50 protein-coding genes (1 of these 50 running past the window's edge) are annotated in these 57,671 nt (G+C 38.6%); 37 read left to right on the top strand and 13 right to left on the bottom strand.

What is annotated here, in order from left to right; all coding sequences use genetic code 11:
- The first annotated feature begins 128 nt into the window (after positions 1-128).
- Together C8C76_RS00005 and C8C76_RS00010 are read left to right on the top strand one after the other, a co-directional pair.
- The gene (locus C8C76_RS00005; protein ID WP_258222386.1) at positions 129-800 is read left to right on the top strand and encodes an outer membrane lipoprotein-sorting protein; all 672 of its coding nucleotides are present in this window, start codon (positions 129-131) and stop codon (positions 798-800) included.
- Positions 801-834: 34 nt separating this feature from the next.
- Positions 835-1,929 (top strand): porin, encoded by a 1,095-nt coding sequence (locus C8C76_RS00010; protein WP_108137414.1) that lies wholly within the window; start codon positions 835-837, stop codon positions 1,927-1,929.
- A gap of 153 nt (positions 1,930-2,082) precedes the next feature.
- Here the strand turns inward: C8C76_RS00010 and C8C76_RS00015 are convergent, their stop codons facing one another.
- On the bottom strand, positions 2,083-2,529 hold the full coding sequence (locus C8C76_RS00015; protein WP_108137416.1) for a hypothetical protein: 447 nt from the start codon (positions 2,527-2,529) through the stop codon (positions 2,083-2,085).
- Positions 2,530-2,671: 142 nt separating this feature from the next.
- On the opposite strand from C8C76_RS00015, the gene mntA (C8C76_RS00020) reads away from it, so the two are divergent.
- The 3 genes from mntA (C8C76_RS00020) to C8C76_RS00030 are packed head-to-tail and all read left to right on the top strand — an operon-like array spanning position 2,672 to position 3,842.
- Positions 2,672-3,079, top strand: a complete 408-nt coding sequence (gene mntA / locus C8C76_RS00020; RefSeq protein ID WP_166637127.1) for a type VII toxin-antitoxin system MntA family adenylyltransferase antitoxin — start codon at positions 2,672-2,674, stop codon at positions 3,077-3,079.
- Entirely contained in the window at positions 3,072-3,488 is a 417-nt protein-coding gene (hepT, locus tag C8C76_RS00025) for a type VII toxin-antitoxin system HepT family RNase toxin (protein ID WP_108137420.1), read from the top strand. Before mntA (C8C76_RS00020) ends, hepT (C8C76_RS00025) begins: the two co-directional genes overlap by 8 nt.
- Before the next feature lie 48 nt (positions 3,489-3,536).
- The gene (locus tag C8C76_RS00030; protein WP_108137421.1) at positions 3,537-3,842 is read left to right on the top strand and encodes a PspC domain-containing protein; all 306 of its coding nucleotides are present in this window, start codon (positions 3,537-3,539) and stop codon (positions 3,840-3,842) included.
- Positions 3,843-3,895: 53 nt separating this feature from the next.
- Here C8C76_RS00030 and hepT (C8C76_RS00035) read toward each other — a convergent pair whose 3' ends face one another.
- The 6 genes from hepT (C8C76_RS00035) to C8C76_RS00060 form a co-directional block, all read right to left on the bottom strand.
- The gene (gene hepT, locus C8C76_RS00035) at positions 3,896-4,333 is read right to left on the bottom strand and encodes a type VII toxin-antitoxin system HepT family RNase toxin (protein ID WP_108137423.1); all 438 of its coding nucleotides are present in this window, start codon (positions 4,331-4,333) and stop codon (positions 3,896-3,898) included.
- Positions 4,296-4,739, bottom strand: coding sequence for a type VII toxin-antitoxin system MntA family adenylyltransferase antitoxin (mntA, locus tag C8C76_RS00040; protein ID WP_181248122.1), 444 nt, complete (start codon positions 4,737-4,739; stop codon positions 4,296-4,298). The genes hepT (C8C76_RS00035) and mntA (C8C76_RS00040) overlap by 38 nt, the downstream gene beginning before the upstream one ends.
- Before the next feature lie 58 nt (positions 4,740-4,797).
- Positions 4,798-4,992: a hypothetical protein gene (locus tag C8C76_RS00045; RefSeq protein WP_108137427.1), complete on the bottom strand. Its 195-nt coding sequence runs from the start codon at positions 4,990-4,992 to the stop codon at positions 4,798-4,800.
- Positions 4,985-6,367, bottom strand: coding sequence for a replicative DNA helicase (locus tag C8C76_RS00050; RefSeq protein ID WP_076544055.1), 1,383 nt, complete (start codon positions 6,365-6,367; stop codon positions 4,985-4,987). Before C8C76_RS00050 ends, C8C76_RS00045 begins: the two co-directional genes overlap by 8 nt.
- A 2-nt stretch (positions 6,368-6,369) precedes the next feature.
- Entirely contained in the window at positions 6,370-7,392 is a 1,023-nt protein-coding gene (locus C8C76_RS00055; protein WP_108137429.1) for an ATP-binding protein, read from the bottom strand.
- Between the two features lie 73 nt (positions 7,393-7,465).
- Positions 7,466-8,587: a DnaD domain protein gene (locus C8C76_RS00060; RefSeq protein ID WP_108137431.1), complete on the bottom strand. Its 1,122-nt coding sequence runs from the start codon at positions 8,585-8,587 to the stop codon at positions 7,466-7,468.
- A 308-nt stretch (positions 8,588-8,895) separates the two neighbouring features.
- Here C8C76_RS00060 and purB point away from each other — a divergent pair, with 308 nt between their 5' ends.
- The 8 genes from purB to C8C76_RS00100 all read left to right on the top strand — a co-directional run bounded on the left by purB (position 8,896) and on the right by C8C76_RS00100 (position 19,919).
- The gene (gene purB / locus C8C76_RS00065) at positions 8,896-10,191 is read left to right on the top strand and encodes an adenylosuccinate lyase (RefSeq protein WP_108137433.1); all 1,296 of its coding nucleotides are present in this window, start codon (positions 8,896-8,898) and stop codon (positions 10,189-10,191) included.
- A gap of 188 nt (positions 10,192-10,379) precedes the next feature.
- Positions 10,380-11,651 carry an adenylosuccinate synthase gene (locus C8C76_RS00070; protein ID WP_108137435.1) on the top strand — a complete coding sequence of 424 codons (1,272 nt, stop codon included), beginning with the start codon at positions 10,380-10,382 and terminating at the stop codon, positions 11,649-11,651.
- Between the two features lie 23 nt (positions 11,652-11,674).
- Positions 11,675-12,967, top strand: a complete 1,293-nt coding sequence (gene purD / locus C8C76_RS00075; protein ID WP_108137437.1) for a phosphoribosylamine--glycine ligase — start codon at positions 11,675-11,677, stop codon at positions 12,965-12,967.
- Positions 12,968-13,174: 207 nt separating this feature from the next.
- Entirely contained in the window at positions 13,175-13,831 is a 657-nt protein-coding gene (cysE, locus tag C8C76_RS00080) for a serine O-acetyltransferase (RefSeq protein ID WP_108137439.1), read from the top strand.
- A gap of 160 nt (positions 13,832-13,991) precedes the next feature.
- On the top strand, positions 13,992-15,269 hold the full coding sequence (locus C8C76_RS00085; protein ID WP_108137442.1) for an AAA family ATPase: 1,278 nt from the start codon (positions 13,992-13,994) through the stop codon (positions 15,267-15,269).
- Between the two features lie 67 nt (positions 15,270-15,336).
- Complete coding sequence (locus C8C76_RS00090; RefSeq protein ID WP_108137444.1) at positions 15,337-15,606, top strand: hypothetical protein; 270 nt, start codon at positions 15,337-15,339, stop codon at positions 15,604-15,606.
- A gap of 15 nt (positions 15,607-15,621) precedes the next feature.
- Positions 15,622-18,783 (top strand): alpha-mannosidase, encoded by a 3,162-nt coding sequence (locus C8C76_RS00095; RefSeq protein ID WP_108137446.1) that lies wholly within the window; start codon positions 15,622-15,624, stop codon positions 18,781-18,783.
- 17 nt (positions 18,784-18,800) lie between these two features.
- Positions 18,801-19,919, top strand: coding sequence for an aldo/keto reductase (locus tag C8C76_RS00100; RefSeq protein ID WP_108137449.1), 1,119 nt, complete (start codon positions 18,801-18,803; stop codon positions 19,917-19,919).
- 126 nt (positions 19,920-20,045) lie between these two features.
- Here the strand turns inward: C8C76_RS00100 and C8C76_RS00105 are convergent, their stop codons facing one another.
- From C8C76_RS00105 to cysK, 3 genes are all read right to left on the bottom strand, one after another.
- Positions 20,046-21,149, bottom strand: a complete 1,104-nt coding sequence (locus C8C76_RS00105; protein ID WP_108137450.1) for a DUF362 domain-containing protein — start codon at positions 21,147-21,149, stop codon at positions 20,046-20,048.
- Between the two features lie 42 nt (positions 21,150-21,191).
- Entirely contained in the window at positions 21,192-22,424 is a 1,233-nt protein-coding gene (locus tag C8C76_RS00110; protein ID WP_108137452.1) for an EAL and HDOD domain-containing protein, read from the bottom strand.
- A gap of 265 nt (positions 22,425-22,689) precedes the next feature.
- Positions 22,690-23,601 carry a cysteine synthase A gene (gene cysK, locus C8C76_RS00115; RefSeq protein WP_108137453.1) on the bottom strand — a complete coding sequence of 304 codons (912 nt, stop codon included), beginning with the start codon at positions 23,599-23,601 and terminating at the stop codon, positions 22,690-22,692.
- Between the two features lie 266 nt (positions 23,602-23,867).
- Between cysK and C8C76_RS00120 the strand changes: the two genes are divergently transcribed.
- From C8C76_RS00120 to C8C76_RS00135, 4 genes are all read left to right on the top strand, one after another.
- A complete protein-coding gene (locus C8C76_RS00120; RefSeq protein ID WP_108137454.1) occupies positions 23,868-24,209 on the top strand; it encodes a phage holin family protein in 342 nt (113 codons plus the stop codon).
- A 47-nt stretch (positions 24,210-24,256) separates the two neighbouring features.
- Positions 24,257-24,904 (top strand): hypothetical protein, encoded by a 648-nt coding sequence (locus C8C76_RS00125; protein ID WP_108137455.1) that lies wholly within the window; start codon positions 24,257-24,259, stop codon positions 24,902-24,904.
- A gap of 107 nt (positions 24,905-25,011) precedes the next feature.
- Positions 25,012-25,551, top strand: a complete 540-nt coding sequence (locus C8C76_RS00130) for a Wzz/FepE/Etk N-terminal domain-containing protein (protein ID WP_108137456.1) — start codon at positions 25,012-25,014, stop codon at positions 25,549-25,551.
- A gap of 39 nt (positions 25,552-25,590) precedes the next feature.
- Complete coding sequence (locus C8C76_RS00135; protein ID WP_181248123.1) at positions 25,591-25,836, top strand: GNVR domain-containing protein; 246 nt, start codon at positions 25,591-25,593, stop codon at positions 25,834-25,836.
- A 104-nt stretch (positions 25,837-25,940) separates the two neighbouring features.
- On the opposite strand, the gene C8C76_RS00140 is transcribed toward C8C76_RS00135, so the two are convergent.
- Complete coding sequence (locus tag C8C76_RS00140) at positions 25,941-27,209, bottom strand: glutamate--cysteine ligase (RefSeq protein ID WP_108137458.1); 1,269 nt, start codon at positions 27,207-27,209, stop codon at positions 25,941-25,943.
- 302 nt (positions 27,210-27,511) lie between these two features.
- On the opposite strand from C8C76_RS00140, the gene C8C76_RS00145 reads away from it, so the two are divergent.
- Positions 27,512-28,678 (top strand): nucleotide sugar dehydrogenase, encoded by a 1,167-nt coding sequence (locus tag C8C76_RS00145; RefSeq protein ID WP_108137459.1) that lies wholly within the window; start codon positions 27,512-27,514, stop codon positions 28,676-28,678.
- Between the two features lie 95 nt (positions 28,679-28,773).
- On the opposite strand, the gene C8C76_RS00150 is transcribed toward C8C76_RS00145, so the two are convergent.
- Positions 28,774-29,253, bottom strand: coding sequence for a hypothetical protein (locus tag C8C76_RS00150; RefSeq protein WP_108137460.1), 480 nt, complete (start codon positions 29,251-29,253; stop codon positions 28,774-28,776).
- Positions 29,254-29,410: 157 nt separating this feature from the next.
- Here C8C76_RS00150 and C8C76_RS00155 point away from each other — a divergent pair, with 157 nt between their 5' ends.
- The 3 genes from C8C76_RS00155 to C8C76_RS00165 all read left to right on the top strand — a co-directional run bounded on the left by C8C76_RS00155 (position 29,411) and on the right by C8C76_RS00165 (position 34,564).
- A complete protein-coding gene (locus tag C8C76_RS00155) occupies positions 29,411-30,079 on the top strand; it encodes a class I SAM-dependent methyltransferase (RefSeq protein WP_108137461.1) in 669 nt (222 codons plus the stop codon).
- 175 nt (positions 30,080-30,254) lie between these two features.
- Entirely contained in the window at positions 30,255-33,785 is a 3,531-nt protein-coding gene (gene nifJ / locus C8C76_RS00160) for a pyruvate:ferredoxin (flavodoxin) oxidoreductase (protein WP_108137462.1), read from the top strand.
- Positions 33,786-34,030: 245 nt separating this feature from the next.
- A complete protein-coding gene (locus C8C76_RS00165; protein ID WP_108137463.1) occupies positions 34,031-34,564 on the top strand; it encodes a transposase in 534 nt (177 codons plus the stop codon).
- Positions 34,565-34,668: 104 nt separating this feature from the next.
- Here the strand turns inward: C8C76_RS00165 and C8C76_RS00170 are convergent, their stop codons facing one another.
- Positions 34,669-35,148, bottom strand: a complete 480-nt coding sequence (locus tag C8C76_RS00170) for a hypothetical protein (RefSeq protein ID WP_108137480.1) — start codon at positions 35,146-35,148, stop codon at positions 34,669-34,671.
- A 200-nt stretch (positions 35,149-35,348) separates the two neighbouring features.
- Between C8C76_RS00170 and C8C76_RS00175 the strand changes: the two genes are divergently transcribed.
- From C8C76_RS00175 to C8C76_RS00250, 16 genes are all read left to right on the top strand, one after another.
- Positions 35,349-35,786 carry an MgtC/SapB family protein gene (locus tag C8C76_RS00175; protein WP_258222387.1) on the top strand — a complete coding sequence of 146 codons (438 nt, stop codon included), beginning with the start codon at positions 35,349-35,351 and terminating at the stop codon, positions 35,784-35,786.
- A gap of 63 nt (positions 35,787-35,849) precedes the next feature.
- Positions 35,850-37,817, top strand: coding sequence for a S8 family peptidase (locus C8C76_RS00180; protein WP_108137484.1), 1,968 nt, complete (start codon positions 35,850-35,852; stop codon positions 37,815-37,817).
- Positions 37,818-37,835: 18 nt separating this feature from the next.
- Positions 37,836-38,621, top strand: a complete 786-nt coding sequence (locus C8C76_RS00185; protein ID WP_108137486.1) for a BsuPI-related putative proteinase inhibitor — start codon at positions 37,836-37,838, stop codon at positions 38,619-38,621.
- A gap of 216 nt (positions 38,622-38,837) precedes the next feature.
- On the top strand, positions 38,838-40,946 hold the full coding sequence (locus tag C8C76_RS00190) for a LamG-like jellyroll fold domain-containing protein (RefSeq protein ID WP_108137489.1): 2,109 nt from the start codon (positions 38,838-38,840) through the stop codon (positions 40,944-40,946).
- Between the two features lie 169 nt (positions 40,947-41,115).
- Positions 41,116-44,331 carry a YjgP/YjgQ family permease gene (locus C8C76_RS00195; RefSeq protein ID WP_108137491.1) on the top strand — a complete coding sequence of 1,072 codons (3,216 nt, stop codon included), beginning with the start codon at positions 41,116-41,118 and terminating at the stop codon, positions 44,329-44,331.
- 14 nt (positions 44,332-44,345) lie between these two features.
- Entirely contained in the window at positions 44,346-45,029 is a 684-nt protein-coding gene (locus C8C76_RS00200; protein WP_108137493.1) for an LptA/OstA family protein, read from the top strand.
- Between the two features lie 60 nt (positions 45,030-45,089).
- Positions 45,090-46,478 (top strand): apolipoprotein N-acyltransferase, encoded by a 1,389-nt coding sequence (gene lnt, locus C8C76_RS00205; RefSeq protein ID WP_108137495.1) that lies wholly within the window; start codon positions 45,090-45,092, stop codon positions 46,476-46,478.
- Positions 46,479-46,733: 255 nt separating this feature from the next.
- The gene (gene rsxC / locus C8C76_RS00210; RefSeq protein ID WP_108137497.1) at positions 46,734-48,062 is read left to right on the top strand and encodes an electron transport complex subunit RsxC; all 1,329 of its coding nucleotides are present in this window, start codon (positions 46,734-46,736) and stop codon (positions 48,060-48,062) included.
- 19 nt (positions 48,063-48,081) lie between these two features.
- Positions 48,082-50,625 (top strand): RnfABCDGE type electron transport complex subunit D, encoded by a 2,544-nt coding sequence (locus C8C76_RS00215; protein ID WP_108137499.1) that lies wholly within the window; start codon positions 48,082-48,084, stop codon positions 50,623-50,625.
- Positions 50,618-51,184, top strand: a complete 567-nt coding sequence (locus tag C8C76_RS00220) for a hypothetical protein (protein WP_108137501.1) — start codon at positions 50,618-50,620, stop codon at positions 51,182-51,184. The genes C8C76_RS00215 and C8C76_RS00220 overlap by 8 nt, the downstream gene beginning before the upstream one ends.
- Positions 51,177-51,728 (top strand): hypothetical protein, encoded by a 552-nt coding sequence (locus C8C76_RS00225; protein ID WP_108137504.1) that lies wholly within the window; start codon positions 51,177-51,179, stop codon positions 51,726-51,728. The genes C8C76_RS00220 and C8C76_RS00225 overlap by 8 nt, the downstream gene beginning before the upstream one ends.
- 177 nt (positions 51,729-51,905) lie before the next feature.
- Positions 51,906-52,943 (top strand): HD-GYP domain-containing protein, encoded by a 1,038-nt coding sequence (locus C8C76_RS00230; protein WP_108137505.1) that lies wholly within the window; start codon positions 51,906-51,908, stop codon positions 52,941-52,943.
- Positions 52,944-52,958: 15 nt separating this feature from the next.
- Positions 52,959-54,377 (top strand): cardiolipin synthase, encoded by a 1,419-nt coding sequence (cls, locus tag C8C76_RS00235; protein ID WP_108137507.1) that lies wholly within the window; start codon positions 52,959-52,961, stop codon positions 54,375-54,377.
- A gap of 162 nt (positions 54,378-54,539) precedes the next feature.
- On the top strand, positions 54,540-55,427 hold the full coding sequence (locus tag C8C76_RS00240; protein ID WP_108137510.1) for a DUF4351 domain-containing protein: 888 nt from the start codon (positions 54,540-54,542) through the stop codon (positions 55,425-55,427).
- A 173-nt stretch (positions 55,428-55,600) separates the two neighbouring features.
- Positions 55,601-57,376, top strand: coding sequence for a sensor domain-containing diguanylate cyclase/phosphohydrolase (locus tag C8C76_RS00245; protein ID WP_108137512.1), 1,776 nt, complete (start codon positions 55,601-55,603; stop codon positions 57,374-57,376).
- Positions 57,377-57,457: 81 nt separating this feature from the next.
- Positions 57,458-57,671: the 5' end (the start) of a putative bifunctional diguanylate cyclase/phosphodiesterase gene (locus C8C76_RS00250; protein WP_108137514.1), read on the top strand. 581 nt of this gene lie beyond the right edge of the window; the window shows 214 of its 795 coding nt (coding positions 1-214); its start codon is at positions 57,458-57,460; the stop codon falls past the right edge of the window.

Consider the following 57,671-nt stretch of genomic DNA (forward strand, 5'->3'; position numbering starts at 1 on the left):
AATCTTTCACCCACCGGGTGAAAACAATATTTTGATAGAAGTTGATATATCAGGGCTGATAATTTATTTCGTGATTGCTATGAATAATTCAGGTTTTTCTAACAACTTTTTCGGCAGCTGCTCAGGATTTGACTGCAGATGAGATAATAAACCGCAGAGATGAAAATGAATATGTAATTACTGCCTATTCGGAAGCTGAAATGATCATTAAAAATAGCGGTAGAACTCAGACTAAAACAATGCGCAGCTGGCAGGATCAGGAACATGCACTGGCAGAATTTACAAACCCTCGGGACAGGGGGACCAAGTTTTTAAAAAGGGGTGATGATCTCTGGATGTTTTTTCCACAGGCTGAAGATTTAGTTAAGATTTCAGGCCATATGCTGGAACAGGGAATGATGGGAAGTGATTTCTCCTATCAGGATATGCTGGAATCTGACAAGTTAACTGTTCTTTATGATTTTGAAATAATCGGAGAAGAGGAATACGAAGGACGGCCCACCTATAAACTGGAAGGAGTCAAAGTGCCCGGTAAAGAGGTAAGTTATTACAGACGGGTGGTCTGGATTGATAAAGAAAGATTTGTTGGTTTAAAAGAAGATCTTTATGCAGAAAGCGGCAGGCTGCTCAAAGAAGCTAGAGTTTTAGAGGTAGAAGAGATTGACGGCCGCTGGTATCCGGTGCATATGGTGATGGAAAATAAGCTGCGCCGGGATACAAGTACCGAATTTATAGTCAATGAAATTGAATTCAATCCGGAATTACCGGAAAATATTTTCACCCTGGAAAGATTGCGCTAACTTAAGAAGTTAATGAGGATGGTGATGTAAAAAGATGAAAGTTTTGACCAAAAAACACAGCCTTTTTTTAATAACCATTGTTGCTTTATTGACCATTTTTTCAGCGCCGGTGCTGTCTGCAGATATAGGAGGAAAGGCCAGTTTGATCAGCAATTTAACTTATGCTGATTCTGAGCTGGAAAACAATCTGGCAGCAGAACTTGAGCTGGAGTGGTTTTTACCCTATGATTTTCCCCTGGATATCCAAAACAGAGCCGTTATTTCTCTCTCGGAAGCAGAAGAAGATAAATTTGATCTCTGGTTTAAAAAATTATATTTAAGAGAAAAGTTTGGTCCTTTTAATGCCAGTATTGGGCGTCAACCAATTTCCTGGTCATATGGTGCCTTAATTAACCCGGTTGACTACAGCCTGGGGGCAGAAAATTTAGAAGAAGAAAGTCGGGCTAAGTTTGTGGATGGTTTGGAGTTATATTATCCAATCAACTGGGGTTCTGGGCTGACTTTTGTTGCTTCCAATCTTGAAAATCAAAAAGAGCATAAATGGGCTCTAAGAGGGAGAACTACTTTTAGGGGCTATGATTTAAGTGCCAGTTATGTAAATACACCTTTAGAAGCTGAAACCGATCTGGAGCGTTATGGTTTAACAGCTAAAGGTGATCTGGGCCCTGTTGGTGCTTATGGTGCCTATGGCCTCTGGCAGAGTGATCAGATTGATTATGATATCTACCAGCTTGGTACTGATTACAGTTATAATTTTCAGGCCGGAAGCAGACTTTACCTGCAGGCTGAGTATTTAAGGCTGGAGGGGCTTAAAGGAGATATTTCTGCCTTTGATCTCTTTAATCTCGAATCATCTACTTCAGATGAGGAAAATGGATCAGAAGGCCGAAATAACCTGGATTTTATCAATACCAATTTAAGTTATGAGATCGACGAATTCTCTTCCATTGGAATTATGACGGTCAGCTATTTAGATGACGGCAGTACGCTTTTTATTCCTAATTACAGCTATCTTTTTGGGAGTAATCTGCTGCTTGAGCTGCGGGGTAGTATTGCAGCCGGCAGTGAAGGAGAGGTTTTAGGTGGAGATGCTAAAGGCTTAGAAATTAATTTAAGTTATACTTTTTAGGCCCGTACACGCACCGGGAACCACCCGATTTGTGTCTATAAATGTCGAAAGAGAAGCTTTTCTGACAGATAAATGTATAAACCGACATAAACTGACATGCACCGTGAACCTGTCAATTTATGTCGGTTAAGGTCTAAAAGTTTCAGAGCTTAATTATGTAAATTTCCAATGATAGATTTTTTTAGTTAATACAAAGCCCAGGGGCAGCAGTAAAGACAGTTGGATGACTGGAACTAAAGCAATGGAAGTACCGTAAACAAGGGGCATGTTTTCCTGGTAACCCCAGCGGCCTAGATGCAGAGCATGAGCTTCAAAATAAAAGGCAACTAATACCGAGTAGAGTAGGGAAATAATATAATCTTTTCTCTCCCAGTCCCCGAGAAACCAGTTGCTGCGTTGATTGACAAAGGCCAGTATGAAAAATAATCCCAGGGCAATGAAGACATCACCTATGGTCGCCTGAATCATCAGCAGTTGGTGTTCAATGAATCCCTGGCCCTCCATTGTATAAAAGATCCCACAGGCTGTGTATTCCCAGATTCCGTGAAGTACAAGTTCTACTGCAGCAAAAATTGAAATTAATTTAATTGTTTTAGGCAAAATAATTTCCTCCCTCTGTTAATTGTCTTCAATTTGTTTTATAATAATGTAAAGACGGTAAATAAATTTATCTCGAGCAGCTAAATGTTTTGGTTAGTTCTTTGCTCAGGTAATGAAGTCAAGCTGTTTAGGGGTTGATATTATGAAAAAGAAAGTTATTGATAAGATAATTAAAATGGCCAGAGAAAATAATGTAATTAAAGCTGTTTATCTTTTTGGCTCTCAGGCTAAGAATCAAGCCAGTGTAAATAGCGATATAGACATTGCGATTCTTCTAGAGGATAATTATACTAAAAAAAGTGGAGAAATTAAAGTTAAGATTTATGAGGACTTAATTAAAGCTGGACTTGATAATATAGATTTAGTTATTTTAAACAAGGCATCAGCTCTTTTAAAATATGAAGTTGTTAAAGAAAATTATCTGCTTTATAAAAAAGAAGACTTTGACGCAGCCTCCTATCAATCACTAGCAATTAGAAAGTACCTTGATTTTGAGTATTACCTGAAAAAAAATCAGCAGAAGTTTAAGGAGAGAATTTTAAATGGTTAAAAAAGAGATAATTTTAGAAAGATCTCAAAAGTGTAATGAATATCTTAAACAGCTGGAGAATATAGTTGAAGATGTAGAATTTAAAGAATTTAATAATAATCCACTTCTGTATGGAAGTGCCGAGAGATTTTTGCATCTATCAATTGAAGCATTAATTGATATAGGGAATCACATAGTTTCAGATGATGATCTGGGGAGGGTTAATGTTTATAAAGATATTGCTGTAATTTTGGCAGAAAATAATTATCTAAATGAAGAGGAAAAAGAGTTGTTTATTCGTATAATTGCTTTCAGAAATATTTTGGTTCATGATTATATGGATTTAGATAGAGATGTAATTTTTAATTTATTAAAAAATAACTTAGATGATATCCGGGGGCTTTTGAAATCATATTTAAACTTAGTTTGATTTAGTTTCAACAAATAATTTATTTCTATATTAAAAGAGGTGAAAAAAATGAAAAAACTTTATCGTTCCCGTGAAAACAGAAAAGTCGGGGGAGTTTGTGGCGGAATAGCAGAATACTTTGGCTTTGATCCGACTCTGGTTCGTCTGGGAGCAATTGTTCTGATTTTCATCTGGGGGGCAGGACTTTTAGCCTACATTGTGGCCTGGGCCATCATCCCTGAAAGACCGGCCCATGTTGATGTTGATTATGATGTCAGCTCAGAACCGGTTTATGAAGATCAGCACAAAGAAGACAGCAAAACTGACCAGAGTAAAAATGGTAATGATGATGATCCTAAATACTATGATATTTAGTGATTTATCTTTCTGGCTCACAAATTTTATAGTAAGAACAGAAAAGCTCCAGCTTAACGGCTGGAGTTTTCGATATTTTTGAGGTAGCTTTCAATTTTTCTAATATATTTTTTGTAACTCTCAATAGTTTTTTGAATACTTTTATATACAATTTGATCATCGATTTCCTCATATTCGTGAACAAGTCTGTTTCTCAATCCAGCAGAAGGGGCAATTTCTTCAGCGAATTTTTGATCTACTATCTGACAATCACTTAATTTAATAAAAGAAGTATAATAATCTGCAGGAGGCTTATGGCCTGAGCTTACTATCAGATGACCATTTATATCCGTGGCAGTTTCAACTATCAGTTGGATTAATCTTTCTGCAGTCCGTTTAACAAAAAAGTTGTCAAGATAATTTTCCATTGAATATTGATTGACTTCTTCCAGCTGGCCCAGGTATTCGATCATCTTATTTAATTTTCGGCGCACGATGAGAGGATCGGTCATTGGTCTGACTCCTTTCTAAAAAATTATCAATAAATTTTTGATCAAGCTGATAAAATTTCCGGACATCATTATGTTCAGCTGCTGCTCTTACCTGGAATTTCTCAAATAGGCCTTTTTCATTTTGATAAAGCAGTTTCCCCTCTGAAGCAATTTTGAATTTAATTAAGGGATCAGCATGATTCAATAAAACCAGATCAACAGGCCGCAGGTCAAAGATTTTAGAAATAGAATAAAGCACATGATCCTGATTTTTCTTTAAAGAACTCTCTTTTTTTACTTTAACTGCAAGATCAATATCACTATTCTCATTAAAGTTTTCACTTTCATATGAGCCAAATAAGATAAGCAGCTGCAGCTCATAATTCTTAAGAATTCCCCTTATTTTATTTATTTTTTCTTTTTCCATAAATACAGCCTCCTCCGCATAAAACGACATAAATCGGGTGGTTCCCGGTGCCTGTACGTTAAAAATCACTTTCCGGGAAAATTTCGTGCAGCCGAGATTTAAATTCTTCAGGAGCATATTCCTGATAGTTTTCCACCAGCTGCATTACCTCTTCTAACTGCTGATCGCTGATCTCTCCCTTTTCGTTGAGGCGGCGGTAAGCATTGGCAAAGGAAAGTACCAGTTTTAAATCTAAACTGTCCAGATTAGCCATGGGGAATCGTTCCTTCCAGTGATAGATTTTCGGGGTCAACAAAGCGGATAAATTCTTCTTCAAAAAAGAGTTTAATCGACCCTGTCTGGCCGGTACGCTGCTTGGCGATGATAATATCTGTATCACTTTCGGTTCCTTCTGCTTCCGCTTCTTCGCGGGCTTTAGCAGAGGTATGAGCATGACGGTAGAGGAATATAACACCATCAGCTACCTCCTCAATATTACCGGAGTCTCTTAAGTCAGAAAGCACCGGTCTTTTATCCTGGCGGCTGGTAAAACTACGAGAAATCTGAGATATTAAAATTACCGGGATATCAAGCTCTGAGGCTAAGTTTCTCAGCTGAAGGACAATCTGACCGACTGCCCGTGAGGTGTTCTGGGCATGTTCCTCCGGCAGCTGAATCATCTGCAGGTAATCAATAACTGCCAGGTCAAGTCCATCCATCTGGGCCTTAAACTTCCGCAGACGAGCTCTAATCTGAGCAGTATTTAAACCACGCTCATCAGAAATCATTAAGGGCAGCTCATGTAAGTTATCAAGTGCCTTAGAAACCCGCTGATCTTCCTCATCATTGGTCTCTCCCTGAGTGTACTTCCAGGCGTTAACCTGAGATTCCTGGACAACCATTCTGTCTACAACCTCAGTTGCATCCATCTCCAGTGACATGATGGCCACTTTGGCCTTTCTTTTAAGCACATTTTTGGCAATGTTGATTGCAAAGGCAGTTTTTCCCATTGAAGTTGAGGCCGCAATAACTGTCAGGTGACCGCGTTTAAAACCTCCGATTAAATTATCAAGGGAGATAAAGCCACTCCGCAGGCCGACATCTGCTTTTTTATGTTTGCGGTCCATATAGTTGGAAAATGACTCCATCAAAACTTCTTCCATATTATAAATATGTTTTTCTAAGTCATTGCTTTCATTAGTTGCCTGAAAGATAATTTCCTGAGCCCGAGCCTGATAGTCATCGATAGTCAGGTCATTAGCCTCAGTCAGTTCTTTCAACTTGTTGGAAGCTCTCTTTAAAAGTGAGCGCTGATAATCCTTTTTGATCAAATCAATGGTAGGATTCAACTCATCAACGGTGTTGAAACCTGAAGTCAGGCGTTCAATTATTTCTTCGGCTTCATCAACTGCATTCTGACTCTGCAGATCAATTAAAAGCTTGGTTCTCGAAATCTGGTTATCCTGCTGATACTGTTTTAAAAGCTGGTCAAAAATAATCTGAGCCTGGGGATCCAGAAAATGTTTGACTTCGAGCAGGTCAGCAACCTCATCAATTTTATCCGGGTACTGCAGCAGGATGCCTAAAAGCTGATATTCATTTTTATTGTAGCGGTCGTCCTTACGCTGGTTCTGTACTTCAACTGCCATAATCAGGCCTCCTGTTGTTCTTCAATTTTTTTAACTCTGACATTACCTGCAAGTTCTAAATACTTATTCATTTCCAAAAGTCGCTGAAAAATTCGCTCTCCCATTACCGGGAAACGATTTTTTAAATTTTTAATAGAATAATTTGTTGATAAAATAATTGGTTTTTCCTCTCTGTAGCGGCGGTCTATAATCTGATAAAGGGTAGAAGAGGCAAATTCTGTTGCCTTTTCAGTTCCCAGATCATCAATTAAAAGTACCGGAATCTGCTGGACTGTACTTAAAATTTGTTTTTCATCAGTCTCAGGATTGTTCTGGTTATAGGTGCTTCTAATCTGCTGCAGGAGATCAGAATATACAATGTAGCGGAACTGAATCCCGCGGTCAATTAAAGCATTGGCAATACAGCCTAAGAGATAGGATTTACCACTCCCGATCGGGCCTTCAATAATCAATCCCCTGCTGACCCCTTCAGAATTATATTTCTGGACAAAGGAAGATGCCAGGCTGTAAATTTTCTGCGCATTTTCGCGGTAGTTCATCCCGCTGTCTGTTACGAGATCAGTTTCATAATAGTTGAGATTAGCATTGGCGAAAGTTGCACTCTGTAAATGACGGGGTAAATTGCCGTTCTGCTGTTTGCGCTGTCTTAAGTCATTTTTGGCACAGCTGCAGACTAAATACTGGTTGTTCCGATAGATGCGGCCAGTATCATGGCACTTTTCACAGTCCCAGTCCGGTTCTTTATAGTCAAGTGGAATATCATGTTTTTTTAACAGTTCATGGTAGTGAGCTTCCAGATTTTCTATTTCTTTTTTCAACTCTTCAATTGAATTTTGGTCTGACTGACCTTTATTAAAAAGCCCAACTTTCAGCATCTTATATTCACGTTTGAGGGAATTTAAATAACTGTAAGCCTGCTCAACATCAGGATACTCCCTGTGGACGCGGGCTATTCTTTTTTCGGCTTCCATATATTTTTCTCGGGCCTTACCCTGATATTTATTTGAATTAAACTGTAGTGGCATTATTTATCCCCTTTCTCCTCAGCAGCTACCGTTTTGGAACCCAAAATTTTCCAGGTACCCGGTACCCACCAATTTATTCTTTATATTTATCGAAGTCAATAAAAAAGTCCTTCCATTTATAGCTGTCATCATCATCTTTTTCTCTATTCTTTTTATTTTCATTCTTATTTTTGCTCTGCTTTGATTTTTTCTCTTCGGAGCCGGAATCACTCTGATCCCTGCTGTCAGCTTCTGCTGCTTTGCCGTCCATTTCTTTCTGCAGCCAGCGGCGGAAATCAGCCAGGTTGTTGATCCCGAGTTCCTTAATCGGGTTAATAAAATTATCTTCTACATATTTCAAAGAAGGCTGACCGTCTCTTTTGCGGCGGACTGCTTCTCTGATTGCAGCCAGAGCGAGCTCCTTACTTAAAGCCTGCTCACCACTGAGCCAGCTCTGAAAAGTTTTCAGCTGGGCAGTGTTGGAGGAAAAGGACCTGATTCCATAGGCCCGGGCCAGCTCCTTTGTTTCCCGATGCAGTTTATCCTGCTGCTGCAGCTTTTCGTAGGTTGTAATTTCTTCCTGATACCAGCTGTCAATAATTGCTTTCAGATAAGCATAGGCTCCCTGCAGGTGGTCGGTTGCTCCCTGTCTTTTGAGCCATTTATCAACTCGGCGCACCAGCTCTTTGAGCATTCTGGACTCAAAATCATTAAGCCAGCTTTTTATCTCTTCCCGGCGGTGAATATTTCTGCTGGCCGGGGGCAGAAAAGAAATTAAAGCAGCTGCAATTTCATTTTTGGAAGCGGAGTTGCTGTTGATCAGCTGTTTTCTGATTTCCGCTCCTGCAGTCGAGCTTTCTTCAACTACCTTTTTATTTTCAGTTTCCATTAAGACTGCTTCTAAACTTAGAAAACAGCGAAAAAAGTTATTTTCTGCTGTCGGCTGCCGACTGATGATACCGGTTCCGGCAAGTCCTTTGAGAGCAGATTTTAAGTCTTCGATCTCCATCCCCAGTGCACCGGCTGCCAGAGGCAGTTCGATTTCAATTTCACTGGCTTCCTTCCGGTGGGTAAGCAGATAGAGCAAAACCTTTGTTTCTGTTCCGGAAAACTGGCGCAGAAACCCCTTTTCGATTAAACTGTCACCTAAAGTTAAAAGCTGCCTGCTGTCAGCTTCACTTAAGTCTACTGTTTTTCTATAAAAATTATTATCCATTTGATCACCATTAACCCTTCAAAATTTTAGCGCTTACATTTATTATATCAGATCTCAGAGATTTTTTAAGAAAAAATCCAATAAATTTCTTAACTGCAGTTAATAATTATATGTGTTATTTGACTAAAATTCAACAGGCAGGCGGGAGACTTATCTTGACAGCTCCCACTGCATCTGCTAATATTAAACTGAAAAAAAGAGAATAGCGAAATTATTGGCAGATCAGCGGCTAAACTGCTGAAATATGCCTGATATTTATTTTTAAAGAAAATTAATCTAATAATGGAAAAAAGAGAGGGAGATTATTTATGCTTTCAAGGTACAGCCGGGCAGAGATGGAAAATGTCTGGAGTGAGGAGAGAAAATATGAGATCTGGCTTGAAATCGAAATTGCTATTTTAAAGGCCAGAGCAGAGCTGGGAGAAATTCCAGTCAGTGCAGCTGAGAAAGTTGAGCGGGAAGCAGAGGTTGATTTAAAGCGGATTAAAGAAATTGAGGCGGAGACTCGCCATGATATGATTGCCTTTATTGAAGGGATTTCGGAGAATTTAGGTGAGGAATCTCGTTTTATTCACGAGGGAGTAACTTCTTCTGATATTAAGGATACAGCTCGAGCAATGCAGATGCAGCAGGCCGTAGAGCTGATTTTAACAGGTTTAAAAGAGCTAAAGGAAACTCTGGCTGCAAAAGCTCTGGCTGATAAGGATACAATTATGGTCGGCAGGACCCACGGTGTTCACGCTGAACCGATCACCTGGGGCTTAAAGGTCCTAAACTGGTATCAGGAAATTGAGCGCCAGATTACTCGCTTTGAGCAGCTGGAAGAAGTTGTGGCAGTTGGTCAGATTTCTGGGGCTGTTGGAACCTTTGCCACTATTGACCCTGCAGTTGAGGAAAGGGTTTGTGAGATTTTAGGTCTTAAAAATTCAAAAGTCAGCTCTCAGATTCTGCAGCGGGACCGTCATGCTGATTTTGTGGAAAGAATTGCCCTGGCAGCTGCTTCTATAGAAAAATTTGCGACAGAAATTAGAAATTTACAGCGGACAGATATTCTGGAGGTTGAAGAAGGTTTCCGCAAAGGTCAGAAGGGTTCATCGGCCATGCCTCACAAAAAGAATCCAATTGTCTGTGAGCGCCTCAGCGGACTGGCCCGGGTGATTAGAGGTAATGTAGTTCCTGCACTCGAAAATGTAAGCCTCTGGCACGAGAGAGATTTAACCCACTCTTCAGTTGAACGGGTTATTCTGCCTGACAGTGCAGTGCTGCTCGATTATATGCTGGCTAAGTTTAAGGGAGTAATGGAAGAGCTGGTAGTCAATGAAGATAATATGAAGCTTAATCTGGAAAAAACCCTGGGGCTCACCTTTTCACAGCGCTTAATGCTGGCCCTGGTCGAAAAAGGTCTGCGCCGGGAGGAAGCCTATGAGCTGGCCCAGAGAAATGCGATGACCGCCTGGGAAGAAAAGACCGATTACAGAAAATTGATTGCAGCTGACGAAGAAATTGGAGAACATTTATCAGAGGCAGAACTTGACCAGATTTTTGACTGGCAGGCCTATTTGAAAAACATTGATCAGATTTTTAAGCGGACGGGATTAATTTAAGGATGCATATTGGTCTGATTTTTGTTAAACTATAGTTAAGAGAGAAGAACTTAGAATTTAGTAGTGTTTCTGTTTGGGTCTTTAAGAATTTTGAAGGAAAGTAATTTCACTAATCAATAATAGTAGTTTAAAAATAAAGAGTAGTAGTGAGAAGAATTAATCAAAGAATATGTGAGGAGAGAAATTAAATGTCTAATAAGATAGTTGTTGGTGCACAGTGGGGAGACGAAGGTAAGGGTAAAATTACCGATATGCTGGCTGAGACTGCTGATTTAGTTGTCCGCTATGGTGGTGGAAATAATGCCGGGCACACAGTAATAGTCGGTGAGGAAAAATTTGAGCTGCACTTGATTCCGTCTGGAATTTTATATGAGGATAAAAAATCTGTGCTGGGCGGAGGAGTAGTAATTGACCCTGAAGCTATGGTTGAGGAGATGGAAGGCTTAGAAGAACGAGGAATTTCGCTGGCCAACCTTTATATTTCTGAGACTGCCCATGTGATTATGCCCTACCACAGGATGCTGGATGCCCTGGAAGAAGAGCGCAAGGGTGACAGCAAAATTGGAACTACCGGTAAAGGAATCGGCCCCTGCTATACTGATAAAACCGCCCGCCGGGGAATTAGAATTGCTGACCTGCTGGATGAAGGCAGACTGCGGGCAAAACTGGAAAAAGCACTTGATTATCATAATGTATTATTAGAAAAGGTTTATAATGCAGAGCCATTAAAAGCAGAAGAAATCATTAAAGCCTACCAGCCGTACATAGAAAAGCTGAGACCATATGTGACAAATACTTCTCTGCTGCTGAACGAAGCTCATAAAAATAATCAGAAAATATTTTTTGAAGGAGCACAGGGTACACTGCTCGACATAGATTATGGTACCTATCCCTTTGTTACTTCCTCTAATCCAACTGCCGGGGGAGTCTGTACCGGTACTGGAATGGGCCCGACAACAATAGATGATGTTATCGGGGTTACTAAAGCTTATTTGACCAGAGTTGGAGCAGGTCCTTTCCCCACAGAACTGGAAAACGAGCAGGGAGAATACTTAAGAGATAAGGGCCATGAGTTTGGAGTAACTACAGGCCGTCCCCGCAGATGTGGCTGGCTCGATATTCCGATTTTGAAACATGCTGTTAGAGTTAACGGTTTAACCGAGATTGCACTGACCAAAATAGATGTTTTAACCGGTCTGGACGAGATTAAAGTCTGTACCGCCTATAAGCACGGGGAAGAAATTGTGGAAGAATTCCCACCGTATTTAGAAAGTGAAATTCCCTATGAGCCGGTTTACGAAAATTGGCACGGCTGGGAAGAAGATATTACCGAAATCAGAGATTTTGAAAAACTGCCTGAAAATGCTAAAAAATATATAAAAAGAATTGAAGAACTGATCGGAATTCCGGCTAAGATTATCAGTGTTGGCCCGGGCCGGAAGCAGGCAATTATCAGATAAATAAAAGATGAGGAGGATCGGTTATGAAAGTTTTAATAGTGGGAAGTGGAGGTAGAGAACATGCCTTAGCCTGGAAGCTTTATCAGAGCGAAAATGTTGATAAGATTTATGCAGCTCCAGGTAATGATGGGATGTTAGAAATCGCAGAAAGAGTTGAAATAGAAGTAGATGACATTGAAGCCCTGGCAGATTTTGCCCGCGAAAATGAAATTGGGATGACTGTTGTCGGCCCCGAAGAACCACTGGTGGCAGGAATAGTTGACTATTTTGTAGAGCGTGAGCTGCCGATCTTTGGACCAAAAAAGCAGGCTGCTCTCTTAGAGGGCAGTAAAGCCTTTGCCAAAGAGATTCTTAATAAATATAATATTCCAACTGGAGAATATGAGGTCTTTACTGATCCGGATTCTGCGCTCAACTATCTTGAAAATGCAGAATATCCGCTTGTAGTTAAGGCCAATGGTCTGGCAGGAGGTAAAGGGGTTATTGTTGCTTCCAATTATCAGAATGCCCAGGATGCAGTTTCCAGAATCATGGAGGATAAAGCCTTTGGTGATGCCGGGGACAGGATTGTGGTTGAGGTCTTCATTGAAGGAGAGGAAGTATCGATATTTGCTCTAACAGATGGCCAGACGATTCTGCCAGTAACCAGCACCAGAGAGCACAAGGCTGTCTTTGAGGGAGAAGAAGGACCAAACACCGGTGGTATGGGTTCCTATTCGCCTTCACCCTATGTGGATCAGGAGATGATGGATCAGATCTGCCGGGAAATTTTAAGACCGACCCTTCATGCTTTAAACAGTGAAGGAATCGACTACCGGGGAGTTATGCATGTTGGGATTATTTTGACTGAAAATGGACCAAAAGTAATAGATTATAATGCCCGCTTCGGTGATCCGGAAACCCAGGTTATTATGCCGCTTTTAGCAGAGGATCTGCTGGAGCTGATGCAGATGACAAACGATGTAGAATTAAAATACAAAAAAGAGATTGATGTTTACGGCAGTGATGCAGTCTGTGTAATCCTGGCATCTGCCGGCTATCCTTTAACTTACGAAACAGGTCATGAGATTAAAGGCTTGGAAAATCTCAAACACCATGATGATTTAATTGTTTTTCATTCCGGCACCCGCCTGGAGGACGGTAAATATTATACTGATGGCGGCAGAGTTATCGGGATGACAGCAGTAGGTGAGGGAATTTTAAGTGTAATTGATTCTGTATACGATTATATTAACGAGGTAGAATTTAAGGATATGCACTACAGAACAGATATTGGTTTTTCTATCTCCGATGTGCCTGAGGCCGCTGTGGAGTAATTTAATAATGTGCATGCACCGGGAACTTGTCGCTTAAAGTCGAATTATGCGAGCGAAATATTGCTTGCATTTAGCTCTTGAAGCCGGTATAATAAACTTGAGTATGGAACTTATAATTAATTTTAATTGATTATTCGACAGGAAACTTCAAAAACTTACATGCACCGGGTGCATGTCGGTTTTAGTCGGATTCAGGGGGTAAAATTTATGTTTAAAAGATTAAAATGCGATATTAACGCAGTTTTTGATAGAGATCCGGCAGCGGATAATCTGCTGGAGGTAATTTTGGCCTATTCAGGTCTGCACGCACTGCTCTTTCATCGCTTTTCGCACTGGTTCTACAGTAAGGGGTTAAGAACTATTCCCAGGCTGATCTCCCAGCTGGCCCGCTTTTTGACCGGGATTGAGATTCATCCCGGAGCAGAAATTGGCTGTGGTTTTTTTATTGATCACGGTATGGGAGTCGTAGTCGGCGAAACAACAGAGATTGGAGATAATGTAACTCTTTATCAGGGTGTTACTCTTGGTGGTACAGGTAAAGAGCGGGGTAAACGTCACCCTACGATTGGCAATAATGTTGTCGTTGGAGCAGGAGCCAAAGTTCTCGGCTCAATTACAATTGGTGATGATGCCAAAATTGGTGCCGGCTCAGTTGTCCTAAAAGATGTGGAAGAAAATTCTACAGTTGTCGGTATTCCCGGTCGAGTTGTGAGCCGTGATGGCCGCAGAGTCCATCCGGAAAGAGATTTGGAGCATGCCGATCTTCCGGATCCAATTAGAGATAAGCTGCTGGAATTAGAAGAAGATTTTTTAAAGCTAAAAAAAGAGATTTTAACCAAAGATTCATTTGAAGATGTCGGTTAAAATTCACTTTATAAAAATTTAATAGAATGATTACAGGTGGCAGTTTCCTTCCGGGAGCTGTCATTTTTTTCTTGCTGTGATATAATAGAGATGTGAAATTAAAATTTAATTATAAAGCAAAATAAATCTCTACTTTCTACCAGCCAGAAGGAGGATCAGAATGGGCATCAAAAAAATTAAAGTTTCCAATTTTAAGAGCTTTAAAGAACTTGAAATTGATTTAAATCAATTTAATGTTTTAGTAGGGGCCAATGCAGCCGGAAAATCGAGTTTTATTCAGATATTTGATTTCATTAGGGATATAATTAAAAGTGGTTTGAGCAATGCAATTTCCATGCAGGGTGGGGTAGAATATTTGCGAAATATAAATATTGGAGATCAGCAGCCGCTTTACATGGAGATAATTTTTGATCGCCCCAATATCCAGAAAATTGAAAAAGAAAGCGAGGATAATATTCTCTTTAGAGAGGCTTACGAGAGTAGATATCAGTTCAAAATTGATTTTAATGGCGAAGATTTCAAAGTGGTAGAGGATCAGTTAACCTTAAAATTTAAATATTATCAAATTAAAAAGCAAAATAGAATAGCAGAAAAGAAAAAAGAAGAAAAGGAAATGGGAGAAATCGTCCTAACTTTATTGAAAGAAAATAATGGTCTAGAGATCAAGATTAATAAAGACACCTTAAAAACTGATCAGATTAAAGTTACAAAGGATAATATATTACCGTCATTTTTAGAAGAAATTAAGCTTTCAGATAGGGAATTGATTTTAGAAACTCCATTTGCTTTTATTGTTGAGCGTTCAATTAAAGAAATTTTAGGTGGGATTTCGATTTATAATATTAATCCTTTACTATCCAAAAAAGCAACTCCAATAACTGGTAAGGCAGAATTAGAAGAAGATGGAGAAAATCTGGCTATAGTATTGAAAAATATAATCGAAGATCAAGCTAAAGCCAGGAAATTTTCTAATATTGTCAAAGATATACTTCCCTTTGTTGAAAATATTGATATAGAAAAATTTGCAGATAAATCTTTGCTTTTCAAACTTAAAGAAGAATATTCTAAAAAAGATTATATTCCAGCTTCGATTCTTTCTGATGGAACAATCAGCACAATAGCGTTGATAATTGCCCTTTATTTTGAAGATAAAAAAATTGCAATTATAGAAGAACCGGAAAGGAATATTCATCCTCACTTAATTTCAAAACTGGTGGATATGTTTATTGATGCTTCAAAAAAGAAACAAATTCTAATCACCACCCATAATCCAGAGCTGATTAAATATATTGATTTAGATGATTTATTTTTAGTTCATCGTGATCAGGAAGGTTTTTCTAAGATTAGCAAACCGGTAGAAAAAGAAGAAGTTCGGGTATTCCTGGAAAATGATATGGGAATTGATGATTTATACATCCAAAATTTACTGGAGGTGTAATCTTGCATAAGCGGCTGTATATACTGGTGGAAGGGAATGATGATGAAAGATTTTTCAAAAAATTATTGTGGTTATCAAAGAGATTGAAAGTTGGTATCTTGCCGGACTGGACCAGGAAACAAGCTCAGCTATCGGGGTTCAGAATTTTGAAAGAACAGATCATTTATTTAAAGAAGATTTTAATGATTTATTAGAGTCGGTTTATGATTCCAGGATTGATTTTATGTGGGAGATAATAAAAGTATTCTCGCTTAAAACTGCAGCTAAAAAGAACAGCTCACTTAATTATTTTCTGAATAATTTTGTTGATAGAGATCTACTCGATAAAAAAATATAATGGGAAGTGAAGCTAATGTTTTTCAAAGAGGGAAAAATTGAAAGATACTTAAAAGATTTAGCAGCTAATTTGAATCAGCAGGAAATTTTAATCGAAAAATTTACAAAATATTCTGCAAGAATTGAGGATAAATCACTACCGGAATTCTCAAAGTTAAGAGGTGAAACTTTTAAAGTTGGGGGGAGCTGGGGAGGTAGGGAGCAGTGCAGCTGGTTTGTAACTGAGCTCAAACTGCCTCAAGACTGGGATTTAGACCAAAACAATATTTATTTAGAAATAATTCCTGGCAGCAGTCACCCCGGCGGCTTGGCCGGAGCAGAATCGCTGCTCTATTTAAACGGTCAGCCGCTGCAGGGTCTGGATCGCAACCATTCGCTGGTTAAATTAAGAGATAAAGACTTAAAAGGTGAAAGTTTAAAAGTAGCAGTCAAAGCCTTTAGCGGTCTGGAAGCAGAAAAAAGATGGTTTAAAAAAGCAGCTTTAATCTTTAGAGATTCGACTCTGGAAGACTTTTATCAGCTGGCTAAAACCCTTAAAGAATCTATTGCTCTTATGGATGAGGGGGATAACCTGCGGCAGAAACTTTTAAATAGGCTGAATCAGGCTTTTAATTTAATTGATTTTAGGAAACCGGGCTCAGCTGAATTTTTAGCGACTGCAGCTGAGGCCAGCCAGTATCTTAAAAACTCGCTGGGAGAACTCAAAGCTGAAACTGAGCTGCCAAAAATAACAGCAGTTGGTCATTCTCATCTTGATGTAGCCTGGCTGTGGCGGCTGCTGCACACCAGAGAAAAGACAGCCCGCACTTTTTCTACAGTTCTAAAACTGATGGAAGAATATCCGGACTACACCTTTGTTCAGTCCAGTCCCCAGTTATATAAGTTTATTAAAGAAGACTATCCGGAAATTTATGCCCGGATAAAAGAAAAAATTAAAGAGGGAAGCTGGGAAGTAACCGGAGGAATGTGGGTTGAAGCCGACTGCAATCTGACTTCGGGGGAATCACTGGTCAGACAATTTTTGCACGGAAAGCGTTTTATCAAGGAAGAATTTGATCAGGACTGGAATATTCTCTGGCTGCCCGATGTATTTGGCTATTCCTGGGCTCTGCCGCAGATTATTAAAAAAAGCGGCATGAAGTATTTTATGACCACCAAGATCAGCTGGAGTCAGTTTAACCGGCCTGAGTATGATACTTTTAAGTGGCGGGGCATTGACGGCACAGAAGTATTAACTCATTTTATTACAACTCCTGAGGTAAATAATGATGAGCCTTTTTATACCTATAACGGGCTTCTAAATCCCGAATCAGTCAGGGGAAGCTGGGATAATTATCAGCAGAAAGAAATTAATGATCAGCTGCTTATTGCCTATGGCTGGGGAGACGGTGGGGGTGGTCCGACTCGAGAGATGATCGAAAGCGGTAAAAAAATGCAGCAGATTCCCGGGCTGCCAGAAGTAGAGTTCGGCAGTGCAGAAGAATATTTTGAAAAACTGGCAGCTCGAATGGAAGAAAAACCTGAGCTGCCTGTCTGGGATGGCGAATTATATTTAGAATATCACCGGGGAACCTATACCTCACAGGCTGAAATTAAGAAAAATAACCGCCGTGCTGATATTATGCTGCATGATACAGAGCTTTTTAGATCTTTTGCAGAGCAGACAGCAGGTCTGAGCTATCCTGCTCAAAAACTGCAGTCAAACTGGGAAATTCTGCTTAAAAATCAGTTCCATGATATTTTGCCCGGATCTTCAATCAAAGAGGTTTATCAGGACAGTGCCCGCGAATTTAGAGAGCTTTTTGCCGAGCTGAGAGGAGAACTGCAGGGCGGCCTGAAAAAAATTGCAGCTCAGATTGAAGGTGAGCAGAAAAAGCTGGTCGTTTTTAATTCTCTGCCCTGGCAGCGCTCAGGTTATATTGAATTTGAAGGACGGCAGATTATGATCGATAATATTCCGGCCAGTGGTTATAAAGCCTATAATCTTAGTGAAAGTGATGAGGGATTAAAACTGGAAGCGGAAGTGGCAGCTCAGAAAGAAGCTGATTTTAAAGAAAGCCAGATTAAGTATCTGCTCAGTAAGAGCCAGGGCCAGCAGACTGTTGGGGCTGGGAGCCGCAATTTATTAAAGGTTGAGGCAGAAAAAAATCAGCTGGAAAATAGATACTACAGGATTAAGCTCAATCAGCAGGGGCAGATAATCTCTCTCTATGATCGACAGTTTCAGCGGGAGTTAATTCCGGCTGGGAAAAAAGCCAACCTGCTGCAGGCTTTTGAAGATCGGCCAATGCGCTTTAATGCCTGGGATATAGATATTTACTACCAGGAAAAAGAGTATTCGATTGATAAGCTGGAGGAGCTGGAAATAGAAAAAATGAACGACAGAATTGTTGCCAGGCTGAAGTGGAAATTTTTAGATTCAACTATTTCCCAGCAGCTGGTTATCTATGCCAATCAGCGGCGGCTTGATTTTAAAACTGATGTGGACTGGCAGGAAGAACAGATTCTCCTGAAGACGGCTTTCCCGGTTGATCTGCGCAGTACAAAGGCGACCTATGAGATTCAGTTTGGGAATGTGGAGCGAAATACTCACTGGAATACAAGCTGGGATTATGCTAAGTTCGAAACTGTTGGCCATAAATGGGCTGATCTCTCGGAAAGAAACTATGGAGTTAGCCTCTTAAATGACTGCAAATATGGCTATGATATTAAAGACCAGACAATGCGTTTGACTCTGATAAAATCCGGGGTTTATCCTGACCCAGCAGCAGATCAGGGTAAGCACAGTTTTACTTACAGCCTCTACCCACATGCTGGGGACTGGTTTGAAGCTGAGACTGTAAAAGAGGCCTACGAGCTAAATTATCCGCTTAAAACTGTAATTACTCAAAATGAAACAGGTAAAGAACCGCAGCAGAAGTCATTTATCGATGTTGAAGCAGAGAGTACAATTTTAGAGACTGTCAAAAAAGCAGAAGCTTCCGAGGAGCTGGTTTTTAGATTTTACGAATACGGTAAACAGAGGGATAAAGTTAAGGTCAGTCTGGGCCAGGAGCTGAAAAAAGTTACTGAATGTAATTTGATGGAGGAAGATATTGCAGAGCTTAAGGCTGAAGTTGATAGTTTTGAATTTAAAATTAAACCATATGAGATTAAAACTTTTAAAGTAAAATTATAAATCAGGGGGAATTTAAAATGGAAAAGAGAAGACTTGGAAAAACTGGCATGGAAGTTAGTCTGCTCGGTTTTGGCGGCTTTCACCTAATAGAAATACCAGCTGACAGGGCGGCAGATTTATTGACCACTTATTTAGATCGAGGTGGAAATTATCTGGAAACAGCAGCTTCTTATGGTGATGGTGAGTCAGAAAAGAAGATCGGGGAAATAGTTAAAAACAGGCGGGATGAGCTTGTTCTGGCCAGTAAAACTGGAGTCAGAGATGCTGAGGGTGCAATGGCAGAAATAGACCGCAGTCTGAAAAATCTGCAGACAGATCACCTCGACATAATTTTTATGCATGGAGTTGGTGATGAGGCAGATTTGGAGGCGATTTTAAAGCCGGGCGGCTCCCTGGAGGCTGCCAAAAAAGCAAAAGAAATGGGGAAAGTTAAACATATTGGGATTACAGCTCACGGCCAGCCTGATGTTTTAATTAAAGCCTTAAAAACTGGCGAATTTGAGGTGATGATGACTCACTTCAATTATTTTGACAAATTCAACTTTCCTAAATTAGAGGATCAGCTGCTGCCGCTGCTTAAAGAAAAGGAGATAGGAACACTCTGCATGAAGCCGCTTGCTGATGGATTTCTGTGGCAGAATGTAGAAGATGCCTTTCGCTATGTTTTTTCACTGCCGGTTGATGCTGTGGTAACAGGGATGAATAACCAGGAGATGCTGGAGATGGATTTAAAGCTGGCAGAGGAGTTTGAGCCGCTGACTGAGGCTGAAAAAGAAGAACTATTTGCTAATGCTGAAGAATTGGGAGATTATATCTGCCGCCAGTGTGATCAGTGCAGTGTTTCTAAAGAATTTGGGGAAGACCTGAAAGCTGTATTTAGAATGGAAGGTTATTTTGACCGGCAGATGTATGACGGCAGGCCCCGAAACCCTGCTGAATATGCTCTGCGGGACCGCCTCCGCTTCTGGTTTGGCGACATAGAACTGGCAGAAGCTCGCTATCAGAAGCTGGAGCTTAAAGCAGCTGACCTGCTGGATAAAGCGGTTGAATTTAAAGCCTGTAAGTATGGACTTGATGTCAAGAACAAGCTGGAAATAGTGGATTATAAATTAGGTGAAAGTGAGGTCATGCAGTAGCTTAAAAAGTAGAATTGATTAAAAATAAAATTGAGCTAAAAAAGCCCAGCCTGAGAGCTGGGCTTAGATATTAGAGTTAAATCAAGTTGTATCCGGCGGCTGCATCTTTTGCAGCACCTGCATGCTTTATAAAGAAACCAGCTCGTATTCTTTTGAGCCCATTCCAATTTCTGCTGCATAATCAATCTGCCTTACTCCACCATCAGTACTCGGATGAACTGCCTTAAACTTATTTTCACCCGGCTTTAAATCGCGGTCCTCAAGCATTCCCTTCGGTTCAGCCTGATTGACGAGATCTAAAGAAGCCTGCTCCAGGGCAACCGGATCCTTAGAAGCTAAAATACCGATATCATTGACAATCGGGCGGTCACTCCAGCCAGCACAGTCACAGTCAGGAGAAACATTGGTGATAAAATTGATATAAACATTTTTTCTATCCTTAACAATTCCATAAGTAAATTCTACCTGACGCTCTTCCATTCCTTCACTGGTAGATTCCCATTCAACAGAAATTGCATCGGTCGGGCAGGTGACAACACATTCTCCACAGCCAATACAGATTTCATGGTCGATGTAGCTTTCATTTTCATTAATAGTAATACAATCTTCCGGACAGTGTTTTACACACTGCATACATTTAATACATTCTGATTCAGTGATTTCGGGCAGCACGGCTGAGTGCATCATCTGCTTGCCGGCTCTACTGCCGAGTCCCATTCCGATATTTTTAAAGGTGCCGCCAAAACCTGCCAGCTCATGACCCTTAAAATGAGCCAGACTGATCAATACATCAGCATCGAGAACCTCAGAGGCGATGCGGACCTTATCAAAATGTTTAAGGTTAACTTCAACTTCAGTTGAGCCTTTACCAGTGAGACCATCGGCGATAATTATTGGTGCCTGAACAGTAGCATAACCAAAACCATTGCCAATTGCTGCGTTTAGGTGGTCAACAGAATTGGAGCGCTCGCCGGTATAAAGAGTATTGGCATCAGTTAAAAAAGGTTTCCCCTTTAATTTCTTTGCAATTTGGACAATTTCGCGGGTAAAGACCGGCCTGATAAAGGCTGTATTGCCCGGCTCACCAAAATGCTGTTTGATTGCCACAAAATCATCTTCCTCGATTAATTCGTGAAAACCCGCCTTATAAAATAATTTCCCCAGTTTTTTAACCAGACTTTCACTGCCAGATGAAGCTTTCATATCTGCCATAAATACTTTACTTGCCATAAAAAAATCCCCCTTAAAGATAGTCTTTCAAAATTTAATTGATTATTTCTGATTTTTAATTAAAATTCCCATTGTTTCATAAGCAAAATCTACAGCTTCCAGATATTTATTATAGAGTTTTTTAGGATCGAGCTGGTTCTTTTTTTCGATTAGGGCTACCTGATCCCACTTAACCCTTTCGAAGGCAATAACAAGATTTAAGATTTCTCCCATAACCCCTTCTCTGATCAAAAGAGCTTCCTTAATTTCTTCGGTGAGAGCAGTTTCTTCCAGAATCTTTGACATCGGTCTATTTAAAAAAGCATCCATCATCGAAAAAATGCCCATCGTAAATAAATCTTCACTTTTTTCAGCTGACTTAAATTCTTCAGCAAGTGATTCGGCAAATTTGGCCCGAGTTAGGGTATTAACAAAAAGAATATTTGGCTTATCATCTTTTAAACCACTAATTAGATAAAGCAGACTCCATTTTTTGAGGCCTTTAACTCCCAGCAGGGCTGAGGCCTGTTTGATTGAAGAGACATTATAGCCATAAGAGGCAGAATTAATTGTTTTTAAGAGGCTGAAAGTCATTGAGATATCATTTTTAATTATTTTCTCAACTTCATCAAAATCAACATCCTCTTTATTTAATTCTTTTAAGACATTGAGGTAGTTTATTTTATACCCTGGGGTACCGCTGTCACTTATCATATCAGCTTTTGTAAAGAAAATTCCCTGAAAATAATCAAAACCGAGCTCTTTTGCCTCTTTAAAGTGATGGTGCTCATCGATGTTTTGGGCTAAGAATTTGACTCCTTTGGGGCTTTGAGATTTTATCTTTTCGATAAAACTTTTATGTTCGGCCTTAGAAGCCTTTTTATAATCAATTTTAATTATATCTGCATAATTATAAAGTTCGTTTTCTGCTGGAGCAGCTTCTGATTGATTTAAGATAAGCAGTGAACCCATTTCTCTTAAATTTTTTATGTTATTTTTGATTTGATTTTCAAAATTAAGAGCAGCTGAAACTTCGATGCCGAGTTTTGCCTTTGATAAAAGCTGAGGAACTTCGCTCTGAAGCAGTTCTGCATTAAAATGAATAAAAATTCTTTTGCCATCAGCAAGGTTGCTTTTCTCAAAAAATTCAATGTCATCACTAATTTCTTCTGCAAAAAGATTTGAAGTTTTAGTGAGTTCTTTACCCTTAATTACATTTTTAAAAACTATCTCATAAGCAAATACCTCTTGATTTTTGTCTAGAACCGGTTTCCGGGCAGCAATATATTTCCCCATTTGATATCACTCTCTTTTTAAAAAATTTTAAGTAATTAATCTTTTTCATTAAAATAAAAGTTAGAATTAATAGACACTTTAAACTAGCTTAATGTAAATTATACACTAAAAACTATAATTTTACAAAAAAATAGCCCGGTAGGTTGGGGGTCCTCCGGGCCTTTCACAGGGGAAATTCTTCTATATCAAATTATCGGGGTAAACTTTATTAAAAAAATATAAATTTCGACAAAAATCGGGTGGTATTTGGTAACTGCACTTCAGCTTAGCCAAAAACTCCTGTTGAGAGGTAGCGCTCACCTGTATCAGGTGCAATAACAACAATTCTTTTATCTGCGCCTACTTCATCAGCAAGTTTCAGGGCAGCTGCCACTGCAGCGCCAGTTGAAATCCCGGCAAAGATACCTTCTTCAGCCGCTAATCTTTTAGCAGTTGTAAAAGCTTCATCGTTTTTTACCTTTTCTACTCGGTCAATAATTTCAGTATTTAAGACTTCAGGTATAAATCCGGCTCCAATCCCCTGAATTTTATGGGGGCCTGGTTCACCACCAGAAATAACAGCAGAGTTTTCAGGCTCGACTGCAACTACCTTCAGGTTATTAATTCTTTCTTTCAATTTTTCGCCGGTACCAGTAATCGTACCACCGGTTCCAACACCTGCCACAAAATAATCAATTTTACCCTGAGTTTCAGCGATTATTTCTTTGGCAGTAGTTCTGCGGTGGATATCAGGATTAGCAGGATTGGTAAATTGAGAAGGAATAAAGCCATCTCTTTCAGCAGCAATTTCTTCTGCTTTAGAGATTGCACCTTTCATACCTTCAGCTGCTGGAGTTAGAACCAATTCAGCTCCATAAGCCTTGAGCATCTGCCTTCTTTCCTGACTCATTGATTCAGGCATTGTCAGAACAACAGTATAGCCTTTTGCAGCTCCAACCATAGCAATTCCAATTCCGGTATTACCACTTGTTGGCTCTACTAAAACACCACCCGGTTTAATTTTGCCAGCCTTTTCGGCCTCATCTATCATATTAAATGCTATTCTATCTTTAACACTTCCACCGGGGTTAAAACTCTCAAGTTTCAAAACAACCTCAGCAGAATCGTCACTGACTAAATTATTTAGCCTAACTAAAGGAGTATTTCCTATTAGTTCTGTTACATTATTAAAAATCATAAATACCTCCCAAAACTTAATGTCGAATATAGTTAATTTAAAGTTGAGCACTTTACTTTGATTTATATTATAATATAGTCTAGTAATCCTGTCAACTATATTACAAAAAATGAATATATTTTCTTTAAAATAAACAGCTGCAGGCATTTACTTTGACATTTTTTTCAAAAAAGGTATAATGTAATTATCAGAGAAATATGTATATAAGATATCTATATAAGATAAGAAAGATAATAATTTTAAAAATATAAAGAGGGGGAATTTAAATGTCTCATTTCTTTGCGAAAGTTTTTTCAACAATGGTTGCTCTGTTAGTAGCTGCCTATTTACTGCCGGGAATTACAGTTACCGGAGTCTGGGCTGGTTTCTTTGCAGCGGTTGTTTTAGGCTTTGTAAATGGTTTTATCAGACCGATCTTTACTATCCTGACAATTCCGTTTACTATTTTAACTTTTGGCCTATTTTTACTGGTGATTAATGCAATAATGCTTTCTTTAACTTCAGTTTTAGTGCCCGGTTTTGCAGTCAGTGGTTTCTTTTCTGCTTTAATAGCCTCTGTAATTGTAAGCTTTGTTTCCAGCATTCTGCATAATATGTTCGAAGAATAAGCAGCAGTAATTTAAAAAGCTTTAAGTAAGTGTCAGGAGGTTTAAAAATGAAAAAAATATCAGCACTTTCCATATTTATATTTGTAATAATATTTATAATGACTGGAGCCGTCTCTGCTGATCAAATTGAGCTGCAAAGTGGAGAAAAACTGCGGGGTGAGGTTCAAAATCAAAGTTTGAGCCTGCAGACAGCCTACGGAAAATTGAATATCCAGCAGCAGTATTTAAGTAAAATTAATAAAGAGCTCGTCAATGAAGAAGAAATTTTTGTTCTGAGAGCTTCAGGAAATAATAGATTTAGCGGCCAGCTTCTGACAGAGATTAGATTTATGGCTAATAGCTCAGAAAGAGTTTTTGCAGTATCCGAGATTAGGAGTGTCGATTTTTCTGCCAGCAGTGCTTTTGACGAGAATAAAGAAATCACTGTAAGATTAAAGAACGGGGACCTCTTTTTTGCCAGTACCGTAGAAGATTCTATCAGTGTAAGTACTTCTCTTGGAAGTCCTTTAAAGATCAGTTATAATAATCTGCTTGCTATTGAATATTTAGCAGATGAGGAGAGCTATTTAATTAAGCGGAAAGATGGCTCCGAAATTAAATCTGACCTTAAGGGGCAGAAAATTATTGTCTGGCCGGCAGCTGCAGAAATTGTTGAGCTGAAATTTGATTATATAGCTAAGATTAATTTTAATTAACAGCTCGCTTATATAATTTAAGCAGTTTTAGACTTGAAATAGACTAACTGTGATAATATAATAGATATGGTATTTTAATTAAATTGTGGTTTTATGGAGGTATTTTAATGGAACGGGAGCAGCATCCTAATTATTATGATGAATATGAGATTGACTTAAGAGAATATATACTTCTCTTATGGAAGAACAAATTTTTTATCGGTGGGCTGGTAATACTGGCGGTTATAGCTGCATTTTTAGTCAGTTCATATTTTATGGCACCGACATACGAAACAAAGGCCAAAATACAGCTGTCAAATTACGAAGGGCTCTACAGCAATCCGGATACGGCTGTCCAGCTTTTAAGCAGTACTGGTCTGATGCAGAAAGTGATGCAGGCAGAGGATTTTGACCTGTCAGCAGCCAGATTGAATTCTTATATTAATAACAACTTAACTGTCAGCCAGGTTAACAATACATCAATTATTTCAATAACAGTAAAAAATGATGAGCCGCAGTTAACTATGGATGTGGCAGCAGGATTAATTAGTAATTTTGAAGAAGCTTCCAATCAATATTTTGAAAACAAACTGGAAAATGACCGAGAATACATTTCCAGTTTAAAAACTGAGCTCGAGGATTTAAATTCTGACCTGGCAAGAAACTAGGAATTAATTCAGTCAAGCAGAGAAAGTGGAGAGAGCGAAGTGGCTTCTCTTTTGATCCAGGAAAATTCTTCACTGCAGAGTTCGCGGCTGGAGCTGAGAAGAGAAATTGAAGAACGAGAATCAGAGCTTGAAAACTTTTATCCCCTGGAGATTCTGGATGCACCTTATCTGCCAGAAAATCCGGTCAGTCCAAACACAAAGTTAAATACTGCAATTGCAGCAGTGCTGGCTTTAATGCTGGCGGTATTTATAGTCTTCTTTAGAGAATTTATGAAGGAAGAATAAATCAGTTAAAAAAGAAATAATAAGGTTAATATAAAAATAAATAATCAACTAAGAAATTAAAACCCCGGTAATTTATTAATTTAAATTTACCGGGGTTAAATTATTTAATTTAGAATACACCAGTTTAAGGCTTTCTTCTTACCCTGCTTAAGATTATTTAGAGTTCTAAATTTTGGGCGGCCATAATTTAGGTAGAGCTCTTTTAATTCTTTAAGATATTCTAATTCATCCTCTTCACCATCTGCGGCAGTTCTTTCCGCTCGCTCAAAAAGCTCGGCAGCTAAATCCTTTCGCAGCTGGCTCTCTTTAGAACCGGTAATTTCAGCCTTAAACTGCAGAAATTCCTGCTGTGAATATTTTAGAGACTGCTCGTAAAAATAATCAAGATTTGCCTGATCGTAAAAGACAGCTTTTAATAAAGCAGCAAAGGCAAAGTTATAGGGATAGGGAACTGCATCTGCTGATCTGATTTCGATATACTTTTTGGTTCTGACATCCGGAAAAACCATAGAGAGATAGTGGTCAATAGTCTCAGCTTTATCGTTTTCCATCAGCTCTTTAATTTTCTTTGACCCACTGTAGACTAATTCATCATCTTTTAAATCAATAATTGCTGGAGTATTTAAGATATACTCAGCATAATCACGGTAGCCAAATTCTTTAGCGAAGACTCCCGGGATGATGCCCGAGCGGTCACTGTCACAGTTTGACCAGATTTCTTCTCTAATGCTCGCCTCAGAGGCTTCTTCCCCTTCAAAAAAAGGAGTATTGTCAAAAAGATAATAGATTAGAGGGCTTAAAAAATAGCCAACCCGCAATTTTTTTATGTAGTCTTTTTCGTCAGTATAATCAATATTCATCTGCACAGAGGCTGTACCTTTCATCATGTGATGGGCATATCTACCCCGATCTTTAAAATATTTATACATGAAGTCATAGCGTTTTTTAGGCAGCAGCGGAAGATCTTCAATTGAACTTGCTGGCTGGTAGCCGAGGACGGCTAGTTTTTGCTTTCTGCTGCTTAAAATTTCTTTAAGCTCTGCCAGAAACTTATGATAGATTTTTTTAGTTTGTTCTAAATCTGCAAAGGGAATGAGGCTCAGTTCAAGCTGGCCCCCGGGCTCCAGAGTCACTGCTCGCTCAGCATCCTGAAGTCCAATTAAATTATCACCTTCAAAAACTTTTTCCCAGCTGCCCTGACTTAACTGCTCAAGCAGGGATTCAATTCCCTCAGCCTCTGAATAGCTGACTGCAGTTAAATCTTCCTTTAAAATTAGATGTTCAAACTCCATTCCAATTTTGTGATCTTCTTTTTTGCTTTCAGCAGCTTTAAAATAGCTGACTAGACTTTCGATTTGTTTTTGGTAATTCATAATTGGTCCTTTCTTTTTTTTGTTTGTTTATGTGCGTTTATGTGTGTTTATGTACACGCACCGTGAACCTGTCGGTTTATGTAATATTTTGCGCTGCAATTAAGTTGATTGATCTGCTCATATATATTAACATTATAACTTAATATTTTATTTTCTGCAATCTGCCTGGATTTACTTTATTAAGAGCTCAGCTGCAAAAAATGTCGAGCTTTTTGTTTGAATCTCGGCCCCTTTTATAATAAAATTAGAATTGAGAATTTATTCATCAATAATAAAATTTACATACAGGGGAGAATGATAACATGAAAATCACAGTGGCAGGTGCCGGATATGTGGGCTTATCGAACGCGGTTTTACTTGCTCAAAATCACGAGGTTACTGCAGTTGATGTAATTGAAGAAAAGGTAGAAATGATCAACAGGAGAGAGTCACCAATAGTTGATGCAGAGCTTGAAGATTATCTTGCCAATAAGGAGCTTGATTTAAGAGCAACAACTGATGCCTTAAAGGCTTATCGTGAGGCAGATTATGTAATAATCGCAACTCCAACCAACTATGATCCTGACCAGAATTATTTTAATACCAGAACTGTAGAAGCTGTTGTGGCTAATGTTCTTTCTTTTAATGAAGATGCGGTAATGATTATTAAATCAACAGTCCCCGTTGGCTACACAAAAGAACTCAGGGAAAAATTTGATACGGAAAACATTATCTTTTCACCGGAATTTTTGCGAGAGGGTAAGGCACTTTATGATAATCTTTATCCTTCCCGGATTATTGTCGGTGAGCAGTCTGAGAGAGCGGAAGAATTTGCCGATCTGCTGGTAGAAGGAGCAGAAAAAGAGGATATTTCAGTTTTATTTACTGATTCCACTGAGGCAGAAGCAATCAAATTATTTGCCAATACCTACCTGGCAATGCGGGTGGCCTTCTTTAATGAACTCGATACTTACGCTGAAGTTAGAGACTTAGACAGCAAACAGATAATTGAGGGTGTTGGGCTTGATCCAAGGATTGGAGATCACTACAATAATCCTTCTTTTGGTTATGGAGGTTACTGTCTGCCCAAAGATACCAAACAGCTTCTAGCTAATTATGAAAATGTGCCCAATAATATTATGCAGGCCATTGTGGATGCCAACCGCACCAGAAAAGACCATATAGCAGAGATGATTATTAAACAGCAGCCCGAAAAAGTGGGGATTTATCGGCTGACCATGAAGAAAAACTCAGATAACTTTAGACAGTCCTCTGTCCAGGGAGTAATGAAGCGGATTAAGGCCAAGGGGATTGAAGTGGTTGTTTATGAGCCAACTTTAGAAGATGACCTGTTCTATAGATCAAAAGTGATTAATGATTTAGATCAGTTTAAAGCTGAATCTGAAATTATTGTAGCTAACAGGATGGCTGCTGAATTAGAAGATGTAGAAGAAAAGGTTTATACCAGAGATTTATTTAATAATAATTAAGGTGAAGTACTGTTAACCACCCGGGATGTCGATGCTAATCGGCTGAATCCGGGTGGTTTTTTCTTTTGAAAAGGTCTTTAAATTTACAGAAAAAGCTAAAATTCTACCCCACCGGTAATAATAATTCCTGCATCGGCAAAGGGAATAATATCAAGCCTTAAAGGCTCACGTCTTAAGCCGAAACTAAAAACAAAACCCGGAAAAGTTGTCACCTCATGCATCCAGGTATTGTATTTTCCGTCTTCATCATCATAACCGTGGACTATGCCATAGGTAAATTTGGCAGTGATTTCTGTTTTGCCGATCGAAAATAAGCTGTAGTTTGTTCCGGCATAGAGATAGATAGTCGGCTGTTCATAGGTATTTTTAAAATAAGCTATTCCATCGAGATCGCTATTGCTATAGTGTCTTTCCAGCCCAATAAGCTGCTGCTGGTTATTCTGATAGTCTTTATCACTGTAGTGGTGGGTAAAAAAGCTGGTCTGCAGATAATAATTTTCTATTTCAGCTGCTGAAGCTGGATTTATTAAAATAAGCGTGATTAAAAGAGTCGTGATTATTATTTTATATCGCATTAAAATACCTCCTCGAAATTTGATAGAGGTTTTAAACTTCTTATATATTTAAGTTCTTCAGTTTAGCTTTTATTCCTGCCTGCAGCTGAAAATTTTAAGCAGCTCCAGCCTGTTAATATTTAGCTTTTGTGATATAATTTAATGAGAGGTGATGTAAATGGACTTATTTACTCTGGCGGCACCAATTTTTGACCTGGCAATGAGAATCTCCGGTCATGATAAGGTTTTAGTTGAGCTGGGAAATCGAATAAAAAAAGCTGAGTTGAAAAGATGTTCTGAAGGCAGTGGGGATAATCTTAATTTAGAGCAGCTGGAAAGTAAAAAAGTAGCGAAAGACAGTATTCCAGAAACCGAACTGCTGGATCTCGGTGGAGGAACCGGTGAGCTGGCAAGATATCTGCCCCGTAATCTTAAAATAACAGTAGCAGATCCTTCCCAGGCAATGCTCAAGCAGGGAAGGGAAAAGGTTTTCAAACAGCAGGTACAACATGTACTGGCCGATGGGGCTGATCTGCCCTTTGCTGATCATTCATTTGACTATCTAACAATTTCGGACGCCCTACATCATTTTCGAGATGTGGAAACGGCTCTGGATGAGGCGCTTAGGGTGCTCAAACCGGGTGGTAAATTATATATTTTAGAATTTGATCCGAGGACTATTTTTACCAGAGTGATTATCTTTTTTGAAAAGTTGGCCGGAGAGCCTGTTAATTTTTTTCAGCCGGAAAAACTGACGGAAATACTGGGTGAAAATGAACTTAAAATTGAACACGAATACCTTAACAAATCACTTTACATTCTTTCAGCAGAAAAGACTCATCACTAAAGGAAAATCAAGGCTTCCCTAATAGTGCGCTTATTTAAAGAATTCTAATAATTTCGAATACCGGAAAAAGGCCAATAAAAGATGTGAAATATTTGACAGCAGAATTGTAAAGTATTATACTTAAAGAGGAAATAAATAATAAAAATTTACCTTATTAATAGGAGGGAAAGTTATAATGGCAAAACAAATGAAGACCATGGATGGAAATACTGCTGCAGCTCATGTAGCTTATGCTTTTACAGACGTAGCAGCTATCTATCCTATTACTCCTTCATCTCCAATGGCTGAATTAGTTGACTCATGGAGTGCTAACGGTCGTAAGAATATCTTCGACCAGGAAGTGAAGTTAACTGAAATGCAGTCTGAGGGAGGAGCATCTGGTGCAGTACACGGTTCTCTGGTGGCAGGAGCTTTGACAACTACTTTTACAGCTTCTCAGGGATTATTATTAATGCTGCCTAACATGTACAAAATCGCCGGTGAATTATTACCTGGTGTATTCCATGTTAGTGCTCGTACTGTTGCTACTCATGCTCTATCAATCTTTGGTGATCACTCTGATGTAATGGCAACCCGCCAGACTGGTGTTGCTATGCTGGCTTCCGGTAGTGTTCAGGAAGTTATGGACTTAGCTGGTGTCGCTCACCTGGCGTCCATCAAATCAAGTGTACCATTTACTCATTTCTTTGATGGTTTTAGAACATCTCATGAATATCAAAAAATAGAAGTTTTAGATTATGATGATCTGGCAGAATTGGTTGATTACGGCAAGGTCAGCGAATTTAGACACAGAGCATTAAATCCTGAGCGCCCTGTAACAATGGGAACAGCTCAAAACCCTGATATTTTCTTCCAGGCCCGTGAAGCTGCTAATAGTTTTTATGATGCAGTGCCTGATATTGTAGAAGAATATATGCAGGAGATTTCCGAATTAACAGGTAGAGAATACCATCCATTTAACTATGTAGGTGCAGAAGATGCTAAATATGTAGTTATTGCTATGGGTTCTGTAACTGATACTATCGAAGAAACTGTTAAGTACTTAGTTGATCAGGGAGAAAAAGTTGGTCTAATCAAAGTAAGATTATATCGTCCATTCTCCAAAAAGTACTTCATGAAGGCTCTTCCAGAAACTGCTGAGAAGATTGCTGTATTAGATAGAACTAAAGAACCTGGTGCAGTAGGGGAACCACTTTATGAAGATGTAAGATCATTATTCTATGATCAAGAAAAGCGTCCGGTTATTGTTGGTGGACGTTACGGTTTAAGTTCTAAGGATACTACACCTACTCAAATTAAGGCTGTATTTGATAACCTTAGAAAAGATGAGCCTAAAAATCAATTCACTATTGGTATTAACGATGATGTTACAAATACTAATCTTGAACTTACTGAACATATTAATACTTCTCCAGAAAGTACAGTTCGCTGCAAGTTCTGGGGTCTTGGTTCTGACGGTACTGTTGGTGCTAACAAAAACGCTATTAAGATTATTGGTGACAACACAGATAAGTATGCTCAGGCATATTTCTCTTATGACTCCAAAAAATCTGGTGGTGTTACAGTATCTCACTTAAGATTTGGTGATGAGCCAATTAAGTCAACTTACTTAATTGATGAAGCAGATTATGTAGCCTGTCATAACGAATCTTATGTAGATAAGTTTGAGATGGTACAGGATCTAAAAGATGGCGGAAACTTTGTGCTTAACTGTACCTGGTCAGAAGATGAGTTAGGCGAAAATCTTCCTGCAGAAATGAAGAAATATATCGCTGATCACGATATTAATCTATATACAATCAACGCTGTTGATATTGCTCAGGAAGTTGGCTTAGGCCAGAGAATCAACATGGTTATGCAGACTGCTTTCTTTGAGGTAGCTGACATTATTCCTGTTGATGAAGCAATTGAATATCTAAAAGAAGCTATTCAGAAATCTTATGGTCACAAAGGTGATAAGATTGTTGAAATGAATAATAAAGCTGTAGATAAAGCTCTGGATGCCTTAACAAAAATTGATGTACCTGCCGATTGGGCAAGTTCAGTTGTTAAGGAAGAAGAGGAGGAAGACGTGCCAGAATTCGTTAAAAATGTAGTTCAGGTTGTTAACGCTCAAAAAGGTGATGAATTACCTGTTAGTACATTTGTTGGCCGTGAAGATGGACACTTCCCTCCAGGACTTTCTAAATATGAAAAACGTGGAATCGCAATTAATGTACCAAACTGGTTAAGCGATAAATGTATTCAGTGTAACCAGTGTTCATTAGCCTGTCCACATGCTGTAATTAGACCATTCTTACTGGATGAAGAAGAAGCTGCAAATGCACCAGAAGGATTCGAAACTCTGGATGCTCGCGGTAAACAGTTAGAAGGTTTAGAGTACAAGATTCAGGTAAGCCCTTATGATTGTACTGGTTGTGGTGTTTGTGCTGATGTATGTCCTGTTGATGCTTTAGAAATGACTCCATTTGCAGAAATGGTAGAAAAAGATGCAGACAACTGGGATTATGCTATTAACGAAATATCTATTAAAGATGATTTAATGGATCCTGTTAATATTAAAGGTAGTCAGTTCCAGGAACCACTACTTGAGTTCCATGGTGCTTGTGCCGGTTGTGGAGAAACAGCTTATGCTAAGCTTGTAACTCAGTTATTTGGAGATAGAATGTTAATTGCTAACGCTACAGGTTGTTCTTCAATCTGGGGTGGATCTGCTCCTGTATCTGTTTACTCTACTAACCCAGAAGGACACGGACCAGCCTGGGCTAACTCCTTATTCGAGGATAACGCCGAGTATGGTTACGGTATGTTCTTAGCTAATCAGCAGATTAGAGCTAAGATTGCTGACCTGATGGAAGAAGCAATTGAGCTTGATTTAGATGCTGAATTAACAGAACTAATGCAGGAAATGCTAGATAACTTTAATGACGGCGAGAAAACTAAAGAAATCAAGAAGAAAATGATGCCTTTACTCGCTAAGTACAGTGAAAACGAAGTAATTGCTGAGATCGTGGACCGCAAAGAGTTCATTACTAAGAAATCTCAGTGGATCTTCGGTGGAGACGGCTGGGCTTATGATATCGGTTATGGTGGATTAGACCATGTTATCGCTTCTGGTGATGATGTAAATGTATTAATCTTTGATACAGAGGTTTACTCCAACACCGGTGGACAGTCTTCTAAAGCTACTCCAACTGCTGCAGCTGCTAAGTTTGCTGCTTCAGGTAAGAAGATCAAGAAGAAAGACTTAGGCCAGATGGCTATGACTTATGGCTATGTTTATGTAGCTCAGATTTCTATGGGAGCTAATATGAACCAGGCTATTAAAGCTATCGCAGAAGCTGAAGCATATGATGGACCTTCCATTGTAATTGCTTACGCTCCCTGTATTTCACATGGTCTGAAAAAAGGTATGGGCTGTAGTGTTAGCCAGGAGAAAGATGCTGTTAAGGCAGGATACTGGCACTTATTCCGCTTCAACCCAGAACTCAAAGAGCAAGGAAAGAATCCATTTAGCATGGATTCTAAAGAGCCTACAGAAAGCTTCAGAGACTTCATTCTTAGTGAGGTACGTTTCTCCTCCCTACAGAAGACATTCCCTGATCTTGCTGAGGAACTCTTTGAAAGATCAGAACAGGATGCAAAAGAGCGCTATCAGTCCTACAAGAGACTGGAAGAAGCTTATGCTCCTGAAGATGAAGAGTAATTCTAAAGAAAAAATAGCTTAAAAATAAATATAAAGAGCAAGGATAAAAGACCAGCGGGACGCCGCTGGTCTTTTTGCGTTTATGTGCGTTTATGTTTATTTATGTACACGCACCGTGAACCTGTCGAATTATGTAAAACTCTGCCTAAAGAATAATACCCTTTTATTATGTAAAATTATTGAAATTAATTAAATAAAAGGATATAATAGTATTAAAGTAAAATTATGGAAGGTAGGAGAGAGTCATGGGTCATAAAAGAAGAGTCTGGTATCCGGAGGCAAAATATCACATAATTTGCAGAGGGAATAAAAAGCAAAATATTTTTTTAGATACTGTTGATCATCTCATATATCTGGACATAGTTAGAGAAGTAAAAGCAAGATATGATTTCTTGATTTTAACTTATTGTTTAATGCCGAACCACATTCATCTACAAATTAGAACAAAAGATATTGAGATTTGGAGAATCATGAGGGGTATCAACTGGCGTTACGCAAGATATTTTAATGAGAGATATTCGACTGTTGGCCATGTTTTTCAGGGTCGTTATGTTTCCAAAATTATAGAGAATAATTATTATAATCTAATTGTGAACCGCTATATCCATCTCGATCCGGTTAAAGACAAGCTGGCCTTAAACCCCAAAGATTACCGCTGGAGCAGTTTTAGGTCCTATTTAGGAGAAGAAAAAAGTGATTTCGTTGAAGAGGAAGAGATTCTAAATTATTTTGGTGGTGAAAGAAGTTTATACAATAAATTCATTATGAGATTTGTTTAAGCCTTCAAACAATTTTCCAAAGAAAAAAGGCTATTGAAATTTAATCAATAGCCCGCTATTTTTAAAGATTTTAATAGTTTAGTTTTTGAAATAAATATTAAATTTTAATTACCTTTGCCGGGATTATTACCTTTTCCAGGGTTAGCGCTGTTACCTTTACCTGGGTTATTTTTATCAAGTCCTTTTCCCCTGCCCGGATGATTATCATCCATATAGTTATGAATCATGTTTGATAATTCCTGACCGGTCCAATCTTCGTTATTTGCTTTATATTCTTTAATTCTCTGCGCAAGACCACGACCAAAGTTAGCTTCCTCGCTGTCCTCGTCATAGTCATAATCATCTTCAAAGTCATCGTTATCTTCTTCTAATTCACCTAGAATGATTTTAATCATCCCCAGATCAATTTCACCTGAAATATCAACAATAGCGCTCAATTCATCCTCTAAAATATTTTTCTGTTCGATTGTTAAGTCCAAGTTGTAGTCGTTTAAATCAATATAATCATCATCCTGAGCCATTAACGGGATTGATACCGCCAGCAAGATGACTAATACTGCAGTTGTAATTATTTTTTTATTCATAATTTAACCTCCATTCCAAAATTATAAATCCTTGCTTATTTAAAATATAACACTGGTTAAAGATTAAATCAAATAATCGGGCAATTTGTAATGAATTTTACTAAAATCACACTGGATTTAAATTAATCTAATTATAATGAAAATATTAAAGGATTGATATTAATTACGAAGAATATTATATATATAGAAATATTGTGGAGGTGAGGCAGTTGGTTTTGGATTGGATAGGAGTTTTTCGGCTTGTATTAGCTGCTCTTCTGGCAGCATTAATTGGTTATGATAGAGAAAAACAGAATAAAGCGGCAGGTATTAGAACAAATGTTATTGTTGCTGTAATTTCGTGTGTTATTATGATCTTATCGGTGGAAGTTGCCAAAACGGGAACTGGAGTTGGTGGAGTCGAAGGTGATCCTGCTCGTCTAGCTGCTCAGGTAGTAAGTGGAATTGGTTTTTTGGGTGCAGGTACAATTATTAAACAGGAAGATAAGGTTGAAGGATTGACAACTGCAGCCAGCCTCTGGGGAGTTGCAGGTTTAGGCCTGGCAGTAGGATATGGTTTATATGATATTTCTATTGCTGCAGCTTTTATTATATTTTTAAGTTTGAGGGTTGCCCCTTCTGTAAAGAAGAGAGTTTAGTAAGTACTTACTAAACCTGGTTAGTTAAAATTGTTATTATTGAAAAGAAAAGAGGGGATATCATTGAAGAAAAAGTTTTTGATTTTAATTGCAATGTTAATAGTGGGAGGGCTTGTGTTATCCGCCTGTAGTAGTGGAAGCAGTCCCAGTTTAAGAGGTAAAGTATATTATAATGATTCAGATTCTATGGTATATAATGCTGAAGTTTTACTTGATGGTCAGGTAAGAGATAGAACAGATTATTATGGAGAATTTTATATTACCGGTTTAAATGAAGATAGTTATACTTTAAGAATTAGAAAAAAAGATGCAATAGAGGATTATGTAGATACAGTTTTTCCTGAAGTTAATGGTGATTTAGGAATAATTAGAGTTGATCCAGTTGCTGATACAACAGTAATTAATGGGCAGGTCAAAGTCAGTAATTTGACTTTATATAAGGATTCTGAACTAAGTGGATCTAGCAATGTAAAATCAGCATCTAACTTTACCCAACCTAATAAAGAAAAATTTGTACAGGATGAAATAATTGTTAAGTATGATAATTCAACTATAACCAGTGCTTCAAATTCAGTTAAAGAAGTTCAAGGTTTAAATATTGCTAAAAAAATGAATAGAGGCAATGGTGAACTGGTTAAATTTAAGATTCCAAAAGGAAAAACAGTTGAAGAAATGATAGAATATTTTTCTCAGCAGCCGGGAATTGAATACGCTGAGCCAAATTATTATGTTTATCCGCAGGCGATTCCTAATGACGAACAATACGAAGACAATAATGGTATAATCCAATGGGGTTCAATAGCCTCCAATCTTGAAGCTGCCTGGGATGAACAAAAATACAGTAATTCTGTTACTGTAGCAGTACTTGACTCAGGCATTATTCCGGATCATGAAGATTTAGAAGGAAATATATCTGGGGGAGCAAATTTGGTTGGTGACAGTGGCGGAAATAATGATCCTAGAGATTATACTGCTGATACAGATATAAGAGACAGGACAACTCAAACAAATGGCGGCAGTCATGGAACTCATGTTGCAGGAATAATTGGAGCCCTTACAAATAACTCTACTGGAATAGCTGGGGTAAGTTGGGGAATAGACTTAATGCCAGTAAAGGTTCTTGATGATACACAAAATGGAAATACTTTTGATGTTGCAGAAGGAATATATTATGCTGTAGATAATGGTGCTGATATTTTAAATATGAGTCTTGGCGCTGACTTAGATTCAGAGGAAGTGCCTTCTCATTTAACCGAAGCTGTTGAATTTGCTGACAATAAGAATAAAATTTTAGTAGCAGCTTCAGGTAATAGTGGAATTGATTCTATATTATATCCTGCTGCTTACCCTGAAGTTATTGCAGTAGGAGCTGTAGATAGAAATAATGAGCAGGCAAGTTATTCAAATTATGGTTCGAATTTAGATTTAGTAGCACCAGGTGGAGATTTTGATGTTGATACGGGAATTTTGAGCACCTGGGGATATTATGAAGATGGGACTTTTTATACAGATGAATATTATGAGATGGAAGGCACTTCAATGGCAACCGCATATGTTAGTGGTGCAGCTGCTTTATTATTAGAAAAAGATGTCGCACCAAGAGATATAAAAGATCGACTTACTTCTACAGCCGTAGATTTAGGTGCAACAGGCAAAGATAACGAATATGGTTATGGTTTACTTGATGCTTATGGAGCACTTTTAAATAAAAAAATTGCAGCACCCTATGTTTTTGCTGCAACAAAAAATAATAATGTTATTACAATAGCAAGCAATTCAACCAGGATGAATAGTGATGGAAGTTACACTCTATCTGATAGAATTATTGGTGACTATTATATGGTTTCCTGGAGAGATATAAATAATAACTTTGAAATTGATGGTGGAGACTATTTTGGAATTACAGATACAACAGAAGATTATCAACCAGGTGTGGTTTATGAGAATCAGGACATAGACATGTATTACGTAACTTCAAGTTCCAGCGCAGCTGCACTAAGCGTAGAAGGCATTGAAAAGTTAAGAGACTAATCAAAGGAGGAGTTTAAATTGAGAAAAAATATTAAAATTTTATTTCTGGTAATAGCTATTGCTGCTTTATTTTCGATTTCAGCATCGGCTCAGATTAAGGTAGAAAATAGAAATATAGATTTTGACCTTGTACCAGATCAAATAACTGCAGACACTTATATACCTATCGAAAAGCTGGTTGATGCAGACTTATTTGATATCGACAGAGTCAGCAGCAATCGGTATATTGTGCTAAAAAACAATAACTATTATATTCTAGAAAACAATGAAAAATTGGTCAGAACTAATTTAAGAAATCGGAGTCTTGAATATGCACCAGTAGTTATTAATCAGCATTTTCTGGTTCCGGTAGAATTTCTGGAAGAGTTTTTAAATTTCAATGTTCGAGTCGAGAAGGGTTTAACCATGCCGGATAGAATTGATAGAGATGATCAAAGTGAAAATGAGCTTCGCTTTAGAGTTTACCTTAATGATGATGAGTTTGAGCGTGATGAGCGGCTAAGACTTAGATTTGAAATTATGAATACTGGAAGAAATGATGTTAATCTGCGCTTCAATTCAGCTCAAAAATATAATATTTATGTAAAAAATAGATTTGGGCGAGTTCTTTACTCCTGGGCTGACAGCAAGATATTCTCTCAGGCAGTACAGAATATTGAAATTGAAGGCCGAGATTCTCTAAGATTTGAAGAAGAAATTGACCTGGATCAGTTTAGAGAAGGCAGATATTATGTCGAAGTAGAAATAACAGCAGATAATTATCAATTTGATCCCATAGAAAAAGAATTTGAAATTGATGATTAAGAATTTGTTTTAATCAATACTAAAATAAATAAATATAATTAAAAAGCTTAATTTATTAAAAAGGGCCTGATCATTTGATTGGGCCTATTTTTTTGCCTGAAATTAGTTAAAATAGTTTGACAATGGATAAATTAACCTGATATGATTTTAGTATATACTAAAAAAATATAGAATTAATTAAACAAAAACTAAAAGATAAGCTGGAGGGTTAAATTGATGAGAGTAAAGAAGCTTTCACTGGTCATTTTTTTATTAACTATTTTCTTAGTCCTTAGTCTTGCTGTTCAGGCAGCTGATGCTGGTTTAATAGCGCATTATCAGTTTGAAGGAGATTTAACTGATGCAGAAAGTAATTTTTCTGATTTTAAGGTAACTGGTGACAGAATTTTTAATAGTGGTGGGAAGATTAATTTTGGTCAGGGGAAAAATGGTCAGGCAGCAGTTTTTGATGGCAGTTCAGGATTGTTCTTAGCAGAAAATCTAATTGACGATTATTCCTACAGCATTGCCTTCTGGCTGCGGGCAGATGCTATAAATCAGTTTACAACAACATTTTTTGCTGGGCTGTCTGATCAAGAATCAGGTATTGAATCCTGGATTAGTTTTGTGCCCCAGGGTCCCAGCGGGAGAACAATGCTCTGGTCAGGAAATAACTGGTATGATGCTGATGGTAATTTTAAGATACCGGAAGATCAGTGGGTTCACCTGGCGGCCGCAGTTGATCAGGGTGAGGTCCACTTTTACATCAACGGTACAGAACATTTTAGAGGGTCTGATTTTCCTGATGTTTTTAGTGATATAGAGGCCAAATTTGCTCTGGGTGTAAACTACTGGGACAATCCCTTTGAAGGTAAAATTGACGATCTGAGAATTTATGATCAACCTTTAACTGCAGAAGAAGTAGCGGAACTTGCTGCAGGGGCAGAAAAAATTGAAGTTAAAGCTGAGACAAAAGTAGAGCTTGATCCTCAGAGTGTTTCAGTTCATGACCCAATGATTATTAAAGAAAATGGAAGTTTTTATGTCTTTGGTTCCCACCTGGCAGCAGCGAAATCAGAGGACTTAATAGAGTGGAAGCAGATTTCTGGTGATTGGGATGCTTCCAATCCAATTATTCCTAACCCGGAAGAGGAACTGCAGGAAACGCTTGCCTGGCCTGAGCCTGATGCAGAAAGCACTTGGGCCAAAAGTCCCATCAAAATTAGGGCAAAGGATACGAATAAATATCATTTATATTTCAGTTCAGCTAACTGGGAGTCAGAGCGGTCCAATATTTCTCTCGCGGTTTCTGATAATATAGAAGGTCCATATGAGTTTGACAGGATTTTAATCAGAAAATATGAGGAAGGTCAGTACAGCCGTGAGGCCGGTGAAAACTTCAGGCATCAAAAACATCCCGGAGTAATTGACCCTCATGTTTTTTATGACAAAAATGGCAGGCTCTGGATGTTATATGGTTCTTATGCTGGCGGACTTCACCTGCTTGAGATGGATGAAGAAACAGGCTATCCAGAAAATTACAATCCCGAGACAGGCTATTTAGAAGAAGGCTCAGGTTATGGCAAAAAGCTAGCAGGTGGAGGCCATTCTCCAATCGAAGGTGGCTATATTTTATATAATCCGGAGACTGATTATTATTATCTCTATATGTCATTTGGCACCCTGGCAGCAGATGGCGGCTATAATATCCGAGTCGCTCGCTCTAAAAATGTTGATGGTCCTTATTTAGATCCTCAGGGGACAGATCTAAGAGAATATGACAGCGGCAGCTGGGCTGATGCGGTTAACTATGGTGCTAAATTAATCGGTAATTTTGTTTTTGAAAAATCTGAACTGGGATATTTATCACCGGGCCATAATTCAGCTTATTATGACCAGAGCAGCGGCAAAAGTTTTGTCATCTTCCACAGCCGCTATCCCGGTCAGGGAGAATATCATCAGGTCAGAGTTCATCAGACAATTTTTAATCAAAAAGGCTGGCCGGTAATTACCCCTCATGCTTATAATGGTGAGAGTCTTTCGGCAGTCAGTGGGGAGAAAATAAGCGGCAGCTATCAATTTGTAAATCACGGCCGCAATATTCAAAACGGCTATAAGGAGATCAATTATTCAGAAGAAATAAAACTAAATGCTGACGGCAGCATCAGTGGAGAAGTAAGAGGCAGCTGGAAGCTGATCGATGATTATTTTGCCGAGATTACTATTGAGGGTGAAAAATATTATGGAGCATTTATCAGTCAGTTTGATAGGGGCTTAGCTAAAGAAGTAATGACCTTCAGCGCCCTTTCTGATAAAGGTGTAACTGTCTGGGGTAGTCAGTATTAAAATTAAAAATTAAACGTCATTGAACTCTAAAATCGCATTCGAAAAGAGGATTTAGTCACAATCTGGCTGAATTCTCTTTTTTTATACCCCAAAAAGCAGGAAGTAGCTAAAATTTATAGAAAACAATTACTAATAGCTAAAAATTTTAATTTTGATGGGGTAATAATTTATGTTAAAAAATAAAATCAAATTAATGGATAAATATATTATCAAGGAGGTCAGCTATCCCTTTATTCTGGGGGTTTTTATAGTTACTGTGATCCTGATTGGTAATTACTTTTTTCAACTGACAGATTTAATAATAGTAAAAAAAGTTCCGGTACCGCTTGTGCTGCAGCTTTTAGCCTATAAAATCCCTTCCGTAATGGTCGAAACCTTTCCGATTGCAGTATTATTTGCAACAATGACCGGGATTGGGCGGCTGAATAGAGAAAATGAGATTACAGCAATTAGAATGGGAGGAGTCAGCATTTTTCGGCTGATAATTCCACTGCTGGTTGTCGGAATAACTGTGAGTGGGCTGACCCTGATTTTAAATGAGAAGATTGTGCCCTGGGCAAATCACCAGGCAAATAATATTATTCGCGAAACAATTTTAAAAGATGCAATGCCCGATCCGGAAGAAGAAGTCTTTTTTAAAGGTCCTCAGGGGCGTCTTTTTTATGTTGAAGAATATGACGAAAAGGCTGGGGAGCTGCGCCGGGTTGTTATTTATGAGCTGGGTCAGGACCAGTTTCCGGAGGTAATTACAGCTGAGCGGGGAATAATTGAAGAAAACCGCTGGCTTTTAAATTCAGGAATTATTCACCAGTATGATGAACAGGGACGAGTTATTTTTGAAAGTAAATTTCAGGAGATGGAGATTCAGTTGACTGATGAAATGAAAGAACTTTACGGCAGCCAGAAGTCTTCATCAGAGATGAGCAGAGAAGAACTCGGCAAAAGAATTGCTCTATTCAAAAAAAGCGGGATTAATGTGGATTCCTTGATGGTTGACTATCATTTGAAACTCGCCGAGCCGCTGACAGCTCTCCTTTTTGTGCTGATTAGTGTTCCCTTAAGCTTGAGTGGTAAGGAAAGCAGAACTTTAAATTTGATTTTTACAATCGTCATTGTCTTTTTATACTATGTAATTTTATCCTTCAGCCGCTCTTTTGGCAAAAATTATATTCTGCCACCACTGGTTGCTGCCTGGCTGCCCAATCTGATATTTCTGCTTCTGGGAGTTGCACTGCTTTTCTGGCGTGATTCCTGGCAAAAAATAATCAATAAGATCTTTAAAATCCTGGGGATTTCTACGGCGGTTTTCCTGCTGGTTTTAAGTCTGAACACAGCCGGAAGTGCGGAAGAATTTAGAGTCAATGCAGATTATTTAGACTATGATCAGAGCAGTGGCTTTATTAAAATTAGAGGTAATATCGATGGTAATTATGGTCAGTATTATTTAAAATCAGAAGATATAAAGATTGAGCTTGCCGACGGCAGCCAGCGCAGTCTGGAGAGTGCCGAAAATATTGAGCTTTTACCCGGAGCAATTTCGGGCTGTGATTTTGACAGTCCCCACTATTATTTTGATGCAGAAAGAGTTGTCATTAAACCGGAAGAATATATTAAGATGTATAATATAGTTTTTAAAGAACTAAACGGCAGGCTGCCGCTTTTATACTGGCCCTATCTTTACATCTCATTGAAAGAAGAAAACAGCAATTTTGTCCCTTCCTTTGGCTACCATCAGCAGCGGGGCTGGTTTATCAAGACCAAATACTTTTACAACAACCGCTTTGACCTCCCCGGTAACTTTTATCTGGACCACTACACTATTTCAGGTTCAGCAGGGGGAATTAAACAGTACTTTCTCAACAGCAGCCGGCAGGAAGCCTATCTTTATTACTATACTCAGCAGAATAAAACTGATCTTCCCGGCCTTTTCAACTGGGAAGCAGAATTATATCATGAGGCCGATCTCGGCAGCTGGGAGGAAGAATTGTCCTATTTTTATCAGGATTATGATGACAGAATTGAAATCGAGACTGGACTTGATTTTTACTACAACAAACAGAGTCGGCGCAGCAGAATAAATTTTGATTATGAAGAAGAGGATTATTTTGAGCAGAACAGCCGGGATCAAAAAGATTACGGGCTTGATTTCTATTTTTATGACCGCTTTTTCGACAGTCTGACAGCCAGAGTTAATTATGACCGCGATTATATCAGGGATCCTGATGATGGTCTGGAGCGGGAAATCAATAGAGACCTTGACCTGCGCTATAATCCAGGCGGAGGCTGGCGCAGTCGGCTTAACTATTATGATGGTGAGAGGGAAAGTCCTACAGACCCTTTAAAAAGCAGACAGGGAGGGGAATTTTCAATCTCCAAAAGAAGCGGTTATTATGATTTCACTTTTTTACTGGAGCAGTATTCTCCCCGCCTGACAGAAGATGACCAGGTTAACTTTTCCCGACTGCCGGAGCTTTCTCTCGACTATAATCCACCGGGGGCTTTTTCCTACCTCGGTCAGCTGGGGCGTTATTACGAAGATGCCAGTGGAGTAGAAGGTTACCGGATTCGCGGGGAAGCAGAATACAGTGACTCTTTTTCCCTGCCTTTAAATAGTTATCTGAGAGTCAGCCAGGAATTCAGCAGCAGTGCCTATCAGATTGAAGGCAGAGAATATGACCGAATTCCCAACCAGCAGCATTCTGAAACCGGCCTGCGGCTGAGGACAAATTTAGGCCGCAGCTTAACTCTGCGCAATAACTATACATATCGAGAGCAGTGGGGCTATACCCCCTTTGAATTTGATGAGGTGGAAAGAAAAAATGAGCTTGAAAATGAGCTTAATTATCAAATTTCTCCCTATCTAGATTTTGACCTGGAAGGCGGTTATGACTTTCTTGATTATCAGTATCTGCCGCTGGAAGCATATCTGGACTTAAACCCGACCGAAAATTGGGAGCTTAAGCTTGGAACTCGTTATGACTTGAATAATATGCTTTTTGATGATCAACTAATTTTCAGCAGTACTTATGAGAGCGAGCGCTGGGAGCACCGGCTGGGGCTTGAATATGACCTCAATTCCTCCCGGCTTGAAGAAATTGACAATCAGCTGATTTATGAGCTGGAAGGAGACTGGGGCTGGTATCTGGAGAGTAATTTGAGTATCGATTATGACTATGATCAGCAGATCAGGGAGGCCAATATTCAGCTCAATAAGAGATTCCACTGCCGGGAGCTTAAGTTTAGCTATGATTATCTGCGGGAGGAATTTACTGTTCAGTATTCAATCGATCTTTTCCCCGCCGATCCAGTTGGCTTTACTAAAACAGAAGACGATCTGATTTTTGAATCACGGATAGAAGACCGCCTTAAAAGCGGTGATTTGTAGAAAGGAGAAATTCGATGCAGGCTAAAAGAGTAATCTTATCAGTTATAATAATTTTAATTTTAGTTTTCAGCTTCTCAGCTTCCGGGCTGGCCCAGTCTGAGCAAAATACTGAGCAGTCAGCAGAAGTCGAAGAGTCAACAGAAAATGAAGATGCAGTCTATATCAACGCCTCCCGCCTGGAATATCAGGAGGAAAAAACACTTTTGAGTGGTGGAGTTCGAATCAGAAAAGATGAGACCATAATTAATGCCCTCCAGGGTGAGCTGTTTAGAGATGAGCAGAAGATGATCTTAAAAGAAGAAATTGCAGTCGAATATCCTGACGGCAGAGTTAAATCAAAACTGCTGACTGCTTTTTTAGAAACTGAAGAATATATTTTTGAAAATGAAGCAGTACTTAATTACATTTTATCTGACGGAGATGAAATGGTTCTGCACAGTGATTATCTAAAAATAACCGGGGACAATAATTCATTTACTGCTGAAGAAAATGTGGAGATTGATTATGACGGCCAGAAATTTAGAGGCGACAAAGCCAACTATAATGGCGAAACTGAAATGATGGAGCTGACAGGTAATGTGGAGATCGAGGAAGACCGCGACTGGGTGCGCAGTGATCGAGCAACCTTCAACCTAAAAGAAGGGGGAGAAGGCTATACTGCAGAGGGTAATGTCGAAATTAAGATGATGCTGGATTAATCTAATATTTGGTTTGCAGAAAAAGACTGACTTAAAATTTCAAGGGAGAGAGGTAAAGCGATGGGCCTGATATTAACAATTTTAACAGCAGTATTATTGACCGCGGCCAATTACTATATGCACCTCTATTTTTTGACCTGGATTGCTTTTTTGCCCTTTCTCTATTATCTTTATCACTACAGGCCGGGAATGAGATATAAAAAGATTTTTTTGAGCGGCTGGAATCTCGGATTCTGGATTCTACTTTTCTCAGGCAATTTTATGTATCATTCAATTAAATTATATACCGGGGCGCCACTGCCAATTATTATTTTACTTTTAGTGCTGCTTTTTTTGCTGCTTGCTTTAAGCTACGGCATCTTTTTTCTCATTTATTTTTACCTGGAGCAGCGCCTTTTGGCAGCTGAAGGTTTTAATCCTTTTTTCTTTGCCGGCTCCTGGACTCTCTTTGAGCTGGCCCGCCATTATCTGCTCTTCTTTTTCCCAATTGCCAACCCTGCCTACACTCAGGCTGAATTTTTGGCGTTTATTCAGCTGGCTGATCCGGGAGGAATCTGGCTTTTAACTTTTATCCTGATTCTGGTTAATGGGCTGCTCTTTCAGATTATTTTAAAGAAAAATTTCAAAAAAATACTGGTGCTCGGACTTTTGATAGTGCTTATTTTTAGTTTTTCTCATTACAGTCAGCAGAAGCAGCTGGCTGAAAGCAGCAACATTTCAGAAAAGATAGAGATCGGGATTATCACCAGCGAAATTAAGCAGCAGGAAAAATGGAGTTCCAGGCAGCTGGAGCAGAATATTGAGCTGACTTTAAATGCGGCTGATAAATTAAATCAGACGAGCCTGGTTATTGCTCCGGAAACAAATCTTACCTTTGATTTTCATCGAAATCAGCATTACCGGCAGCTTTTTTTAGAAAGACTGGCAGCAGAATTTGAAACTCCAGTTCAGATTGGTTCTCTAGCCTCTAAAGATTCAGGCAGCAGCCGCTACAATAGTTCCTATTTGCTTTCAGAGGAGGGAGAAGTACTTGCTCGTTACGATAAAAATCTGCTGCTTTATTTTGGTGAGACCTATCCCTTTTTGGAGCTTTTAAACAAGTATACACCTTATTATTTCTCATCCTTAGAAGCGGGAGACGAAAGAGTTATCTTTAAAAGTGGAAACTTAAAGTGGAAAACCGTAATTTGTTCAGAAATATTATATCCGGCTTATGTTAAAACAGAAAAGGAAGTTGATTTTATAGTCAATCAGACAAATGAAGCCTGGTTTAATGAAAGCAGGCTTTTAAAAAATATAATGTGGCAGGCTGCAGTATTGAGAGCAGTCGAAAACAGAATGCCGGTTATTAAAACAGGAAATCAGGCTCACAGTGGGATTATTTATCCTTCCGGTGAGTACAAGAAAGTTGATCCTGCAGAAAATTATCATAAATTAAAGTTAAATTAATTTGCCAAAAACTCTTTTCAGATCAGGCCTTTTTCTGATATAATCAACTCAAGAAAATGTTTTCAAAAATTATTATTTTATTTATTGGGAAAAAAATTCAAAATTTGAGCCGGCCGAAAAAAAGAAAATAGCTATTTAGAGTGGATATATTTAAATCAATATCCACATTTTTTATCTCTAATTATTTTTAATTTTCTTTTTATTTAGTCAGGTGTATAGTTATTGATTTTTTAAACAAAATTTGGAGGTGCAGAGATGGCAATTAAGGAAGTTAAGAAATTTCCTATTGGTGGAATCCACCTGCCTGAGAAAAAAGGGCTGACAAGTGATCAGCCGATCAAAATAATGCCGGATCCGGTAGAGGTAGCGATTCCCTTAAGCCAGCATATTGGTGCTCCAGCGGAGCCTATTGTTAAAGCTGGCGATAAAGTTAAAAAGGGTGAATGTATAGCAGAATTGCAGGGGAAGATTTCGGCTCGAGTTCATTCCAGTATTAATGGAACAGTTAAAGGAATTGTCGAGCGAAAAATGCCTGGTGAAGGAAGTTATCAGTGTATTTTAATTGAAAAGGATAAAGAAGAGGTTGAGCTGGAAAAAGAAGAAATAGATCGAAAGCTCCTGCCTGAAGTAGAGACAATTAGAAAGCGGGTAGAAGCAGCCGGGATAATTGGAATGGGAGGGGCTGGTTTTCCAACCCATGTTAAACTTAGTCCACCTCCGGAAATGGAAATTGACACAGTAATTATCAATGGAGCCGAGTGTGAGCCTTTTCTGACAGTTGATCACCGCCTGCTCCTGGAAGAATATGAAGATTTGTTTAGAGGTCTGGAGCTGATCAAAAAGGCAGTTGGAGCTGAAAATGGGATTATTGCAATTGAGTTAAACAAAAAGGATGCAATTGAAAAATTACAGCAGAAAGCTGCTGACTGGCCCGGAATTGAGGTACAGGCACTGGATACTCGTTATCCTCATGGAGCCGAAAAACATCTGATCAAAGCTGTTTTAGATCGAGAAGTTCCCAAGGGGGAGCTGCCGATGGCGGTTAATGTGGTTGTTAATAATGTGCAGACTGCAGTCAAAATTGCCAGAGCAGTTGATTTTGAAGAAGCAGTAATTGACCGGGTGCTGACTGTTAGTGGTGAGGCCTTAAAAACCCCTTCTAATTTAAGGGTTCCGATCGGAACTTCAGTTCAGGATGTAGTAGAATTTTGTGGTGGTCCAAAAGATAAAGAAGACTATCAGATTATTGTGGGGGGACCGATGACAGGAATGAATATTGATGACTGGACAATTCCGGTAACCAAAGGAACTTCCGGGGTAGTTTTAATCACTGCTGAAGAATATGCAGATAGCGAAACCCGTCCCTGTATTAGATGTGGTAGATGTGGTGAAGTCTGTCCTATGTACCTGGCGCCAAATAGGATAACTGCTTTTATCAATAATGATCTGCTTGAGCGTTCACTGGAAGTTGGCTTAATGGACTGTATAGAATGTGGTGCCTGTGCTTATATCTGTCCATCCAAAAGGCCGCTGGTCCGCTGGTTAAAACGAGGGAAGGCAGAGCATAGAGCAAATCAAAAATAAAAGAGGTGGTATTTAAAAAATGGCAAATTTATTTAGGTCGAGTGGGCCTCATATAGAGAGCCCAGAAACTATAGAAACCAACATGTGGAGTGTAGTAATAGCACTGATTCCTGCTTTAATTGCGGGAACATACTTTTTTGGCTTATATGCACTGTATTTAGTTCTGGCCAGTGCTTTAAGTGCTGTTTTATTTGAAAAACCTTTTGTCAAAAGCAAAGCCACCTTTGGAGATGGGAGTGCTTTTCTGGCGGGTATTTTACTTGGCCTGACTCTACCACCTGTGGTTCCCTGGTGGATACCAATTCTGGGTGGATTCTTAACAGTTGTGGTTGGGAAACACTTATTTGGTGGGCTGGGCAGCAATATCTTTAACCCGGCTTTAGTTGCCAGAGCAATTTTGCTTTTATCCTATCCTGCCTTAATGATCGAGTGGGTAAGTCCGGTTGATGGAGTTTCAGCGGCCACAGCTCTGCAGCTGGGGAGTGATTCCTTTAGTTATACTGAACTGATAATCGGAAATGTTCCGGGCAGTATTGGCGAAACTTCTGTTATTGCTCTGCTAATTGGTGGAGCTTATTTGTATCTTAAAGATTATATTGATCTGAGGATTCCGCTTTCTTTTGTAGCCGGTGCGGCTGGAGCAGCGATGCTTTTTGGTCAGGATCCAGTTTTTGCCGTATTTTCCGGAGGTCTAATTTTTGCTGCTATCTATATGGCAACAGATATGGTAACTTCTCCGGTTGCTAAATGGGCAAAGATAGTTTATGGTCTTGCAGGAGGATTTTTAACAATTTTTATCCGCCGCTATACCCCTTACCCTGAGGGAATAACCTTTGCAATTTTGATTATTAACGGAGCTTCTTATTTTCTGGATAATGCTTTTGAGGAGCCGCATTTTGGCGAAGTTGAGTATGTTAAGAAAAGAGTTGCTCACTTCAGTGCAATAATTATGGCGGCTGTTTTAATTTTACTTGTGGGCATGACTTTAATCGATGATGACGACCCCTATCCCGGTAGTCTAACCTACAATCATTTAAAAGAAGCGGTGCCGGCAGCAGAAAATTTTGAAATAATAGAAAGAGACGATAATGATATTTTATTTGCAGCACGAGCAGAGGAAGAAATTATCAAAGACCTTGTTTACATATCTCGTAATGGTTTTGAAGCTCCAATAGAGCTTTTATTGAGTCTGGAGCCAGCAGGTAGTATAGATAAAATTCAAATTATTAATGAAAGCGAATCACCAACCCTGGGAGCCAGAATAAAGGATCAGGAATTCCTGTCTCAGTTTAGAGAATTTACAACTGCTGAGGCTGATCAGGTTATGGCAGAAACTGATATGATCAGTGGAGCTACTTATTCTTCTCAAACAGTCTCTCGAGGAGTTCAGGCTGGTCTGAGGCTTTTAATTGCAGAAAAGGAAGCTGGACTGCAGGATGGAGTCTATCAGGGACAGGCTGAAGGAGCACAGGGAGATATTGTCCTGGAGATTACAGTTGAAAATGGAGATATAGTTGATCTAGAGATTCTGGAAGAGCAGGAAACCGAGCATCTGGCTGAGCCAGCTTACGAAGAGCTAGAAGCTCAGCTCTTAAGAGAACAAACTGCTGATTTAGATGTTATATCCGGTGCAACTTATACCAGTGAAGCATATATGGAAGCAGTACAAAAAGCAATCGATCAGGCTTCCCCGGAATCCAGTACTGATGGTGATTTTGAAGCTGGAACTTACCAGGGCTCAGCTCAGGGCCACTCCGGTCAGATCGAATTAGAAGTTGTTGTTGAAGCCGGAGAAATTACCGAAATTGAAGTCTTAACCCAAAATGAAACTGAGGGTCTTGGTGATGATGCAATTGAAGAGATTGCAGCTCAAATTATTGCAGAGCAGAGCCTCGAAGTTGACTTGGTTTCTGGAGCTACTAATTCTTCAGAGGGGACAATTAATGCGGTTAGGAATGCTTTAGACTCTGATTCGGAGTCAGCTGAGACCGATGCTGGTTCTGAAGAAGATTCAGAAAGTGATACTGATTCCTCAGCAACCTGGGAGGAAGAAGACTCTGAGGGAGAGGAAGAAACTGCAGCTGAAGCAGAAAGTGAAGGTGGTCTGATCAACTTATCTAACCTTGACTTAGAAGACGGAGAGTATCGAGGTTCAGCTGAAGGGCACCGAGCACCGATAGAAGTCAGTGTGCTGGTTGAAGATAACGAAATCAATGAGATCAGAATAGTGTCTCAGGAAGAAAGCCCCGGTATTGGAGATGAGGCAATGGCAGAACTGAGTCAAAGTCTGCTTGCCGAGCAGAGTCTGGAAGTAGATCTGGTCTCAGGAGCAACCAATTCTTCTGAAGCTTTTCTAAAGGCGATAGATAATGCACTTACAGGTGAAAGATACGGCAGCCTGGAAGAGGCAGAAGATCTGCAGACAGCTCAGGAAATTCTTGCAGCTGAAGAAGATTCAGAAAGCGATACAGATTCTTCAGCAACCTGGGATGAAGAAAGCGACTCAGAAGAAAATGCAGAAGAAACAGATGAAGAAGCTGCAGAAGGAGGTTCCAATGGATAAAAACCTAACAATACTCGAAAAAGTAATGCTGATGGGGCTTTTGCCACTGCTGGGAGCTACCAACAATTTAAAACAGGCTTTAATCACAGCTATCAGTGCAGTTTTGATTTCGCTTTTAATAAAATTCTTTGCCAGATTTATGACTGAAAGGGAGGATTATCACTGGTATTTACTGATTGGAGTTGGTATTACCCTAAGCTATGTTTTTTACATAGCAGTTATCGATATCTTTCCGGAATTAGAAATCTATGTTAACAACTATTTACTGCTGCTTGGCGTAACTCCACTGATATATATTGGAGCCAGCAGAAGTGAGAATGAATTTTTCGCCTATCAGAAGGATTTCTTTATCCTGATGATTTTTGTCGGTGCTCTGCGTGAACTATTAGGTAGAGGCAGTATTTTTTCTATTCAGCTGACAGCAGCGGGTTATCCACCTTTGGGTTTTGTCAAAGATTTCCCCGGAGCGTTTTTAATAGTCAGCATCATTTATCTGCTGGTAGAGCTTTCACGTAAGGATAAAAAAAACCTGAGGGAAGGAAGTGAGAAAGTTGTCTGAGTTATCTCGTCTATTTTTGAATTCATTATTAAGTGAAAATATGAGTCTTGCTTTTTTCCTGGGGATATTATTTATGATGGTTGAATCAGGCTCGATCAAAAAAACAGCGGTCAAAGGTTTAAAGTATGTGAGCACAGTTTTTGTAATTAATATACTGGGCTGGTTTTTACACAGCTTTTTACCATCAGGTCTGGATCCACTCAACCCGGCAATATTTTTTATTACAACAGTGCTCGGGGTTACCGTTCTCAAATACTGGGGTGAGCTGAAAGGGGAGTGGTTTGGGCTGCCTAAATTCATCCTGGCTATTGGACCGCTTTTTGGTACCCAGCTGTTGATTCAGAATGGAGCTTATGTTTATGCAGAGATGATGACAGTAAATACAGCCTATATTCTGGGCGGCTATATTCTTTTTGTGCTGATTGCGGCCATTAAAGAAGAAATTATCATTTCTGATGCAGCACCTGTTTTTAAAAGTTATTCGACTCTGCTGGCTGCAATTGCAATGCTGGCCCTGGGAGTAATTGGGATACAAATTATCTAATCAAATTTAATAATTCCTTCAGATGATGCCGACAGTTCAAACTGTCGGTTTTGCTGTTGTTTTAAACCCAAAAATGTTATAATATGAATAGTAATAGTTATATATGTAAATTAAGGAGGGATTACTATCTCTGCAGCTAAAAGCAGTACCTTTAAAATTATTGATTTAGAAAGTGGTATGATAACTAACGAGGAAGTCCGGAGTGAGTTTGGCGGTGTCTTAATCCCACCCGGCACCCGGTTAAATAGAAAGCTCATTGATCAGTTAAAAGAAACTGAAATTAAAGAAATTCAAATAAAAACAGCTGCCGTAATTGAAGCAGAAAAGGATAAAAAAGTAATTGCTAAAGAAAAATATGAAAAAAGTCTCGATGATTTTTCTGAAGCTTATAAAAAAGCCTACTATATGAAAAAGGTTGATTTTAGAACAGTTAGAAGTCTGACTGAAGAGGCAATGGAGATTTCTCAATATCTTGATTTAGAAGATATTCTAAAAATAACTCGTGATATTGATATGTACACTTATTCTCATTCTCTCCATGTTGGAATTCTGGCCCATAAGTTTGGAAACTGGTTAAATCTAACAGAAAACAAAATCTGTAATTTGACCACCTCAGCTCTGCTTCACGATATTGGCAAAAGCAGAATTAAAAAAGAAATAATAACCAGGCCGGCTCCTCTGAGCCCAGAGGAATATGAAGAGGTCAAAAAACATTCCGAATATGGTTATAAACTTCTCAAAAAAAGTAACCGTTTTTCAAAAAGTATAATGGCCGGAGTTTTAACCCACCACGAGCGCTACCATGGAGGTGGTTATCCCCTTGGTCTAAAAAAGGAAGAAATTCCTTTATTCGGGAGAATTATTGCTATCTGTGATACTTTTGATGCCCTGACAACTGACCGGCCCTACCAGAAAGCAGTTTCACCATTTACTGCAGTTAAAATAATGGAAGAGGATTTTGATTCCTTTGATCACAGGCTGAAGATGCTTTTTATAGAAAAAATTCCTTATTCACTGATTGGTGATCGCGTAGTTCTGAGCAATGATCAGCTGGCACGGGTGGTGTTTATTAATCCCTCTCATCCGGAATCACCAATAGTTAAAACAGAGGATGAGTATCTTGATTTAAGCAGTCAGAGTGAGCTGAGTATCAAAAAATTACTTAGAGACCTTGAACAGATGGAAGAAATGATGGAAGAAGCTGAGCAGAATTAAAGTTGAGGAGATCTTATGAATTTTTTATCTTTTTTACCAACAGGAATCATAATCTTAAATATAATTTTTATCATCCTTTTGATCTTTTTTGAAAGAAAGGATCCGACTGCAACCTGGGCCTGGCTCTTAATTTTAACTTTAATTCCAGTACTGGGCTTTGTTCTGTATCTATTTTTAGGTTTAACCCCTAAGAAAAGGAAGCTTTTTCAGCGGAAACAGGAAGAAGATGAGTTAAAAAAATATGATGGCAAACTTATTGCCGCAGAACTAAAGGAAAGAATTAAGGATTTTGATCATCTGGAGCAGAGTATAATTAGGCTGGCTTTTGAAAATGATCTGCCGGCAGGACTGGGCTACAATCAGCTCGATATTTATACCAGCGGCCGAGAAAAGTTTGCTGATTTATTTGAAGATATTAAGAATGCCGAAAAATTTGTACATGCTAATTATTATATTATTAATGATGATCAGCTTGGTGATCAGTTTATGCAGCTTTTAACTAAAAAGGCGGCAGAAGGAGTTGAGGTCAGGCTGCTCTATGATCGAATGGGCTGCAGAAATCTTTCGCGCTATACAATTTTCGAACTGGAAGATGCCGGCGGTAAAGCGGTTCCTTTTGCTCCCTTTGTCCTTGATATGAATTACCGCAACCACCGCAAGAATGTGGTAATTGACGGCCAGATCGGGTATCTGGGAGGCATAAATATTGGTGATGAATATCTGGGAGAGAGCCGCAGATTTGGTGACTGGCGTGACACTCACCTGCGTTTAAAAGGTGAAAGTGTTGACAGCCTTCAATATCGTTTTCTTTTAGACTGGAGCTTTGCCAGTGGTAATGCCCTGATGCGGAAGCAAAAATATTTCCCTGAAAAAAAATCTAGAGGAGATGTAGCTGTCCAGATTGTCAGCAGTGGGCCTGACTCTAAAGAGGCTGAAGTCAAGTCCCTCTTTTTGAAGATGATCTATGAGGCCGAAAAGTCAATTTATATTCAGACCCCTTATTTTATTCCCGATCAATCGATGCTGGAAGCTCTAAAAATTGCCGCTCGCTCTGGAGTTGAGGTTAAAATTATGATTCCAGACCGGGGAGATCATCCCTTTGTCTATGCCGCCAATAACTCTTTTGTCGGTGAACTTTTGGATGCTGGAGCCCGCTGCTACCGTTATAAAAAGGGCTTTCTGCACAGTAAAACTCTCTGTATTGACAGCCGGGTTCTTTCGATCGGAACAACCAATATGGATGTCCGCAGTTTTAAACTGAATTTTGAAATAAATGCCTTTATCTATGACCGGGAGCGGGCCAGATACCATAATCAAATTTTTGCAGAGGACCTAGAAAATTCGGAAGAAATAACAAGAGAAATTTTTGAAAACCGGGGCTGGACAATGAAGCTCAGGGAGTCAGTTTCAAGACTGCTTTCACCGATTCTTTAATCTGGCTCTTAATAATTATTATAGTCTCAAATAAATATTGATTAATCTAGCCGCCCTTTTTGGGGCGGTCTTTTTTTGGGTATTATAATAATTTTACTTCATTTCCAAATTATTCTATGATATACTTTTTATAGTATAAATATTAGAAAAGGAGGAAATTTAATGCAGCAGTTTGATGTGACGGCTCATAATTATGATTTCGTTTTTAAAGATTCTTTTAGTCTCTTTAAAAATGATATTGGCGATTTTTTAAAGGTGGAGCTGCCTGGAATTGATTCTTATCTGGAGACTGAGTTTGCTGAGATTGAAACAAGTGCGGAAAGGATGGATTTAAATTTTAAATTAGAAGATGGTTCAATTTTGCATTTAGAAGAAGAGATAGAGGTTTCTGTTGATGATTTGATTCGTTTTGCTTCCTATGATCTAAAGTTGTATAATAGATATAGAGATAAAATACGGACAATAATTTTATGTATTAAAGGTTATCCCGCTGCTGAGGCAACTTTTAATGCCGGGAGTCTGGGCTACAACACAATTGTTGTTAACATGTCTGATAAAGATGGTAAAGAAAAGATGAAAGAATTAAGAGAAAAAATAGAGAAAGGTGAAGAAATTAATTACCTGGAATTAATATTTCTACCTTTAATGAATAGTGACCAGGATATGGTTAAACGGGTTAAAGAGACTATTGAGCTGGAGAAGCAGCTAGAAGTTGAACAGAATCTAAAAAATAATATTGTTGCTTTAACATTTGTGTTATGCGATAAACTTTTAAGTGATCAGGAAATCTCAGAAATATGGAGGGATTACAAAATGGTAAGAATATTTAAATATGCAGAAGAGCAGGGGAAGAAAAAAGGAAAAGACGAAGGAAAACAAGAAGAAGCAAGGATGCTTATGATCAGACAAATAAAAGCAAAATTTGGTAATGCAGATAATGAAATTATTGATTTAATTAACAAATCTGAGTTAAGTAAAATTGAAGACTTAAGTGAGAAAATTGTAACTGTAGATTCTAAAGAAGAAATAATAGATTTTTTGAAGCATTAAAATAGGAGCAAGTTAGTAACCGGCTGGGATTAAAATCTCTGCCGGTTTTTATATTTATCAAAACTTTCCTTAAATTTTTTGATTTTACTGCACAAACTATTTACCTCAATTAACTTGAGTGATATAATAAGGATTGTATTGTGTCAACAATTATATATGTAGAAGGTGATAAAATGCTCTGCGAAACTCCATGTTTTCTAAATTCTTTAGCATATAAAAGTGTGATCTTAAATAAAGATTTGGAAATCATATTTATAAACAATGACTGGAAAGAATATATTTCACAAACAGATAAAGTAATAAAAAATAACAGTATCGGCTTAAATTATATTGAGCTAATCAAAAGTCTCAATAATTCTGCCGCAGATTATTCTGCTGAGATAAATTCAGGAATCAAAGCTGTCGTCAAAAACAAAAAAGACAAGTTCGAGTTAGAATATCATGATTCATCTTCGGAAAATAAATCCTGGGTAAAGATGATAGTTACTCCTTTTGCTGAGGGAGTTTTAATCATGCATGAAGATATAACTGACAGGAAAAATTATGAAGAAGCATTACAAATAAGAGAAGAACAGTATAAAAAGATTTTCAACTCGGCTCCGATTGGGATGCTGGTTGAGGATCCAGAAGGAAACATCCTCGAGGTTAATGAAGAATTGTGTGAGATGACCGGTTACAGCAAAGATGAGTTAATAGGAGATAGTATTTTTAATAAGTTTGTTGTTCCTGATAGAATTGAAGAAGCAAAAAAAGATATCGAAATAATACTAAGTGGTCAGGATTTAGAATTTAACCTTGATAATATTAATAAAAATGGAGAGCACTATTATACTCATTTCAAAGAAACTAAAATTAATCTGCCTGATAAAGGAGCAGGTATTTTATCAATGCAGGTAGATCTGACAAATCTGAGAATGAAAGAAAAGAAACTTGAGTTTTTAAGCTATAATGATCAGTTAACAGGACTTTATAATAGGGCATATTTTGATCAGGAGTTAAAAAGGCTGGATAATCAAGATGAGCTGCCGCTAAGTTTGGTGGTTATTGATGTTAATGGTCTGAAGATGATTAATGATGTCTACGGCCATTTGGCAGGAGATGAACTGATCAAAAGTGCTGCAGCTGTGCTTAAGTCATGTTTGAGAGACGAAGATATTTTAGCAAGATTTGGCGGTGATGAGTTTGCTCTAATCTTACCTCAGACTCCTAAAAAAGATGTTGAGAAAATAATAAAAAGAATTAAAGAAGAAAGCACTAAGGTTGAAGTTGAAGGAAATAAGTTATCTTTAGGTATCGGTTTTGCGACTAAAACTAAGCTGGAAGAAGAGATTGAGCAGATATTTGAGCAGGCTGATGATAATATGTATAAAGATAAACTGGTTAAAAATAAGGACAGCAAAAGTAATATTATAAAGAATTTAATGATTACTCTGGAAGCCAAAAGCAATGAAAATAAAGAACATGTTCAGCGGCTGGAAGAATTAGCAGTTAAATTGGGGCAGAGGCTCAATTTAAGTTATGAACAGCTGAGTAATCTATCTCTATTAGCTTCGATCCATGATATAGGTAAAGTAACAATTTCTGAGGGGATTTTAAAAAAGCCGGATAAGTTAAACAAAGATGAATGGGAAACAATGAAAAAGCATGCTGAAAGAGGCTATAAAATAGCAAGCTCTACTGAAGAATTTTCAGTTATTGCTAAATATATTTTACACCACCACGAAAAATGGGATGGAACTGGTTATCCGAATGGTTTGAAGGGAGAAGAGATCCCACTTTTCTCCAGGATAATTGCGATAGCTGATGCCTATGATGTGATGACCCATGCCAGACCTTACAGTGAGCCATTGCCAAAAAAAGAGGCTTTAAAAGAAATAAAGAAATGTTCAGGAAGTCAGTTTGATCCTGAGATGGTAGATGAATTTGTTGATTTAATATTAGAAGATTAATTTATACATTAACACAGATTAAATATTGCCCTTGATTATGGAAAAGAAAGTGGAAGTCCATATCTCTTCTTCAATCAGGAAATGAAAGAACAGATAAAAAGAAAAGATAATCTAGAAAGTGAATTAAGAGAAAGCATTCGTCTGGAAAATGATAAAATATATCTCGAATATCAGCCAATCTATGACTTGAATAAGAATAAAGTAGTTGCTTTTGAAGCTCTTGCCCGGATGCAGTCCAGTCAATATGGTAGAGTTGCGCCAGATGAATTTATTCAGATTGCTGAAGAAAAGCACT

Source organism: Halanaerobium saccharolyticum, assembly GCF_003053565.1.
In the GTDB taxonomy this organism is placed as follows: Bacteria; Bacillota; Halanaerobiia; order Halanaerobiales; family Halanaerobiaceae; genus Halanaerobium; species Halanaerobium saccharolyticum_B.

Bases quoted from the DNA above. Each gene is read 5' to 3' on its own strand.
- C8C76_RS00030 (WP_108137421.1), top strand. From the start codon at position 3,537: ATGAAAAAACTTTATCGTTCCCGTGAAAACAGAAAAGTCGGGGGAGTT.
- C8C76_RS00120 (WP_108137454.1), top strand. From the start codon at position 23,868: ATGTCTCATTTCTTTGCGAAAGTTTTTTCAACAATGGTTGCTCTGTTA.
- C8C76_RS00070 (WP_108137435.1), top strand. From the start codon at position 10,380: ATGTCTAATAAGATAGTTGTTGGTGCACAGTGGGGAGACGAAGGTAAG.
- C8C76_RS00010 (WP_108137414.1), top strand. From the start codon at position 835: ATGAAAGTTTTGACCAAAAAACACAGCCTTTTTTTAATAACCATTGTT.
- C8C76_RS00215 (WP_108137499.1), top strand. From the start codon at position 48,082: ATGGCAAATTTATTTAGGTCGAGTGGGCCTCATATAGAGAGCCCAGAA.
- mntA (WP_166637127.1), top strand. From the start codon at position 2,672: ATGAAAAAGAAAGTTATTGATAAGATAATTAAAATGGCCAGAGAAAAT.
- C8C76_RS00085 (WP_108137442.1), top strand. From the start codon at position 13,992: ATGGGCATCAAAAAAATTAAAGTTTCCAATTTTAAGAGCTTTAAAGAA.
- rsxC (WP_108137497.1), top strand. From the start codon at position 46,734: ATGGCAATTAAGGAAGTTAAGAAATTTCCTATTGGTGGAATCCACCTG.
- cls (WP_108137507.1), top strand. From the start codon at position 52,959: ATGAATTTTTTATCTTTTTTACCAACAGGAATCATAATCTTAAATATA.
- C8C76_RS00050 (WP_076544055.1), bottom strand. From the start codon at position 6,367: ATGGCAGTTGAAGTACAGAACCAGCGTAAGGACGACCGCTACAATAAA.
- C8C76_RS00055 (WP_108137429.1), bottom strand. From the start codon at position 7,392: ATGCCACTACAGTTTAATTCAAATAAATATCAGGGTAAGGCCCGAGAA.
- lnt (WP_108137495.1), top strand. From the start codon at position 45,090: ATGGGCCTGATATTAACAATTTTAACAGCAGTATTATTGACCGCGGCC.
- hepT (WP_108137423.1), bottom strand. From the start codon at position 4,333: ATGACCGATCCTCTCATCGTGCGCCGAAAATTAAATAAGATGATCGAA.
- C8C76_RS00095 (WP_108137446.1), top strand. From the start codon at position 15,622: ATGTTTTTCAAAGAGGGAAAAATTGAAAGATACTTAAAAGATTTAGCA.
- C8C76_RS00195 (WP_108137491.1), top strand. From the start codon at position 41,116: ATGTTAAAAAATAAAATCAAATTAATGGATAAATATATTATCAAGGAG.
- C8C76_RS00150 (WP_108137460.1), bottom strand. From the start codon at position 29,253: ATGCGATATAAAATAATAATCACGACTCTTTTAATCACGCTTATTTTA.
- C8C76_RS00060 (WP_108137431.1), bottom strand. From the start codon at position 8,587: ATGGATAATAATTTTTATAGAAAAACAGTAGACTTAAGTGAAGCTGAC.
- C8C76_RS00170 (WP_108137480.1), bottom strand. From the start codon at position 35,148: ATGAATAAAAAAATAATTACAACTGCAGTATTAGTCATCTTGCTGGCG.
- C8C76_RS00110 (WP_108137452.1), bottom strand. From the start codon at position 22,424: ATGGGGAAATATATTGCTGCCCGGAAACCGGTTCTAGACAAAAATCAA.
- C8C76_RS00125 (WP_108137455.1), top strand. From the start codon at position 24,257: ATGAAAAAAATATCAGCACTTTCCATATTTATATTTGTAATAATATTT.
- nifJ (WP_108137462.1), top strand. From the start codon at position 30,255: ATGGCAAAACAAATGAAGACCATGGATGGAAATACTGCTGCAGCTCAT.
- C8C76_RS00200 (WP_108137493.1), top strand. From the start codon at position 44,346: ATGCAGGCTAAAAGAGTAATCTTATCAGTTATAATAATTTTAATTTTA.
- C8C76_RS00230 (WP_108137505.1), top strand. From the start codon at position 51,906: ATGATAACTAACGAGGAAGTCCGGAGTGAGTTTGGCGGTGTCTTAATC.
- purD (WP_108137437.1), top strand. From the start codon at position 11,675: ATGAAAGTTTTAATAGTGGGAAGTGGAGGTAGAGAACATGCCTTAGCC.
- C8C76_RS00045 (WP_108137427.1), bottom strand. From the start codon at position 4,992: ATGGCTAATCTGGACAGTTTAGATTTAAAACTGGTACTTTCCTTTGCC.
- C8C76_RS00155 (WP_108137461.1), top strand. From the start codon at position 29,411: ATGGACTTATTTACTCTGGCGGCACCAATTTTTGACCTGGCAATGAGA.
- C8C76_RS00100 (WP_108137449.1), top strand. From the start codon at position 18,801: ATGGAAAAGAGAAGACTTGGAAAAACTGGCATGGAAGTTAGTCTGCTC.
- cysE (WP_108137439.1), top strand. From the start codon at position 13,175: ATGTTTAAAAGATTAAAATGCGATATTAACGCAGTTTTTGATAGAGAT.
- cysK (WP_108137453.1), bottom strand. From the start codon at position 23,601: ATGATTTTTAATAATGTAACAGAACTAATAGGAAATACTCCTTTAGTT.
- hepT (WP_108137420.1), top strand. From the start codon at position 3,072: ATGGTTAAAAAAGAGATAATTTTAGAAAGATCTCAAAAGTGTAATGAA.
- C8C76_RS00220 (WP_108137501.1), top strand. From the start codon at position 50,618: ATGGATAAAAACCTAACAATACTCGAAAAAGTAATGCTGATGGGGCTT.
- C8C76_RS00130 (WP_108137456.1), top strand. From the start codon at position 25,012: ATGGAACGGGAGCAGCATCCTAATTATTATGATGAATATGAGATTGAC.
- mntA (WP_181248122.1), bottom strand. From the start codon at position 4,739: ATGGAAAAAGAAAAAATAAATAAAATAAGGGGAATTCTTAAGAATTAT.
- C8C76_RS00240 (WP_108137510.1), top strand. From the start codon at position 54,540: ATGCAGCAGTTTGATGTGACGGCTCATAATTATGATTTCGTTTTTAAA.
- purB (WP_108137433.1), top strand. From the start codon at position 8,896: ATGCTTTCAAGGTACAGCCGGGCAGAGATGGAAAATGTCTGGAGTGAG.
- C8C76_RS00105 (WP_108137450.1), bottom strand. From the start codon at position 21,149: ATGGCAAGTAAAGTATTTATGGCAGATATGAAAGCTTCATCTGGCAGT.
- C8C76_RS00165 (WP_108137463.1), top strand. From the start codon at position 34,031: ATGGGTCATAAAAGAAGAGTCTGGTATCCGGAGGCAAAATATCACATA.
- C8C76_RS00190 (WP_108137489.1), top strand. From the start codon at position 38,838: ATGAGAGTAAAGAAGCTTTCACTGGTCATTTTTTTATTAACTATTTTC.
- C8C76_RS00145 (WP_108137459.1), top strand. From the start codon at position 27,512: ATGAAAATCACAGTGGCAGGTGCCGGATATGTGGGCTTATCGAACGCG.
- C8C76_RS00140 (WP_108137458.1), bottom strand. From the start codon at position 27,209: ATGAATTACCAAAAACAAATCGAAAGTCTAGTCAGCTATTTTAAAGCT.
- C8C76_RS00245 (WP_108137512.1), top strand. From the start codon at position 55,601: ATGCTCTGCGAAACTCCATGTTTTCTAAATTCTTTAGCATATAAAAGT.